This window comes from Ralstonia insidiosa (assembly GCF_008801405.1).
In the GTDB taxonomy this organism is placed as follows: Bacteria; Pseudomonadota; Gammaproteobacteria; order Burkholderiales; family Burkholderiaceae; genus Ralstonia; species Ralstonia insidiosa.
The window spans coordinates 1,081,941-1,139,611 of record NZ_VZPV01000002.1; the positions used below are offsets into that span (position 1 = coordinate 1,081,941).

General features: G+C 64.8%; 43 protein-coding genes (2 of these 43 cut by a window edge). 25 read left to right on the forward strand and 18 right to left on the reverse strand.

The window, feature by feature from the left end:
• From F7R11_RS21755 to F7R11_RS21790, 8 genes are all read left to right on the forward strand, one after another.
• Nucleotides 1–10,273, forward strand: partial view of a filamentous haemagglutinin family protein gene (locus F7R11_RS21755; protein ID WP_064807918.1) — the 3' portion only. The gene continues 2,075 nt to the left of window position 1, outside the view; the window shows 10,273 of its 12,348 coding nt (coding positions 2,076–12,348); the start codon falls outside the window, past its left edge; the stop codon is at nt 10,271–10,273.
• Between the two features lie 317 nt (nt 10,274–10,590).
• Nucleotides 10,591–12,237 carry a ShlB/FhaC/HecB family hemolysin secretion/activation protein gene (locus F7R11_RS21760; RefSeq protein WP_082932988.1) on the forward strand — a complete coding sequence of 549 codons (1,647 nt, stop codon included), beginning with the start codon at nt 10,591–10,593 and terminating at the stop codon, nt 12,235–12,237.
• A gap of 58 nt (nt 12,238–12,295) precedes the next feature.
• Nucleotides 12,296–14,146 carry a DUF2341 domain-containing protein gene (locus F7R11_RS21765; protein ID WP_082932944.1) on the forward strand — a complete coding sequence of 617 codons (1,851 nt, stop codon included), beginning with the start codon at nt 12,296–12,298 and terminating at the stop codon, nt 14,144–14,146.
• Nucleotides 14,147–14,155: 9 nt separating this feature from the next.
• A complete protein-coding gene (locus F7R11_RS21770; RefSeq protein WP_021193588.1) occupies nt 14,156–14,569 on the forward strand; it encodes an ExbD/TolR family protein in 414 nt (137 codons plus the stop codon).
• A 13-nt stretch (nt 14,570–14,582) separates the two neighbouring features.
• Nucleotides 14,583–15,299 (forward strand): TonB family protein, encoded by a 717-nt coding sequence (locus F7R11_RS21775; RefSeq protein ID WP_082932943.1) that lies wholly within the window; start codon nt 14,583–14,585, stop codon nt 15,297–15,299.
• 41 nt (nt 15,300–15,340) lie between these two features.
• The gene (locus F7R11_RS21780) at nt 15,341–17,116 is read left to right on the forward strand and encodes a putative porin (protein ID WP_082932942.1); all 1,776 of its coding nucleotides are present in this window, start codon (nt 15,341–15,343) and stop codon (nt 17,114–17,116) included.
• A gap of 11 nt (nt 17,117–17,127) precedes the next feature.
• The gene (locus F7R11_RS21785; protein WP_197495051.1) at nt 17,128–17,838 is read left to right on the forward strand and encodes a hypothetical protein; all 711 of its coding nucleotides are present in this window, start codon (nt 17,128–17,130) and stop codon (nt 17,836–17,838) included.
• Between the two features lie 29 nt (nt 17,839–17,867).
• Nucleotides 17,868–18,353, forward strand: a complete 486-nt coding sequence (locus F7R11_RS21790) for a YbjN domain-containing protein (protein WP_064807914.1) — start codon at nt 17,868–17,870, stop codon at nt 18,351–18,353.
• A gap of 115 nt (nt 18,354–18,468) precedes the next feature.
• Here F7R11_RS21790 and F7R11_RS21795 read toward each other — a convergent pair whose 3' ends face one another.
• Nucleotides 18,469–19,689: a substrate-binding domain-containing protein gene (locus F7R11_RS21795; protein ID WP_021193594.1), complete on the reverse strand. Its 1,221-nt coding sequence runs from the start codon at nt 19,687–19,689 to the stop codon at nt 18,469–18,471.
• Nucleotides 19,690–20,185: 496 nt separating this feature from the next.
• Between F7R11_RS21795 and F7R11_RS21800 the strand changes: the two genes are divergently transcribed.
• Together F7R11_RS21800 and gspK are read left to right on the forward strand one after the other, a co-directional pair.
• Entirely contained in the window at nt 20,186–20,929 is a 744-nt protein-coding gene (locus tag F7R11_RS21800; RefSeq protein WP_064807912.1) for a hypothetical protein, read from the forward strand.
• On the forward strand, nt 20,926–21,906 hold the full coding sequence (gene gspK, locus F7R11_RS21805; RefSeq protein ID WP_064807910.1) for a type II secretion system minor pseudopilin GspK: 981 nt from the start codon (nt 20,926–20,928) through the stop codon (nt 21,904–21,906). Before F7R11_RS21800 ends, gspK begins: the two co-directional genes overlap by 4 nt.
• Before the next feature lie 15 nt (nt 21,907–21,921).
• Here the strand turns inward: gspK and F7R11_RS21810 are convergent, their stop codons facing one another.
• The 5 genes from F7R11_RS21810 to F7R11_RS21830 form a co-directional block, all read right to left on the reverse strand.
• Nucleotides 21,922–22,551 (reverse strand): PulJ/GspJ family protein, encoded by a 630-nt coding sequence (locus F7R11_RS21810; RefSeq protein ID WP_064807908.1) that lies wholly within the window; start codon nt 22,549–22,551, stop codon nt 21,922–21,924.
• Complete coding sequence (gene gspI / locus F7R11_RS21815) at nt 22,551–22,961, reverse strand: type II secretion system minor pseudopilin GspI (protein WP_031328932.1); 411 nt, start codon at nt 22,959–22,961, stop codon at nt 22,551–22,553. Before gspI ends, F7R11_RS21810 begins: the two co-directional genes overlap by 1 nt.
• Nucleotides 22,948–23,418 (reverse strand): type II secretion system minor pseudopilin GspH, encoded by a 471-nt coding sequence (gene gspH / locus F7R11_RS21820; protein WP_064807906.1) that lies wholly within the window; start codon nt 23,416–23,418, stop codon nt 22,948–22,950. The genes gspI and gspH overlap by 14 nt, the downstream gene beginning before the upstream one ends.
• A 2-nt stretch (nt 23,419–23,420) precedes the next feature.
• A complete protein-coding gene (gspF, locus tag F7R11_RS21825) occupies nt 23,421–24,635 on the reverse strand; it encodes a type II secretion system inner membrane protein GspF (protein WP_064807904.1) in 1,215 nt (404 codons plus the stop codon).
• A 122-nt stretch (nt 24,636–24,757) separates the two neighbouring features.
• Nucleotides 24,758–26,176: an aminotransferase-like domain-containing protein gene (locus tag F7R11_RS21830; RefSeq protein ID WP_064807902.1), complete on the reverse strand. Its 1,419-nt coding sequence runs from the start codon at nt 26,174–26,176 to the stop codon at nt 24,758–24,760.
• Between the two features lie 217 nt (nt 26,177–26,393).
• Here F7R11_RS21830 and F7R11_RS21835 point away from each other — a divergent pair, with 217 nt between their 5' ends.
• From F7R11_RS21835 to F7R11_RS21850, 4 genes are all read left to right on the forward strand, one after another.
• A complete protein-coding gene (locus F7R11_RS21835) occupies nt 26,394–26,918 on the forward strand; it encodes a rhodanese-like domain-containing protein (RefSeq protein ID WP_082932941.1) in 525 nt (174 codons plus the stop codon).
• A gap of 67 nt (nt 26,919–26,985) precedes the next feature.
• Nucleotides 26,986–27,972: a serine O-acetyltransferase EpsC gene (gene epsC / locus F7R11_RS21840; RefSeq protein WP_064807901.1), complete on the forward strand. Its 987-nt coding sequence runs from the start codon at nt 26,986–26,988 to the stop codon at nt 27,970–27,972.
• 89 nt (nt 27,973–28,061) lie between these two features.
• Nucleotides 28,062–29,006, forward strand: a complete 945-nt coding sequence (locus F7R11_RS21845; protein WP_021193604.1) for a family 2A encapsulin nanocompartment shell protein — start codon at nt 28,062–28,064, stop codon at nt 29,004–29,006.
• Nucleotides 28,981–30,816, forward strand: a complete 1,836-nt coding sequence (locus tag F7R11_RS21850) for a family 2A encapsulin nanocompartment cargo protein cysteine desulfurase (RefSeq protein ID WP_082932940.1) — start codon at nt 28,981–28,983, stop codon at nt 30,814–30,816. The genes F7R11_RS21845 and F7R11_RS21850 overlap by 26 nt, the downstream gene beginning before the upstream one ends.
• 66 nt (nt 30,817–30,882) lie before the next feature.
• Here the strand turns inward: F7R11_RS21850 and F7R11_RS21855 are convergent, their stop codons facing one another.
• From F7R11_RS21855 to F7R11_RS21880, 6 genes are all read right to left on the reverse strand, one after another.
• Nucleotides 30,883–31,680 (reverse strand): ABC transporter ATP-binding protein, encoded by a 798-nt coding sequence (locus tag F7R11_RS21855; RefSeq protein WP_064807897.1) that lies wholly within the window; start codon nt 31,678–31,680, stop codon nt 30,883–30,885.
• Nucleotides 31,677–32,516 carry an ABC transporter permease gene (locus F7R11_RS21860; protein WP_064807895.1) on the reverse strand — a complete coding sequence of 280 codons (840 nt, stop codon included), beginning with the start codon at nt 32,514–32,516 and terminating at the stop codon, nt 31,677–31,679. The genes F7R11_RS21855 and F7R11_RS21860 overlap by 4 nt, the downstream gene beginning before the upstream one ends.
• A gap of 2 nt (nt 32,517–32,518) precedes the next feature.
• On the reverse strand, nt 32,519–33,556 hold the full coding sequence (locus F7R11_RS21865) for an aliphatic sulfonate ABC transporter substrate-binding protein (RefSeq protein WP_082932939.1): 1,038 nt from the start codon (nt 33,554–33,556) through the stop codon (nt 32,519–32,521).
• A 124-nt stretch (nt 33,557–33,680) separates the two neighbouring features.
• Entirely contained in the window at nt 33,681–34,334 is a 654-nt protein-coding gene (locus F7R11_RS21870) for a methionine ABC transporter permease (protein ID WP_021193609.1), read from the reverse strand.
• Nucleotides 34,315–35,451 (reverse strand): methionine ABC transporter ATP-binding protein, encoded by a 1,137-nt coding sequence (locus F7R11_RS21875; protein ID WP_064807892.1) that lies wholly within the window; start codon nt 35,449–35,451, stop codon nt 34,315–34,317. The genes F7R11_RS21870 and F7R11_RS21875 overlap by 20 nt, the downstream gene beginning before the upstream one ends.
• Before the next feature lie 20 nt (nt 35,452–35,471).
• Complete coding sequence (locus F7R11_RS21880) at nt 35,472–36,281, reverse strand: MetQ/NlpA family ABC transporter substrate-binding protein (RefSeq protein WP_064807890.1); 810 nt, start codon at nt 36,279–36,281, stop codon at nt 35,472–35,474.
• A 212-nt stretch (nt 36,282–36,493) separates the two neighbouring features.
• Between F7R11_RS21880 and F7R11_RS21885 the strand changes: the two genes are divergently transcribed.
• A complete protein-coding gene (locus tag F7R11_RS21885) occupies nt 36,494–38,005 on the forward strand; it encodes a M20 family peptidase (RefSeq protein ID WP_064807888.1) in 1,512 nt (503 codons plus the stop codon).
• 21 nt (nt 38,006–38,026) lie between these two features.
• On the opposite strand, the gene yddG is transcribed toward F7R11_RS21885, so the two are convergent.
• Nucleotides 38,027–38,977: an aromatic amino acid DMT transporter YddG gene (yddG, locus tag F7R11_RS21890; protein WP_064807886.1), complete on the reverse strand. Its 951-nt coding sequence runs from the start codon at nt 38,975–38,977 to the stop codon at nt 38,027–38,029.
• Nucleotides 38,978–39,321: 344 nt separating this feature from the next.
• On the opposite strand from yddG, the gene F7R11_RS21895 reads away from it, so the two are divergent.
• Nucleotides 39,322–39,684 carry a DUF2917 domain-containing protein gene (locus F7R11_RS21895; RefSeq protein ID WP_021193614.1) on the forward strand — a complete coding sequence of 121 codons (363 nt, stop codon included), beginning with the start codon at nt 39,322–39,324 and terminating at the stop codon, nt 39,682–39,684.
• 51 nt (nt 39,685–39,735) lie between these two features.
• Here the strand turns inward: F7R11_RS21895 and F7R11_RS21900 are convergent, their stop codons facing one another.
• Together F7R11_RS21900 and F7R11_RS21905 are read right to left on the reverse strand one after the other, a co-directional pair.
• On the reverse strand, nt 39,736–41,133 hold the full coding sequence (locus F7R11_RS21900) for a heavy metal sensor histidine kinase (protein WP_064809078.1): 1,398 nt from the start codon (nt 41,131–41,133) through the stop codon (nt 39,736–39,738).
• 8 nt (nt 41,134–41,141) lie between these two features.
• Nucleotides 41,142–41,816 carry a heavy metal response regulator transcription factor gene (locus F7R11_RS21905; RefSeq protein ID WP_064809077.1) on the reverse strand — a complete coding sequence of 225 codons (675 nt, stop codon included), beginning with the start codon at nt 41,814–41,816 and terminating at the stop codon, nt 41,142–41,144.
• Between the two features lie 208 nt (nt 41,817–42,024).
• Here F7R11_RS21905 and F7R11_RS21910 point away from each other — a divergent pair, with 208 nt between their 5' ends.
• The 4 genes from F7R11_RS21910 (at nt 42,025) to F7R11_RS21925 (ending at nt 48,075) form a co-directional block, all read left to right on the forward strand.
• Nucleotides 42,025–42,372, forward strand: a complete 348-nt coding sequence (locus tag F7R11_RS21910; RefSeq protein WP_064807884.1) for a hypothetical protein — start codon at nt 42,025–42,027, stop codon at nt 42,370–42,372.
• 74 nt (nt 42,373–42,446) lie between these two features.
• A complete protein-coding gene (locus F7R11_RS21915) occupies nt 42,447–43,661 on the forward strand; it encodes a TolC family protein (RefSeq protein ID WP_315854001.1) in 1,215 nt (404 codons plus the stop codon).
• A 24-nt stretch (nt 43,662–43,685) separates the two neighbouring features.
• Nucleotides 43,686–44,876 (forward strand): efflux RND transporter periplasmic adaptor subunit, encoded by a 1,191-nt coding sequence (locus tag F7R11_RS21920; RefSeq protein ID WP_064807879.1) that lies wholly within the window; start codon nt 43,686–43,688, stop codon nt 44,874–44,876.
• 10 nt (nt 44,877–44,886) lie between these two features.
• Entirely contained in the window at nt 44,887–48,075 is a 3,189-nt protein-coding gene (locus F7R11_RS21925; protein ID WP_064807877.1) for an efflux RND transporter permease subunit, read from the forward strand.
• Nucleotides 48,076–48,084: 9 nt separating this feature from the next.
• Here the strand turns inward: F7R11_RS21925 and F7R11_RS21930 are convergent, their stop codons facing one another.
• Nucleotides 48,085–48,519, reverse strand: a complete 435-nt coding sequence (locus F7R11_RS21930) for an HIT family protein (protein ID WP_021193621.1) — start codon at nt 48,517–48,519, stop codon at nt 48,085–48,087.
• Nucleotides 48,520–48,603: 84 nt separating this feature from the next.
• Nucleotides 48,604–49,251: a TetR/AcrR family transcriptional regulator gene (locus tag F7R11_RS21935; protein WP_064809076.1), complete on the reverse strand. Its 648-nt coding sequence runs from the start codon at nt 49,249–49,251 to the stop codon at nt 48,604–48,606.
• Between the two features lie 254 nt (nt 49,252–49,505).
• On the opposite strand from F7R11_RS21935, the gene F7R11_RS21940 reads away from it, so the two are divergent.
• Entirely contained in the window at nt 49,506–50,750 is a 1,245-nt protein-coding gene (locus F7R11_RS21940) for a branched-chain amino acid ABC transporter substrate-binding protein (RefSeq protein ID WP_064807875.1), read from the forward strand.
• 24 nt (nt 50,751–50,774) lie between these two features.
• Here the strand turns inward: F7R11_RS21940 and F7R11_RS21945 are convergent, their stop codons facing one another.
• The gene (locus tag F7R11_RS21945; protein ID WP_064809075.1) at nt 50,775–51,707 is read right to left on the reverse strand and encodes a 2-hydroxyacid dehydrogenase; all 933 of its coding nucleotides are present in this window, start codon (nt 51,705–51,707) and stop codon (nt 50,775–50,777) included.
• A 261-nt stretch (nt 51,708–51,968) separates the two neighbouring features.
• Between F7R11_RS21945 and F7R11_RS21950 the strand changes: the two genes are divergently transcribed.
• The 4 genes from F7R11_RS21950 to F7R11_RS21965 all read left to right on the forward strand — a co-directional run.
• The gene (locus F7R11_RS21950) at nt 51,969–52,688 is read left to right on the forward strand and encodes a glycine zipper 2TM domain-containing protein (protein WP_064807873.1); all 720 of its coding nucleotides are present in this window, start codon (nt 51,969–51,971) and stop codon (nt 52,686–52,688) included.
• 102 nt (nt 52,689–52,790) lie between these two features.
• Nucleotides 52,791–54,602 (forward strand): methyl-accepting chemotaxis protein, encoded by a 1,812-nt coding sequence (locus F7R11_RS21955; protein WP_064807871.1) that lies wholly within the window; start codon nt 52,791–52,793, stop codon nt 54,600–54,602.
• 756 nt (nt 54,603–55,358) lie between these two features.
• Nucleotides 55,359–57,479: a glycosyl transferase family protein gene (locus tag F7R11_RS21960; protein ID WP_064807869.1), complete on the forward strand. Its 2,121-nt coding sequence runs from the start codon at nt 55,359–55,361 to the stop codon at nt 57,477–57,479.
• Nucleotides 57,476–57,671: the 5' portion of an NfrA family protein gene (locus tag F7R11_RS21965; RefSeq protein ID WP_064807866.1), read on the forward strand. The gene runs 1,553 nt beyond the window's last position; the window shows 196 of its 1,749 coding nt (coding positions 1–196); the start codon lies at nt 57,476–57,478; its stop codon lies beyond the right edge, outside the window. The genes F7R11_RS21960 and F7R11_RS21965 overlap by 4 nt, the downstream gene beginning before the upstream one ends.

Here is a 57,671-nt window from a genome sequence, read left to right on the forward strand (position 1 = left end):
GATTGCGCCGCGCCAGAAGCTGGAGAACGGCTACACAGCCGGACGTGACGCGGGGCAACTGATTCTTTCGACGCCCACGGCGGTGGTCGATGGCGACATCGTGAGCGCGGTCTATAACGGCCCGCGCCAGACCCAGGCGCGATCGACGAGTGCCACCGATGGCTACATGCAGGCACAGACCGCGGTGGCCATTCCGGCTACGCTGCGCATTGGCCGCTACGATGGCTACGGGCTTGCTGGCGCGTACGACACGCAGGTGCGCATTGGCGACGTGGCCGCGATTGACCCGATCACGCTCAAGGATGCGCTGTCAGCCGATCGCATCAACACGATCCAACTCGATGCGCAACGCCTGAACGACATGGGGCTGGGGGGGCTTTCCATAGCGTCGCAGGGCAATGCGACCATCGATAAGCGTCTTGCACTGGCGGATGGTGGCACGGTGTCGGTGGCGGCATCGTCCATCGATGTGAATGCCGATGTGGTTGCGCACGGCGGCAACGTGAGCCTGAGCAACGTGCTGCGTGTGGGTAATCCGACCGCGCAACCAACACCGCTGGCCAAGGACGGCAAGTCGCGTATTGCGCTGGCACAGGGCGCAACGGTGGACGTGAGCGGTCTGTGGGTCAACGGCGCGCTTGATCCAGCAACCGTGGCCGGCATGGCATGGCTTAACGGTGGCAGCGTCAGCATGGAGGGTGTGCAGGGCATTGCGCTGACGAGCGGCAGCACCATTGACGTGTCGTCGGGCGCAGGCATTCTTGCCAATGGCAGCGTGCGCGGCGGCAAGGGGGGCAACGTGACGCTCACGGCCAACACGCCGCCCAACGCGCCAGATGTCGCCGACGGCAGTTCGCTGCAACTGGGCAGCACGATCAAGGGCTACGGCGTCAACGGTGGCGGCACGCTTACGGTGGCCGCCGACAAGGTACTGATCTCCAACGGCAGTGGTGCGCAGGCGGGGCAACTGTTGCTCACGCCGGACTTCTTCCGTCAGGGCTTCTCGGCGTACGACGTCAATGGGTATCGCGGCCTGACCGTTGCGCCAGGCACGGCGTTGAATGTGGAGATGCCGGTCTACTTCGTGCCCGATGCGGCGCGCAGGGTCGGCACCGGTGTCCGCCCGGCCGACGTGCTTACGCTCTGGACACCGCCGGTTTACCAACAGGATGCGGTCAACGCCAAGCTGATCCAGCGCGGTGGGGCGAGTCTGACACTGCAATCAAATCGACTTCTGAATCAGTTGGTCGGTTCGCAATTGCAGGTGGGCCAGGGTGCACGCATCGTGGTGGACCCGGGGCAGACGGTGACGCTGCAGACGCCGGGGCAGATCACGATGGATGGGGCGATTACCGCGCCGGGCGGCACGATCAAGGTGCTGCAGATGAACCAGGCCACCGTTAGCCCCGCCGATTACTTCGATCCTCAGCGTTCTATCTGGATCGGTGATCATGCCGTGCTGGATGTTGCGGCGAAGGCGGTGACCGCTGTTGATCAGTTCGGCCGCCGTTACGGTGTGGCAGGAAATGGCGGCACGATCGCCATTGGCCCGAATGGCCCGCGCGCCAATGATGGCATTGAGCCTGCGGCCAACGCGTTCATCATCATCCGCCCTGGCGCCGTCCTGGACGCATCAGGGGCCGGCGCGGTCGTGGATGTTCTGCAAGGGGCCGGCCAGACGTTGCCGACTGGGTTGGTCACGCGACAGGTGGCCTTAGCGGGAGATGGCGGAACCATCGCGCTGGCGTCCTACAACGGTATCCACGCCGACGGCACGATGCGCGCTGCTGCGGGTGGCGCGGGCGCGGCGGGTGGAACCCTGTCGGTCACGCTGGAGACACCCCGCTACAGCACTACGCCTGATAGCAGGCCATCGCCTGACATGGTCGTGCCACGCGAATTGCTGATCGGCGCTGTGTATCGGCCTGCGCTGCCGGTTGACTTCCAGCCCGGCAAGGCGGATCCGGCGCTGGCGTTCGGCAAGACGCGAATTGGCGTCGACCGTATCGGCGCGGGCGGGTTTGATGCGCTGTCGGTCTATGCCGATATGGTTACGTTTGACGGCCCGGTCAATCTGTCGCTGGGCCGCAGCCTGCAGATTCGCAGCAATGCGTTGTCCAGTGCTGATGCAGGTTCCGCTGTACACCTGAGCGCACCGTACGTTCGCTTTGATCAAACCACTGTCAATGCGCTCGGCGGTACGTTGTATCCGATCGTTGGCGGTGGTACCACCGCTGTGACAGAGCGGCTCAAGTTGCAGAATCTCTCGCCGCTTGCCACCAAGGCAGCGCTGACGGTGGATGCAAACCTGATCGATCTGGTCTTCGCCTATGGCGCAGGGGCTTACGGCAGCTTCGATCAACCCATTCCGAATCCGCCGGGGCAGATCGCACGTGCGGGCTTCGGCGCCATGACGTTGAACAGCACCGGTGACATCCGCGTGCAGTCCGGTGGTGGTGGCTCGCGCCAGCTCACGCTCAATGCTGCGCAGGTCTACCCGGTTAGTTCGAACAACGCCCGGTTGGCCGCAACCGAGCGCATCACGCTTGGACGCAGCAGCACAGAGATTCCCAACGTGCCCGACAGCGTCTTCGGGACGCTGTCCGTATTTGCGCCCTCCATTGATCAAGGGGGGATCTTGCGTGCACCGCTGGGCAACTTGTTGCTGGGTACCACGAGCGTGAGTGATCTACCCACGCCGACTAGCCGGGTTCGCCTGCTGCCTGGCAGCCTGACCTCGGTCAGCGGCGCGGGTCTGACCTTGCCGTACGGTGGCACTTCCGATGGGGTGACCTATACCGCCAATGGTGCTCCGGTCTCGGGCGCTGGTTCGATCGACACCTTCTATTCCGGTGTACTGCGTATCAACGGCAACTCGGTGGATGTCGCACCCGGTGCAGTGCTCGATCTTTCAGGTGGCGGTGTCATTGCCGGGGCGGGCTTTATCAGCGGGCGCGGTGGCTCGGTAGATGTGCTAAAGACGCCGTTCATCAACGCCAACCCAGCATTCACGTACAGCGCCCAGAACAACGCTGTCTATGCCATCGTGCCGGGGTATCGCAATGCCTATGCTCCGTTCGATGCCGGCGCGGACATCGCTTCTGCGGGGCGGCAGATCACGATTGGTACCGGCGTCCCGGAGCTGGCTCCGGGCGTCTACACGTTGCTGCCGGCAGCGTATGCCTTGTTGCCGGGCGCTTACCGTGTCGAGCTGGGTCGCACCGGAACCTTGCTACCAACCGTATCGCAGGTGGGCGCCGGAACCTACCTGACAAGCGGTACGCTGGGGACAGCCAACACTGGCGTGCAGGCTGCGCTGCCGACACAGATCATGCTCACCCCGGGCAACGTTGTGCGCAGGCATTCCCAGTACAACGAAACAGGCTATGCTGATTTTGTGCGTGCCGATGCCAACCGCTTCGGCAACCTGCGTCCGCTATTGCCTGCCGACGGCCGGACGTTGCAGCTTCTGTATGGTGCCCCGGCTGATGGTGCGCCAGCGCTGAAATTTGCCGGATCGGCGCGCTTTGACGGTGCCCCGGGCGGCTATGGCGGCTCGTTGATGATAGACGGCTCGCCAATCGGGGGTAGTCCAAACATTGAGGTCACGCCATCCGGCGCCACGCCCACCGCAGGGTTCGTCTCGCTGGATGCCAACGCGTTGAATGCAATTGGCGCACCCCGGATGTCGATCGGGGGAGGGACACAGTTGTTCGATGGCTCGCAGCGCATGCTAGGCGGTAAGGCTGCCTCGGTGACGCTGCGATCGGGGGCTGAACTCAAGGCCCGTGAAGTGCTGCTGATCGCGCAGGCCGGCGGTGTCATTGTTGAGGATGGCGCGCGTATCAGCACGCTAGGACAAGGTGCGGACACACCTTATCCGTCCACCGACGGCTATACGTTTACGACGAAATCAAATCTGTTGGCGGTCTCCAATGGCCAACTCAACGTGACCCAGACAGCGGTGGCGGGGGCATCGAAGGGTATCTCGATTGGTCAGGCCGAGCTGTATGGCGAAGGCTCGTTGCTGTTCTCCACGCAGGGCGCTGGTCAGCTGAAGCTGAGCGACAGCGCACGCTACGGCGCGAAGTCCCTCACGCTGTCGATGTCCAGCATCAACATCGGTGAGCAGACGACACTTGATTCGGCCGCAAGCGTATTGCCCAACGGCTTGCGCTTGAACCAGGCGTTGCTCAGTCGTCTGCTGGCGGGCAATGCGGGTATTGGTGTGCCCAAGCTGGAAAACCTGCTGCTGACGGCATCGCAGTCGGTCAATTTCTACGGCACAGTCGCGCTCAATACGATCGACCCGATGACGGGCAGGTCGTCGCTGGCGTCGTTTGTGCTGAACACGCCGGCAATCTATGGGCAGGGCAACTCCGGCGATGTAGCGACTATCACCACCGACAAGCTGATCTGGAACGGCCTGAGCGATGGCGTTTTACGCTCCGGCAACAATAAGGCCCCATCGAGCCTGCGGCCAGGTGGGGTCATCGCCGGCGGCGCCGGTACGGGTAGCGGCACTTTTAACATTGTTGCGCGCGATGTGGTGTTCGGCTACGGCCCGTTCACGCAACCCGACACGCAGTTGACGCTGGATCGCCTGGCACTCGGCTTCTCCAACTTCAACGTGCAGGCCAGCCAGCGCATCACGTCCAACAATCGCAACACGCTGTCGGTTTACCAAACGCAAGGTGCATATCAACCCACCACGGGGTATCAGTACAGCGGCGGCAACCTTAACCTCGTCACGCCGTTGCTGACGGGTGACTCCGGTTCCATCAACCGGTTCACTGCGGGTGGTGCCTTGACGGTGTCGGCACCGGCTGGTGCCAGCCCTGCCACGGTACCTGGGGATGCGCTAGGTGCAGAGATCGGCTTGAAGGGCGGCTCGGTCAACATTGCCAGTGCCATCGTGCTGCCGAGCGGCAGGCTGACCGTGTCGGGCGATACCGGTGTCGCACTGGGCGATGCGGCGCGTATCGACATGGCAGGCCGTGCTGTGCAGATGGTTGACGTGACCAAGTACAGCAGTGGCGGTGACGTGTTGATCGACAGTGCACACGGCAACGTGAGCCAGGCGGCAGCGTCGCTGATCGACGTGTCTGCGCAAAACAACCGGGCAGGCAGCGTATCCGTCACGGCACTGGATGCCGCGGCAGGCCGGGTCGATCTTGCCGGCACCATCCGCGGCGGCACCAGCGGGCGCTACGACGCTGGTGGTACCGACGTGCTGTGGCAGCCCGGCAGCGTGGATGTGCGCGCGCAGACGCTGAATGATTTCGCGGGCCTGAACCAACGCCTGACGAGTGGCGGTGTGACAGGGGCGCGCAGCTTCCAGATCAAACAGGGCGATCTCGTGGTTGGCGACGAACTGAAGGCCAATACGATCAATGCGTCGGTTGATGGCGGCAGCCTGATCGTCAACGGCCGCGTCGATGCCAGCGGCGAGCAACCGGGCACGATCCGCCTGGCGGCACGCAACGGCTTGACGCTGGGTGCTGGGGCTGTGCTGGATGCGCACGGCACGCGTCTGCGCGTGGACAGCTATGGACTGCCGATCGACGCGCCCAACCGTGGCATCGTCGACTTGCGCGCGACCGACGGGCGTTTGACGCTGACCCCCGGTGCGGTGATTGACGTGCGTGCCGCAGATACCGTTGCGCGCGGCACGGTCAGCCTGAGCGCGCCACGTATCGGCGCGGATACGCAGGGCGATATCGCAATCGACGCAGCAGGCCCGCTGGATATTCGTGGTGCACGCAGCGTGGCGGTGTATGGTTTCCGCCGCTATGACAACGCGCCGCTCGATACGTCGCCGTCCGTGGACGGCAAGCCCAGCCAAGTCATCACGCAAGACTGGCTGGACGGTATTCATGCCGACAGCCAGCGCTACATCAATGCCGCTTGGACGAATGGCGACCTGCAGGCGCGCCTTGCCGGGTTGCGTGCAGCGGGTAGTGCTTACCACCTGCGGCCGGGCGTTGAGATTGTCAGTGCTACGGCGGATGGCAACCTGGCCGTGAAGGGTGACCTTGATTTTTCGGGCTACCGCTACGGCCCCAACGCTGACGCCAATGTGCGCGGTTCGGGTGAGCCGGGTGCGGTGGTGGTGCGCGCAGGTGGCAAGCTGCAGGTGTTCGGCAGCGTGACTGACGGGTTTGCACCGCCGCCTACGACGCCTGACGAGCGAGGTTGGGCACTGACAATGGGTTTGAACCCATATAGCAATGACATTGTCGTGCCACGCACTGGCATCTCCTTGGCCGACGGCACGACTTTCCCCGCCGGGGCAGTGTTGAACTACGACGTGCCGCTCAAACAACTGGTGTTGCCGGCTAACTACGTTTTGCCGGTGCGCGTGACCTTGCGCGCCAACGTGACCTTGCCGGCCGGCACCGTACTGCAGGCCGCAGTGCGCGATTCAACTGGCAAGGTGCTCTACGCGGCCGGAACTGCGCTGCGCCAGGATGCTGTGCTGCGCTCGGGCATGATGCTTGACCCGGGCAGCATCGTTGGTTCGACACTGTCCGTCATGCGATTGACTTGGCCCAAGGGTGTGCCGCTGGCGGTGGCGTCCGGCAAGCCAACGCTGGATGGAGCACTGGCGTTGAAGGTTGGCGCCGTCATTCCGGGGGCAACAGATGTCAAGCTGCCGGGCGGGGTGCAATTCGTCAATCTGCGCGATGTCGTTGGCGGTTCGCAGGGCAAGAACTGGGCTGTTGCATCGATGCTGCCCGGCGGGAGCGATTCGTGGTCCATGCGCTTGGTGAGCGGAGCAGATACACGGGCGGCTGACAGCCGCGCCACGCGCCCGGATGCCAAGCAGAATGGCGACCTTGTGCTGGGCGATGCGCATGGCTCCAGCGATGTTCGCCAGACCAGCGGCGGCTTGTACTGGTTGCCTGGCAACAGTTCAGGAAAGAAGCCCTTCGAGCCTGTGAGCCCGGATGACGAGTTCGGCTGCAACCCGACGTCATGTATCAACCTGCCAGCCGGTGATGTGCTGGTGCCGCGCTTTCCGCTTTTTAGCGTGCTGAGGACGGGTACCGGGGATCTGGACCTCGTCAGCGGCGGCAGCATCGACATGCGCTCGGCATATGGCATCTACACGGCAGGTACGCAGTCCGCTGCCATGCGAAGCAGTGATGGACGCAACCTCTACAACCAGCCGCGTGGTGTCGAGCTGTCCAACAGCGGTACCACTGTGCTGGGGCCGGCCGGCACGGTTTTCGAACCCTTTGTCAACGGGGATCCTGCTACGAGCCTGTATCAGGCCTGGTATCCGGAGCGCGGCGGCAACGTGCTGCTGTCCGCCCAAGGGGCGATCCTCGGTCGTACGCAGGGCCGCACCAACGATGGCTCGGTCCGCTCCAACAACAACCCAGGCGACTGGCTGTGGCGCCAGGGCGGTGCGGAATCGGGGCTGCCGACTGCCTGGTGGGTGAATTTCGGTACCTATGTTTACCCGATTAATGGCACTGGTGCACCGTCACCGACCAGTGCCAGCGCGTTGACCCCCTTCGTTACGGGTTTCACCGGCATTGGTACGCTCGGCGGGGGCAACCTTCAGGTGACGGCCGGAAGTGATGCCGGCATGCTGTCTAACCCGAACGCCGGTGCGATGCCAGCCAGCCAGGCATTGAACCTCGGCATCGCAAGTACTGGGCGCCTTGGCGCGGATGGCAAGCTGGTGCTGACCGGTGGCGGCGATCTGCTGCTCCGCGTTGGTGGGGCGATCAACCCGATCGAGCGGACATCTGCCGTGGGCAGCGTGAGCCAGGATAGCAGCGGTGTGCTGACCAACCTGCGCGGCAATATTCGGGTCGATGCAGGATCGATTGGACGTCTTGATCTGACCTACGGAAAAACAACGACCAGCGACCCGCGCGGTGTCGATAGATTCGCTGCCAACGATGCAACGCCATTCGGTGGGGTGGTGGTGGTACCGGGCGATGCCAATGTCGATCTGTCCACGCGCCGCGATTTGGTGCTGAGCGGTGCGGCCGATGCGGGCCGCCTGGTGCAGCCGGTCGCCACGCCCTATCTGCCGACAGTGGGCGGCGTGCTTGCCCCTCAACCCGGCGGTGGTTACAGCTGGTTCTCGCTGTGGACCGACCGGACCGCGCTCAATCTGTTCTCGGCAGGCGGAAATCTTGCGCCGACCACACAAACCGCTGCACCGGCCACCACTGCGACGGATGTGGGTGGGGCAACGGACAGCCGCTTTGTCTATCCGGGTACGCTGCGTGCCGTTTCGGCGCGAGGCGGCATCTACTACGGTGCTGGCCAGGATCTGTCGACTTCGCTGGTGCTGGCGCCGTCGCCGAGCGGTCAACTGGAAATCCTCGCCAATGGGTCGTTGTATGCAAACGGCTACGCGATCAGTCAGTCTGGCGCTGCGCAATCCGCGCTGGCCACGCCATTCCACCCGGGCTTCCGAGGCTACGCGATTGGAACGCCGGGCCCGCTGGTGAACAACACCAGCCCGGAGAGCTCGTTGCCGCGAGGCGTTGACGGCACGCCTCTGTTCACGTTTGGCGCGGATACTGCATCAGGCGTGCTGCATGCTAAGGACACTAAGCCGGCGCGGTTCTATGCCGTCAATGGTGACATCGTTGGCCTGCGCACGGGCGAGATTCTGGACTTCACGCGCGGTGGGACAGATTCGTCTCCGAAATCGCAGTCGACGTGGTATGTCGCGGCAAAGCCGGTGTGGATCGTTGCGGGCCGAGATATTGTTGGCGCGGGCACGCCACCGGGAACTTCGACGAATAGCGGCTGGGGCCCGACCTCCACCGGCAACCTCCTCCTCAACAACAACCCTAACGACATCTCCGTTGTCTCCGCTGGCCGCGACATCCTGTTCGGCAACTTCCGCGTGGCCGGCCCTGGCACGTTGGAGGTCACCGCCGGCCGCAACCTGTATCAGGCGGACAAGGGGTTGCTGGAGAGCATCGGCCGTATTGGCACCGCGATCTCTGTCAGTCCGGACGATCGCGGCAGCGGCGCAGGCATCAGCGTAATGGCAGGCGCGGGTGCAGCAGGCGCGGATTTCACGACGTTTGCACGTCGCTACCTCGATGCAGGAAATCTGGTCAACCCGAGCGCACCGCTGGCCGACCAGACGGGTAAGGTCGCCAAGACGTACGAGAAGGAGTTGCTCAACTGGCTGCAGGCCCGCTTTGACTACAAGGGCACGCAAGACGGTGCACTTGCGTTCTACCTGGGCCTGCCGCCCGAGCAGCAACGCGTGTTTGCGCGCTCGGTGTACTTCAACGAGCTGCAGGCGGGCGGGCGTGAGTACAACGACCCCACCAGCCGACGTTTCGGCAGCTACCTGCGTGGGCGCCAGGCCATTGCATCGCTGTTCCCGGATAAGGATGCGCAGGGCCGACCGATCCAGCGCGACGGCACCATCACGATGTTCGGCCCCTCGGGCATTCGCACGGACTTCGGTGGCGGCATTCAAACGCTCACGCCAGGCGGCAAGTTGATCGTCGGTGTGGAAGGGCTGGCTCCGCCGGCCACGTCGGGCCTGCTCACACAAGGGGCAGGCGACATCCAGATCTATTCGAAGGACAGCGTGTTGCTGGGCCTGTCGCGCATCATGACCACGTTTGGCGGCGGCATTCTGGTGTGGTCGGCAGAAGGCGATATCAATGCGGGGCGCGGCTCGAAAACGTCGCTGCTCTACACGCCACCGCTGCGTGTGTATGACAACGCGGGCAACGTCACGCTGTCGCCGCAGGTGCCGAGTTCGGGTGCGGGCATTGCCACACTCAACCCGATTCCGGAAGTGCCCCGCGGCGATGTGGACCTGATCGCGCCGTTGGGCACGGTGGACCCCGGCGAAGCGGGCATCCGCGTGTCGGGCGATATCAACGTGGCAGCACTGCGCGTCGTGAATGCGGCCAACATCCAGGCGCAAGGCGAGTCGCGCGGCATCCCGACGGTGGCGCTGGTCAACGTGAGTGCGCTCAGCTCGGCCAGCGCGGCGGCCAACTCGGCCACGCAGGCGGCGCAAGACGTGATGCGCCAGCAGCAGGCCGCAGCGCGCAATGGGCTGCCGTCCATCATCACCGTGCAGGTGCTCGGCTACGGCGGAGCATGCGGTGGCGAGAACGGCGACGGCGCGCAGAAGGCACCGCCGCCCGAGCGTCAGGACCGCAGCAGCTACGACCCTGGCAGCGCCTTCCAGATGATCGGAAATGGTGATCTGACCGAGCGCCAGAAGATGCGGCTCACCGCTGCCGAACGCAAGAACCTGTGATGCCGTAAGCGGGCAGCAAGCGTTCTTCATCACGTCGTCATCGCGCAGTCATACATCGCGCGATGCTCTCTCACTCTGCGGCGCATCCAAACATGTGGATGCGCCGCAGAGCCCCTTCCCATAAGGCTTGATGGCGTGTGTTCGATCACGCGATGCCGTGTCGCGCCTCGCTTCATGAAGCTTGCGTGACATCACAAAATGTTTGCGGATTTGCATTTCAGCAAACGTCATTCCTGTGAAGACCGACGGCTGGCCAACGACACAGTCGCACGTCGCACAACACACGAATGAATGCCGAATCGGCACCGAGCCAACGCATGTCCCAATTCAAACAACGCCGCAAACAACGCAGGTCTGCGGGGAGTGTCCGGCTGGCGATGCTGTCGCTGCTGATGCCGGGCGTGGTCCTGGCGCAAGAGCCACCGGCGCCCGTTGCCGCACCGGTTGCAGCGCCGTCTTCCGAGGCTGCATCGCAACGCAAGGTCAACATCAATGAGTACGTCGTGCGCGGCAACACCACGCTCGACATCCGCACCATCGAGAAGACCGTCACACCGTTTCTTGGTCCGGATCGCACGCTCAAGGACATTGAAGACGCGCGCGCCGCACTGCTGGCGGTGTATCAGGCCAAGGGCTATCAGTCTGTCTATGTGGATCTGCCAGAACAGCAGGTGACGGGCGGCGTGGTGATCCTGCAGGTGAACGAAACACGTGTGGGCCGCGTGCGCGTGACGGGCGCCGAGTACACCTCGCCGCGTTTGGTGCGTGAAGGCGTGCCTGCACTGCAGGAAGGCAAGGTGCCGGATTTCACGCAGGCGCAGACGGAGCTGTCGACGCTCAACCGGGCCGATCGCCAAGTGATTCCGGTGGTGCGTCCGGGGTCGGTGCCCGGCACGATGGATGTCGACCTGAAGGTGGACGACAAGTCGCCAGTGCACGCCAGCATCGGCCTGAACAATGACCGCAGTGCCGAGACGCGCCCGTTGCGGATGACGGCCTCGGTCAGCCACGACAACCTGTGGCAGCTCGGGCACCGTGCGTCGCTGTCGTTCTTTGGGGCACCGCAGGATTTCAGCCAGGCGCGTGTGTGGTCGGGTGCATACACCGCACCGATTCCCGATACGAACTGGAGCCTGGAGTTCTCGGGCTACAAGTCCGACAGCAACGTTGCCACGACGGGCGGCACCAGCGTGCTGGGCAAGGGCCACGCCGTGGGCGTGAAAGCCAACTACGTACTGCCGACGGCGGGTGCGTGGTGGCAACAGATCGGCGTGGGAATCGATTTCAAAGACAACGCCGAGAGCCTGCGCTTTGGCAACACAAGCGACCACGTGCCGCTCAAGTACGCGCCCATCTCGCTGTATTACACGGGCTATCGCCAGAGCGAGCGTGACACGCTCAGCCTGAACCTGAGCGCCACTGCCGGTACGCGCAGCCTGTTCGGCTACGGCAGCGATGAGCGTGCATACGACTACAAGCGCGTGAACTCGCGTTCGAGCTTCCTCGCTTTCAAGGCTGACGCCACCGAAACGCACACCTTCCAGGGCGGTTCACAAGCCGTGGTGCGTGTGGCAGGGCAACTGTCGGATTCGCCATTGGTTTCCAGCGAGCAGTTTGCCGCCGGCGGCATGAGTAGCGTGCGTGGTTACCTGTCTGCGGAAGCGACGGGTGACTACGGTGCGCTGGCTTCGTTCGAGTGGCGGACTGCGCCGTACACGAAGTTCGCGCCCGCACTGGACGAAGTGCGCTTCTACCTTTTTACCGATGCCGCCTACCTGCGCTTGCGGCAGGCGCAGGTGGAGCAGGCGAGCAGCTTCTCGCTCCTCTCGCTTGGCTTTGGCACCAGTTTCAAGTTGACCGACTACGTGCGTGGCCGCCTGGAGTTCGGCTATCCGCTGCGCGACGGCCCCAGCACGCGTGCGCACACGCCGCGTGTGAACTTCAGCGTGAACGCCAGCTATTGAACGCGCTATCGCGCCACGTCTAACCGCTTACCTGCTTTGTCTTCGGAGAGTTTCTGCCATGCGACGCATTCTGTTTCTGCTCACGTTGCTGAGCGCCTTCCTGCCCGGCACCGCGCTGGCGTGGTGGCAGCCTGATTGGGCCTATCGCAAACCGATCACCGTGGATGCGGGCCCGCAAGGCGGTGCACTCAAGAGCGATGCCGGCCGCACGCCCGTGCTGGTGCGCCTGCACACCGGCAACTTTAGCTTTGACGGCACGAGCGAGAACGGCGCCGACCTGCGCTTTGTTGCCGCCGATGACAAGACCGTGCTGAACCACCAGATCGAGCAGTTCGACCCGCTTCTGGGCATCGCGCTGGTGTGGGTGGATGTGCCGACAGTAACGACCGGCGCGCCGCAACGCATCTGGATGTACTACGGCAACCGCAAGGCGCCGGCATCGGGCAACGGCCAACTGACTTTCGACCCGGACTACACCGCGGTCTATCACTTTGGTGAGACCGGCGCGCCGCCGCGTGACACGACGGCCTACGGCAACCACGCGCAAACGCCCGTCACCACGCTGGATGGTGCGGTGATCGGCAAGGGTGCGCAGTTCAACGGCACGCCGCTGATGCTGCCGGCGTCCCCATCGTTGACCACGCAGGCCAATGGCACGTTCACGGTATCGGCGTGGGTGCGGCCTGAGAAGCTGGCGGCAGGGCAAGTCATCTACGCACGCCGCGATGGTGCCAACGAGTTTGTGCTCGGCGTGGACAACGGCGTGCCGTTTGTGCAGGTGAACGGCCAACGCAGTGCACCTGGCCAACCGGTGCGTGATGGCCAGTGGTCGCACGTGGCGGCTACCGCGGATGAGCAAGGTGTGCATCTGTATGTCAATGGCACGGTTGCGGCCACCTTGGAGGCACATCTGCCCGCGCTCAACAGTGCGGCTGCCGTGGGCGGCGATGCACCGGGTGGCGCGGGGTTGAATCCGTTCAACGGTGCCATTGATGAACTGCGCTTGTCCAAGACGGCTCGCCCGGCGGGCTTGATTCAAGCCGATGCCATTGCACAAGGTGCCGAATCGCGCTTGGTGTCGATGGGCCCGGATGAGCAGCAAGCCGGCAAGAGTCACTTCGGCTTCATCCTCGCAGCCATGCCAGTCGACGCGTGGGTGGTGGTGTGCGTGCTGGGCCTGATGATGGCCGGATCGTGGGCCATCATGATCACCAAGAGCCGCTACTACAGCACGGTGTCGCGCGCCAACGCACGCTTTATGGTGGTGTTCCGCGAGACGGCGGGCACGTCGCTCGATTCGCTGGTGCGCGGTGGCAAGGTGGGCGCTGATGTCCGACAGGATTCCTCGCTGTGGCGCCTGTACGAGATCGCCATCCGTGAGATGCAGTTGCGGCATGAGCGCGGCTTCGACATCAACGCCGTTTCTGCTGCCACCATCGCCGCCATTCGCGCCGCCATGGAAGGCGTGATGGTGCGCGAGAACGAGCGCATGGCGCGCCGCATGAACTGGCTGTCCACCACCATTGAGGGTGCCCCGTACGTCGGCCTGTTCGGCACGGTGATCGGCATCATGCTGGTGTTCGTGGTGGCGGCCATGGCTGGCGCAGTGGACATCAACTCGGTGGCGCCGGGCATGGCTGCGGCACTGCTGTGTACCGCGGCTGGCCTGGGCGTGGCCATTCCCGCGCTGTTTGGCTACAACTGGCTCGCCTCGCGTTCCGACGCCATTGCAGCGGACATGGCCGTGTTCGTGGACGAGTTCGCCACGCGCCTGGCGGAAGAGCACGGCGATGGTCGCGCCACCGTTGTACTGGGCGATACCGCGCCACGTGCTGCACACGCAGACCACCGCGCCGACACGTCGGGCGGCGGCTTTGTGGCCAGTCCGGCCGCGCCGCACCGCGAGTAAGGGGCCGCCATGGCAAACGTGTCCCGCTTTGGGCCCAAGAAGCGCGCCAGCGGTATCAACATCACGCCGTTCGTGGATGTGCTGCTGGTGGTGCTGGTGATCTTCATCCTGACCAGCAACGCGAGCATTCCCGGTATCAAGGTCAACCTGCCGAAGGCCAGCGCGTCGGTAGCCCTGGAAAAGCCAAAAACCAAAGCCATCACCATCGACAACAACGGGCAGGTGTTCCTGGATGCGTATCCGGTGACGCTGCCCGAGCTGGAAGACCGCCTGCGCACCGAGAAGGCCATCACGCCAGATTTTCCGGTGATTGTGCGTGGCGATTCGTCCGTGCAGTACGCCAAGGTGGTGGAGGTGCTCGACCTGCTGCGCAAGATCGAGCTCAACCAGATCGGTCTGGTAACCGGCAAGCCGGCGGCATAAGGGCGGCGCAACCATGCAGCTCGACCTGAACCCGTCCGCGCCTACTGCCGATCCGCAACCTGCTTTCTGGCGGCGTTGGGGCGGCCATGTGATCGGCGCCGTAGCGGTGCTGATCGTCGTGGCGGTGGTGTGGTATCTGCTCGCGGGCACGGCCAGCACCAAGCGTGAGGCTCCGTCCACGCCGATGCTCGTGCTGCAGCCGCCACCACCTCCGCCGCCTCCGCCACAGCCCGAAAAGCAACCTGAGCCTGACAAGGTGAAGCCCGAAGTGGTGGAGCCCAAGCCCGACCCCACCCCTGAAACACCCAAGCCTGCAGACGACACGCCCAACCCGGCGAAGGACCTGTCCGACCCCGTCACGATGAACGCCGACGGGCAGGCCGGCACTGACGCCTTCGGTATCGGCGCAGGCAAGGGCGGGGGCATGAGCGGTACGGGTGCCGGCGGCGGCAATGCCACGTACGGCCGCTACTTCGGCTACGTGCTGCAGCAGGCCCTGTCGCGCGATGACCGCGTACGCCGCCTGGCGTTCCTGATGCAGGTGAACGTGTGGCTGGACCCGAACGGCCGCGTCACCCGCGTTGAGTTGGTGCACGGCAGCGGCAATGCCGACACCGACCAGGCCGTGCTCGCCTCCTTGCGCGCGATTGAGCGTGTGGATGAGCGGCCACCGGCTTCCCTGCAGTTTCCGCAGCGGGTGACGCTGCAAGGCAAACGGCCCGCCGGCTGACAACGACACGCCGGCGCGCCAGGGCGGGCCGGCATTCCAGCATGCAACGCACTTCTTCCAACAACATGGCACTCAACCCCGTTACCCACCCATTCCGTGCCGCTGCACTGGCATCGGCTGCCGGCCTGTTGATCGCGTCGGGCAGCGTGCACGCGCAAGCTGCCACGGGCGAGACCACGATGGTCAAGCTCATCCGCGGCCTGATCCAGAGCGGTGCACTCAAGAAAGACGTCGGCGAAGCACTGCTCGCGCAGGCCCGTGCCGAAGCGCAGGCTACGCAGCAACTGCAGCGCCAGGTGGCCGCGCAGGCGGCTCAACCTACGCAAACGGCAGGCGTGAAGGCCGAGCCCGGCGATGTGCGCGTGCCCTACGTGCCGCAGACCGTGCGCGACCAGATTCGCGACGAGGTCAAGAGCGAGGTGCTGGCCCAAGCCAAGACCGAGCGCTGGGCCGCACCCGATGCCATTCCCGCCTGGACGCAGGGCATCCGCGTGGAAGGCGACGTGCGCGTGCGCAACGAATCGCGCTTCCTGTCCAACCAGAACAGCAACATCGAAATCGACTGGGCAGCCATCAACGCCGGCTCCGGTTTCGACGTCAACAGCAACACGAACACCAAGCTGCCGCCGCTGCTCAACACTTCACAGAACCGCCGTAACCAATGGCGTGTGCGGGCGCGGCTGGGCGTCTTTGCCGACATCTCGGAGAGCACGCAGGCAGGCATCCGCCTGGCCTCGGGCAGCGACAACAACCCTGTGTCGACCACGCAGTTGCTGGGCACCGCGCAGGGCAAGAAGAACGTGTGGCTGGATCAGGCATGGATCTCGCACAAGCCGGCTGACTGGGTGACGATCACGGGCGGCCGCTTTGCCAATCCGTTCTGGTCGACCGACCTGCTGTTTTCGCAAGACCTGAACTTTGATGGCATTGCCGCCAACTTCAGCAAGACGCTGCGCGGCGACACCATCACCGTGTTCGGTACCGCCGGCGTGATTCCGCTGGAGTACTCGGCCGATGGCTTCCCCAGCCGCAGCCAGGACAAGAGCTCAAGCCAGAACAAGTGGCTGTTCGCTGCTCAGGCGGGTGCGGAGTGGAAGGTGGACTCGCGCAACACGGTGCGTGGTGCGGTGGGCTACTACAACTTCAACAACGTCACGGGGCAGGTGTCGCAACCGTGCGCGTTGTACTCGGGGCTGGACAACTGCAGTACGGACTGGTCACGCCCGGCCTTCATGCAGAAGGGCAACACGTTGATGCTGTTGCGCAATATCGCGCTCAACCCGCTGGACCCGGCCAACACGCCGCAGCCGCAGTACGTGGGCCTGGCATCCGAGTTCCGTCTGCTGGATTTGAACGCGCGTTGGGACACCAAGATCATGGGCAACTATGGCCTGCGCTTCGATGCCAACTACATCCGCAACCTGGCCTACGACGCCGACAAGATATGGCAGCACGCTGGGCCTGGCGGCATCGTCAACAACTTCGGCGGCACCGGGGGTACGAACCGCTCGGACTTCCGCAGCGGCGGCAATGCCTACATGCTGCAGGCCACCTTCGGCAAGCCGGCCCCAAGCGCGCGTGGCGATTGGAACGTCATCGCCGGCTACAAGCGCATCGAAGCGGATTCCATGCCCGACGGCTACAACGACCCGACCTTCCACGGCGGCGGCACCAACGGCCGCGGCTACTACTTTGGCGGCTCGTACGCGGTGGACAAGAACGCCTGGTTCACCGGCCGCTGGATCTCCACGCGTGAAGTCACCGGCCCGCGCCTGTCGATCGACACGCTGCAGCTCGACTTCAACGCCAAGTTCTGAGGGGAGGCGACGTGGACGAGAACCGAATTGCCTCACGGTTGCTGTTGATGCTGCTGGCAGCGGCATCGCTGGTGCCGTGCGCTGCGCTGGCGCAACAGCCCAGCATGGAAGAACGCTTGCGCACGCAGTTGCGTGCCACCACAACGCAGCTTCAGCAAGCGCAGGCGCAGCTCGCGCAACTGCAGGCCAGTGGGGGTGCCAACGCGCCCACGTCTGATACCGCCAAGAAAGAACTTGCCGACCTGCGCGCGCAGCTTGAAGCGGAGCGCGTTCGCACTCGCCAACTGAGCGAGGGCAGTGCTGCCGCGCATCGCGAAGCGCAAACCGTGGCGGAAAAGGCCAACACGCAGATCACGCAACTGCGGGCCGCGTACGACGAACTGCTGCGCCGTGCCCGCGCCAGCGAAGCCGAACGTCAGAAGCTGACCACTGCATCCACCACGCAGCAGAACGCCTTGCAGCAATGCGAGGCCAAGAACGCCAAGCTCTACGCCGTCGGCCAGGAAGTGCTCACCGCCTACGAGTCGATGGATGTGAGCACCGTCATCGCCGCGCGCCAGCCATTCGCCACCAAGTCGCGCGTCAAGTACGAGCAAATCGCGCAGGAATATGGCGACAAGCTGTACGAAGGGCGCTTTGATCCGCGTGCTGTTACCGCGCCCACGCCTGCCTCTGCGCCCGAAGCCTCTGCGCCACACGCGGAAGCGCCCAAGGCGCCCTGAGTTTTCTCCTCACCGATTCACTCACGCACATGACGCCCATGTCCATGCTGACCACGCTTTCCCCCACCAATGTGTCTGACGCCATCAAGGCGGCCGGCGGCGCTGTGACTGCCATCGAGCAAGGTGGCATCACCCATCTGACCAGCGCCAGCCATGGCATCAGCTTCCAGATTCTGTGGGGCAACGCCATCGAGCCAGATCACTATGCAGACTTCACGCTGAGCTGCCCGCTGCGTGTGCAGGGTGGCACGCTGCCCGACGGGCTGATTGCTGATTGGCACCGCTCGCGCCGCTTTGCACGCCTCGCGCAGCACGGTGATTTTGTTGTGCTGGAGATGGATGTGATCGCCGCTGGCGGCATCTCCAACGAGTACTTGGCCATGCAGATCCGCTTGTGGATGCAGATGATGGGCGAGTTCTTCGTCTACCTGCGCAACTACCGCGATGAGCCGGAAGCACAGGCCGTTGCATCGGATGTAAACGCAGCTCAGTCCACGGAAGCCGTCGCGCAGTAATGCAATCCATCGTTCTGCTTTGATGCTGCAGCGTTTGCACGACCATGAAAAAAGCCCGGCAATGCCGGGCTCAAACCTCGCGACAGCGGCGAACCGCTGCCAATGTCGCACTCGATTAACGACCAGCCTTGCCTGCGCAAGCCGTGGTGTTGCCGATGTTGACGTTCTTGCCGTTGACGTTGTTGATCAGATTGTCGCGGATGGCGCTGACCAGCGTGGTCGGCAGCGGAGCGAAACCGTTGTTGCGGATCCGCGGACGGTTGTCGTTCGTACCCGAGTACGTCGTGTGACGATCCAGGAAACCCAGGATCTTGCTTTGCACCGTGGCGTCCTTGTAGCACTGGACTTGGTCCAGGTACGTCAAGCCCGAGATCGGGTAGCCAGCGGCCGGGGTAGCGACCGTCAGCGCCCAGCTTTCGGGCTTGGACAGGTCGGAGCCCACTGCCGGCAGCGAAAGCAGTGCCTGCGTGGTGTTGGAGGAGGTCGGTTGATAGTCCAGACCGTCGGTTGCGTTGGTCAGCGAAGCGGCGGCCAGGTTTTGCGTGGCAACACCCGAGCTCGGGGCGAGCGTGGTGTTGATGTAGTCGGGGCTCAGGTAACCGATTGCGTTACCAGTTGCCACGCCATCACGTACACCTGCGCTCAGGTTGCCACCCACGAAGTTGCTCGGGAAACCGCCCGGGAAGCTGTCGGAGAACTTCGTGCTCACCACGAAAGCGACGTTCGAGTTGCCGCCGCTCGTGCAAACGGCGTTCAGGTGGCGCGTGAAGATTTCCGACGTGCCGCTGCTGTCCGAACGGTAGACGACCTTGATCGTGCCGGAAACCGAGCTATCGATAGCGCTCCAGTCAGTGATCTGGCCCGAGAAGATGCCGCACAGTTGGTCGTCGTTCAGCGTAACCGCGCTCAGACCATCCTTCTTGAACGGGATGCCGACCGGCGTGCCGACCGACGGGATCTGCACGAGGTTCCCTTCCGTGGGACGGCGGTTCGTGTTGTAGGTGTTGATTTCCGTGCTGCTCAGCACCGAGTCGCTACCGGCGAAGTGCACAGTCGTGTCGGAACGCGGCGTTTGGTAGGCGTTGTTGAAGGCGGCCGGAGCGTTGGTCAGCAATGCGGTCTTGCCGGCGCCGCTGCCCGTCACGGCATAGATGTGGTTCGGGCCAAACGCAGCGATTTCCGAGCCGTACAGGAACTCAGGCAGCGAAGCGCCACCGCCAACGACCACCGGCGATGCCGGGCTCGGGTTCGGTTGCGTGCCGGCGAAGGCCACCGTGGCGGTGCCAAGGGCCAGCGCGGCGCAGGCGGCTTGAATCATGACTTGCTTCAGCTTCATGGAGTGCTCCAGAGGAATAGGGATCAGCAAATACAAGTTGTGTTGTTTTGCCGATGTGCACGCATGAATGCATTCACATCGGCATGCAGAGTATTGATGCCGGGTGTGAATCAGGCGGGATAAGCAGATGAAAAAGCGATGGCGCTAGCTCATGCACTTGCGTCATGAGTTTCTGCGATTTGAAGGCCGTGAAATATAAGTCGTGTGCGGTTTTACGGGGCGCCGTTCGTCAATTAGAGGCGGGCTCTGCGTTTGGGTTTCACGGTGACAGGCGTAAGGCATTGCACCATGCACAAATGCGGAATGCAATCAAAACAATTGAGTTGTCTGATTGCATTCAGATTGAAATTCAATTGAGAACAAACCATGGCGTATTCAGCCAGGGGCGCGTATTGCCTTTTTGATCTCGCTCCAAAGCAGAGCAAGGCACAACGCAAGACGTAAGGCATCACAAGAGGGGGGGCGTTGCAGATCCATCCAACCATGAGGTCCATTCATGAACTTGGCTTTGCATCCGACCGAAGAGCGCATGTTGACGGTAGCGATGTACCTGGAAGAATTTGGTCACTTGGCAAAGACCGAACATGTGCCGCGCGCACGCTGCCCGATCTGCCATGGGGCGTTGTATGTGATCGGTTCGAAGAGCGACAAGCTCAAGCCGCGCTTCAGCCATATCAGCGGCGAGCGGTTGTGCTGCCCGCTCGTGCGCAATGGCGAGGCGCCGACCGACATCACGGTCGAACAGCAAGCGGATGCCGCACTCGCGCAACGCAACCGCGAGCGCTTTCTCGCGCAATGGCAGTGGCACTTTGCGTTCATGAAGCGGCCACACCATGCGCCTACGCTGTCCATGGCACGCTTCATTGCCTTGCTCGATTACGCCTCGGCACGCAACCTGTGGGCGTACAAAGAACTCAAGTCGGCGAGCGTGCCGTACATCCTGCTGTCGTATGCGGGCTTCATCCTGGCGGGGCGGCAACGCGGCGGGCGCTGGCTGCATTTCTGGTTCGACTCGTCCGTGCGCGATGTGCACGACCTGCATACGCAGCGTGGGTCACCGCCGCGTTTCTTTCGCGCGCACTACACACATCCACGCGCGACGCTGCTGCCCTCGCAACAGCATCTGTTCCATATGGAGGAGGTGAGCTTGTCGCAGACGTATCTTGAAGAGGCACAGCCCAACGTGAACGCGGAGGATGTGGGTGCGTTCTGGACCTATCTGCGCCGGGCGGAGGCATGAAGCGCAGCCGCATACGTTGTGAGCGGGGCGCGGCCGTCGTCACCGCCCTGCTGGTGGTGGCGATGGCGGTGACGCTGGTGGCGACGATGTTTGCTGGCCAGAAGGCCGCCATCCGCACGGTAGAGGTGCAACGCTTGCGCGCCGACACGGTGTGGATGCAGCGGGCCTCTGTGGAGTGGGCGCGCATGCTGTTGCGTGAGAACGCGCGCACCGCGCCCGCCGATCATCTCGGCCAGCGCTGGGCCGCCCCCGTCAACGATCTGCCGGTAGCCAGCGTGCTGGGCAAGGCGGGCGCGCAGGCGTTCGGTGCCGCGGGGGACATGCGCGTCGACGGCTACATTGAAGATGCGCAGGCGCGCTTCAATCTCAACACGCTGGTGACGGCTGCCGAAGGCGGCAAGCCGCCGGGCATCCGGCCGGAAGGTGTGCGCGTGTATCAGCAGTTGCTGGCGAAAGCCGACCTCGATCCGTCGTTGGCGGCACTGACGGCCACGGCCATTCTGCGCAGTCTTGACGCGAAGGCATCTTCCGCATTCGCGCTCGCGCAGCCGGAAGACCTGGTGCGCATTCCCGGCTATACGGCCGACGGTGTACGCAAGCTCGCGCCCTATGTGGTGGTGCTGCCCGAGCCTACGTCTGTCAACCTGAACACGGCGGGGCCGGAGGTGCTGGCGGCAACGATTCGTGGTCTGTCGCCGGGGCAGGCGGCTGCGCTGGTGTCGAGCCGTGACAGGGCATGGTTTCGCGATATGGGGGACCTGACCAACCGCCTGAAGGCCATTGCGCCAGGCTCGGCCGAGCAGGGCGACATCCTGCTGGAAACGCGCAGTCGCTACTTCATCGCGCACAGCCGGTTGCGCAACGGGCGGGCCACACGTTCACTCGATGCGCTGATCTTGCGAGAGGGCATCGGCGAGCGTTACCGCACCTCTGTGCTGTGGGTGCACGAGCCGGTTATGCCGGGCATTGATGGTTGAAGCGGGAGCCGTACGCTACAGATCCGCCAGAACGACCTTGGTATAGGGCGCGTCATTGACCATCACGGTCACTTCCAGGCCTGTCATGGCGTTGGGGGTTATCCGCCACAGCATGCCGGGGACCGCCACGGCGGATGCAGGACGCGATGCATCTGCCGACAACGCCCGCCACCCCTGTGTCGTCCACCCACGTACTTGCAGCGCCGATGTATGTTCCAACAGCGTCAGTCGCTCCGGCAATGTGGCATTCAGCGCTTCACGTGCGGAGCCGCGCTCGTTGAGTGGCACCGAAGCTTCGCGGATGAGCGAGCCACCGTCCACGCGATAGCGCACCACCTGCCAGCGGATCGGCTGACGCGCGTCGCGCAGCATGCGCACGATGCGCAGGGCGCCATCGCCAAACACAACAGATGGTTGACCGAGATCGTCGTCGCGCACGGCCTCGCCAAAGTCGGTATCGAGCTGCTCGAACAGACGGTCGATGGCGCGTGTCTCCTCCAGGCTGTCCGTCAGCCGATGCTGGCCACGGATGATGCCGTCCAGCGAGCGCCACGAGATCAGTGCAATGATCGCCAGGATGGTGATGGCGATCACCATTTCGATGAGGGTGAAGCCGGCGGACGAACGGGCGCGCTGCATCAGCATCAGAAGGCCTGGTTGGACATGTCGGCAAGCACGGTGGCCACCTGCGCCAGGCGCACGCGCGTCTCCAACCCTTCGCCTTCGCGATAGACGGAGACGACGACCAGATGGAATACCGGGTTCTCCAGCACGATGACCGTGTCTTCGCATGTGAGCGCAATGCGCCCCTGACTGCACGGTGTGCGATGCAGCCCCGGCGGCGGTACAGCATTGGCCAGGCGCATGCGCGCAAGGTGGTTGGCGGCGCTCCATTGCGCCAGCGTGCGCTCGCGCATGCCAGCGCTGGAATCGGCCAGCAAGCCGGTCGCCCGCAGGCAGGCACCGAGCGCCACGGCCACGATCACCAGCGCCACCAGCACTTCCAGCAACGTGAAGCCGGCAGCGCGCCGCCGCCCGGGTCTATTGCACAACATAGCGGCTCGGGCCCGTGGTGACGATAGCGACCTGAGCCGCGTCGACCGCCATGCGCAGGGTGATGGGCGGCTCGATGGCCTCGCGGCCGAACAGCACGCGCACGCTGCCGGATTGCGCGGGGCGGCCCACCTGCATGAGCGACAGTGCAGACAACGGCTGGCGCCATTGGCCCGCGCGCAGCACGTCGCCCCGCAACGGTTGCCACGTATCGCGCTCGCGGATGAGGAAGCGATAGCCCTCGGGCGTGGCCTCCCACACGATGGGCTGCGAGCGCAGGCGCGCCTCGTCGTGCGCCGCCTGCAGCAAGAATATCAGGCGCTGCGCCTGGTGTTCCAGCACCGTGCGCTGGCTCGGTTGTGCATTGACGACCACCGCCCCCATCACGATGCCGATAATGACCACCACCACCAGCATCTCCAGCAGCGTGAAGCCGCGTGCGTGCATGCCGGTGCGCATGCTCAGCGCACCATCTGGTTGATGTCGAGAATCGGCATCAGCACGGCCAGCACGATCAGCAGCACCATCACGCCCATGCTCAAGATGAGTGCGGGCTCCAGCAGACCGGTGATGAACAGCGTGCGGCGCTCCAGTTCGCGTGTTTCGCCCTCGGCTGCGCGGTCCAGCATGGGGGCGAGGTTGCCGGTGGATTCTCCCGAGCGGATCAAGTGGACCAGCACCGGCGGAAACCGGTTGGCATGCGCCAGCGCCCGCGAGAGCGATGTGCCTTCACGGACGCGGCTGATGGCGTCTTCCACGTTCTGGCGCAGCACCACGTTGTTGAGCGTCTCACCGGCGGCTTGTAGCGCCCGCAGGATCGGCACGCCCGCGCTGATGAGAATTGCCAGCGTGCTGGCAAAGCGCGCCGTGTTGTAGCCGCGCACGAGCCGGCCGACCAGCGGTGCACCGAGCAGCCAGCCGTGCCACGCTTGTCGGGGGCCAGGGCGCCGCAGCAGGCGTTTGACACCCACGCCGATGCCCACCGCAACCATGGCAGCCAACCAGCCCCAGTCGCGGGCGAAGTCACTGCAGGCCAGCATGACGATGGTCAGTGTCGGCAACTTCTGCTTGGTCGTCGTGAACACCCCCACCACCTGCGGCACCACGTAGGTCAGCAGGAACACGACGATGCCGAATGCCACCACGGTAACGACGGCCGGGTAGGTGAAGGCCAGCTTGATCTTCTGCGTGAGCGCGTTGCGGCCCTCGATGTAATCGGCCAGGCGTGAGAGCACCACGTGCAACTTGCCCGTGTGCTCGCCGGCGGAGACGAGGGCGCGATAGATGTCAGGAAAGTCACGCGGATGGCGGGCGAGCGCACCGGACAGCGATTGCCCGCCCACTACCTCCGAGCGCAGCGTGCTGATGAGGTCGCGTACGTAATCGCGTTCGGCTTCAGCCGCCAGAGCGGACAGTGCTTCGTCCAGCGGCAGCCCGGCCGTCAACAGGCTGGCCAGTTGGCGCGTGAACAGCGCTTGCTCGGTGGTGCCCAGGCGATGGCCGAGCAGCCCGTTGAGACTGGTGCCGGCGGTGCGCTCGGCCACGGCCGACACGTCGATCGGCGTCATGCCACGCGAGCGCAGCAGGGTGCGCGCGCCGCGGCTGCCGTCGGCGTCGATGACGCCACGGCGCAGTTGTCCGGCCGGCGTGACGGCCTCGTAGCGGAAGGTCGGCATGAGCGAGAACGGGCGAGAACTGCGGGTTCATCAGCAAAGCCGGACCGACTCTAGACAACAAAGATGGCGCTGCGGTGTGCGAAAGTTTGCACAAGCGTGTCAGTGCGACATGCGCGGCAGAATCAGGCCCGCTTGCGCGCCGGGCGCCGGCCCATCTCTTGCAGGAAGGCCTGAGCGCGCGCCTCGCTGGTGTAGGCCGTGTTGATCCGCACCCAGGGCGAGACCTCCAGGTTCGGCCGGAAGTAACTACCGGGCGCCAGCGTCACGCCATGCTGTTCCGCCGCAGTCACAAGGTCCCGGGAATCCTCCACGTGCGGCACGCGCGCCCACAGGAAGTTGCCGCCGGGCGGGTGGTGAAACACCTCCCAGCCCGCGTCGGTCAGCACATCGAGCGAGGCGATGATCGAATCGCCGATGCGCTGGCGCAGCCGCTCGACGTATTTGCGATAGGCGCCGCGTTCCAGCAATGTGGCGACAACGGCCTCTGCAAAGCGCGAGCCACCCACGCTGGTGAGCATCTTCACGTCGGTCAAATCCTGCACGAGATCGCGCCGCGCAATCAGGTAACCCACGCGCAGCGATGCCGACACCGTCTTGGAGAACCCGCCAACGTAGATCACGTGTTCGAGCTGGTCCAACGTAGCCAGCCGCGCGGTCGGGTCGCCCTGGATGTCGGCAAAGATGTCGTCTTCCACAAATACGAAGCCGTGGCGCCGCGCCAGCTCCAGCAGGCGGAACGCCACCGGCGGTGACAGCACCGAGCCCGTCGGGTTGTGCAGCACGCTGTTGATGAAGAACAGCTTGGGGCGGTGCTCGCGCAGCATCGCCTCGGTCACTTCCACGTCGGGGCCGTCGGCGGTGCGAGGAATGCCGACCAGCTTGACGCCATGCAGGCGCAGCAGGCCAAACACGTTGTAGTAGCCCGGGTCTTCTACAAACACGGTGTCACCGGGTTTGAGCAGATGGCGGATGACGAGGTCGATGGCTTGGCTGGCGCCCACCGTCATCATCACATTGGGCAGCTCGGCCTGGATGCCCAGTTGGCGGGCGCGCATCATGATCTGCTGGCGCAGCGCGGTGTTGCCCAGCGGCGTGGCGTAGTCGATGACGGCTTCCACGTCGGTGCGCGAGACCTGACGGATGGCCTGCGTGAGGCCGTCCAGGTCGCGCCAGTCCGCCGGCACAAAACCGCCGCCCAGCTTAAGTGACGCATCGGGGTAGTTGAACTGCTCGAGGATGTGATCGGATTCGATCTCCGCCCGGCGCGGGTCAGACCAGCCGCGTCCTGCCCGCCCGGTCAGGCCGCTCTCGGCCACGTAGAAGCCCGAGCCGTGGCGCGAGTCCAGCAGCCCCAGTGACACCAGCCGGTCATACGCCTCGATCACCGGGAAGCGGCTGATGCTGTACTCGGCCGCCAACTGGCGGATCGACGGCAGCTTGGCGCCTGGCCGCACATCGTTGTCTCGAATCCACGCCTGCACGCCGGCCACGATCTGGTCAGCAATGGGCACGCGGGTGGTGGCGTCGATCAGGAGCTTCATGGGCGGCAGCCCTCCGTAGCGGATGATGCAGAACAGTCACATGCAACTGTTCGTGAGTGATTGCATTGTAGCGACCCGCTGTGCAAGGGGAAGGCGCGCTGACCTCCGCCTTATGCGATAAACGTTGATCGAAGGGCGGTTTTATTCGTTTTATCAAATATCACCCACGGCTAGAGTGGGCTTGTCCATCATTCATTGTTGCCAAGCCGGAGGTCCGATGTCTTCCAACCCTGCTCAAGCTGCCGCTGTTGCGCGTGATCCGGCCGTTCAGGCCGTGCTCGACAGTGTATTGGCGACGCCTTCTGACGCCCTGCTGGAGCGCGCACGCGCCCACGCTGCCGCACAAGGGTTGCGCTATGCGGGCGGTCTCTCACCGGCCGAGGCCTGGGCGCTGGCTAGCCGCGGCGAGGCCATCCTCGTAGACGTGCGCACCGCAGAGGAGCGCAAGTTCGTGGGCCGTGTGCCCAACACCGCGCATGTTGCCTGGCAGACGGGCCCCGCCATGCTCAAGAACCCGCGCTTCCTGCGCGAGTTGGAGAAGGCCGCGTCCAAGGATGCGGTGCTGTTGTTGCTATGCCGAAGCGGTAAGCGCTCTGCGGCGGCAGCCGAAGCCGCCGCAGCGGCAGGCTTCGCCAACGTGTTCAACGTGCTCGAAGGCTTCGAGGGCGATCTCGATGAACAGCAGCAGCGCGGCGAGGCCGGCGGCTGGCGCCGCTGGGGTCTGCCCTGGCAGCAGGACTGAAGTCCCGCGCTGGCGCGCAGCACCCAACCACAAGACCAATCACTGAACACTGAACAGGGGAGCGACGATGAGCGACAGCATCATCGCGGGGCGGCCTGCGCCCGTGCAAAGCGCCGGCTGGCAACTGGACCGCATTGTTAGCGAACTGCACACGGCGCGTGCCGACTGGCGTGCGCGCAACGGCCGTACGGAAGCCACGGGTCGAGAGCTGCCCTCGCGCGAGGCCGTGCGGCTGATCCTGGACGCGCTGCGCGGGGCGCTGTTCCCCATGCGGCTTGGGCCGACGGACCTGCGCGAAGAGAGTGAAGACTTCTACGTCGGGCACACGCTCGATGCGGCGCTCAATGCTCTGGTCGCGCAAGTCCGGCTTGAGCTGCGCCACGCCGCACGCCAGGCTGGCGCACACGATGCCGACATCCATACCGATACCGACGCCGTACAACTGGTGCGCGACTTCGCGGCGGCGCTGCCGGCGTTGCGCCGGTTGCTCGACACCGACGTGCTGGCCGCCTATCACGGCGATCCGGCCGCCCGCAGCGTCGACGAGGTGCTGCTGTGCTACCCGGGCATCCTCGCCGTCATTCACCACCGCATTGCACATCACCTGTACCGCGCGGGACTGCCATTGCTCGCGCGCATGGTGGCCGAGACTGCGCATGCCGACACCGGCATCGACATCCACCCCGGCGCGCAGATTGGCAGCGGCTTTTTCATTGATCACGGCACCGGTGTGGTGATTGGCGAGACCGCCGTGATTGGCGAGCGCGTGCGCATCTACCAGGCGGTGACGCTGGGCGCCAAGCGCTTTTCTGCAGACGCCGAAGGCCATTTGGAGAAGGGCGCGCCGCGCCATCCGGTGGTGGAAGACGATGTCGTCATCTACGCCGGGGCGACCATCCTTGGGCGCATCACTATCGGGCGCGGCTCGTCCATTGGCGGCAACGTGTGGCTCACGCGCAGCGTGCCACCCGGCAGCAGCATCACGCAGGCAAACGTGCAGAACGACGCGCAAACCGATGCGCTCCAAGCGCGCGGCGAGGTTGCCACGCGCTGAATCGTCACGCGCCCATTCCCGTTTTTTCCACCGTGCTCCACCTGTAGGGCGGAGCGCATTTTTCCTCAAATGAAGTTGGGAGTCATTGCATGGCAGAAGCAGATACCCAGGACGTGCGCACCGCGCTAGGCGACAGCGCCGCACGCCAGTTGGCGAACGCGACCAAGACCGTTCCGCAGTTGTCCACCATCAGCCCGCGCTGGCTGGTGCACCTGCTGCAGTGGCAGCCGGTGGAGGCGGGCATCTTCCGCCTGAACCGCGTGAAGAATCCGCGCGATGTGCGTGTCGCCTGCTCGCAGCGCGACGAGGCGGAGGCGGAGTTGCCGCAAACCTTCGTCGATTACGAAGACCAGCCGCGCGAGTACTTCCTCAACGCGGTGACGACGGTGCTGGACGTGCATACCCGCGTGTCCGACCTGTACAGCAGCCCGCACGACCAGATTCAGCAGCAGCTGCGCCTGACCATCGAGACCATCAAGGAGCGTCAGGAAAGCGAGCTGATCAACAACCCCGACTACGGCCTGCTGGCCAATGTGGATGAAACGCAGCGCATCTCCACGCTCACCGGCGCGCCCACGCCGGACGATCTGGACGAGCTGATCACCAAGGTGTGGAAAGAGCCGGCGTTCTTCCTCGCGCATCCGCTGGCGATTGCCGCGTTTGGCCGCGAGTGCACGCGCCGTGGCGTGCCGCCGCCCACCGTCAGCCTGTTCGGCTCGCAATTCATCACCTGGCGCGGCCTGCCGCTGATCCCGTCGGACAAGGTGCCCATTGACGAGAACGGCCGCACCAAGATCCTGCTGCTGCGCGTGGGCGACAAGCGCCAGGGCGTGGTCGGCCTGTATCAGCCGGGTGTGGCGGGCGAGCAGAGCCCGGGTCTGTCGGTGCGCTTCATGGGCATCAACCGGAACGCCATCGCGTCGTATCTGATTTCGCTGTATTGCTCGCTGGCCGTGCTGACCGAAGATGCGCTGGCGGTGCTCGAAGACGTGGAGATCGGCAAGTACCATGACTACCCCGACACCTACAAGTAACCCACCCGGCGTGAGTGGCCTGGCGCTGCCGACCGGTTTGCCTGACCCGGCCACGCTGGCGCAGTTGGCCAACGCGTTCTTCACGGCGCTGCCAGGCAGCGAGCCGGAGCAGGCGATCGATCTGGCGCCGGCAGGTGCATCGCCGCAACTGAGTGCGTTGCCCGTTGCCGACGTGGCACCGATCGAGCCGCAGGTGCCTGTGCTCGGCGTGCCCACGCAGTACGCGGCGGCGCTGCCGCAGGCGGCATCCGGTCATGGTCAGCCTGCACCGGCGCATCCCGTCTCGGCCCCGAGTTCGCCGTACTACTTTCTGGGTGAGGCGAGCGGCTACCAGTCCGCCGTGCCGCATGCGGGGGTGGCGGCGTCGGAGGCGGGTGTGCCGGATGATCGTGTCTCGGCGCAGCCGTTCCACCTGCCGGGTACCGATGCGCTCGCACGGTTGATTGATGGCGCGGCGGGCACGCCACCCGCTGGGCCGGACGCGTTGCGGCAGCCCGGTGGCGCGGCGCAGGCGGGGCAGTTCTACTTCCTTGCGCCGCCCACGGTGCCTACGTTGGAAGCGTCACGTGACACCAGCCACCAGCCGCATCGCGCCAGCACGTTCGACGTGCAAGCGGTTCGGCGTGACTTCCCGATCCTGGCCGAGCGCGTGAATGGCCGGCCGCTGATCTGGCTGGACAACGCCGCCACCACGCACAAGCCCCAAGCGGTGATCGATCGGCTGGCGTATTTCTACGCGCACGAGAACTCCAACATCCACCGCGCGGCGCATGAGCTGGCCGCGCGTGCCACGGATGCCTACGAGGGTGCACGCAACAAGGTCGCGCGCTTCCTGGGTGCGAAGTCGTCTAGCGAGATCATCTTCGTGCGCGGCGCCACCGAGGCGATCAACCTCGTCGCGCAGACGTTCGGCCGCCAGCACATCGGCGCCGGGGACGAGATTGTCGTCTCGCACCTGGAGCACCACGCCAACATCGTGCCGTGGCAGCAGCTTGCTGCGCAGGTGGGGGCGCGCATCCGCGTGATTCCGGTAGACGACAGCGGCCAGATCCTGCTGGACGAATACCGCAAGCTGCTGAGCAGCCGGACGAAGCTGGTGTCCGTTACGCAGGTGTCGAATGCGCTGGGCACGGTCACGCCGGTGCAGGAGATCATCGCGCTGGCACATGCGGCCGGTGCGCGCGTGCTGGTGGATGGCGCTCAGGCGGTCTCGCACTTGCGCGTGAACGTGCAGGCGCTGGATGCGGACTTCTACGTGTTCTCCGGCCACAAGATCTTCGGGCCGACGGGCATTGGCGTGGTGTATGGCAAGCAGGATCTGCTCGACACGCTGCCCCCGTGGCAGGGCGGCGGCAACATGATTGCCGACGTCACGTTCGAGAAGACGCTGTACCAGTCAGCGCCCGCGCGCTTCGAGGCCGGCACCGGCAACATTGCGGATGCGGTGGGGCTGGGCGCTGCGCTCGATTACGTCGATCGCATCGGCCTGGAAAACATCGCCCGCTATGAGCACGACCTGCTGGTGTATGCCACGCATGGGCTGTCGCGCATTCCCGGTTTGCGGCTGATCGGCACGGCCGCCAACAAGGCGAGTGTGTTGTCGTTCACGCTGGCGGGGTATCGCACGGAAGAGGTGGGTGCGGCGCTCAACCGCGAGGGCATCGCTGTGCGCTCCGGCCACCATTGCGCGCAGCCGATCCTGCGGCGCTTTGGGGTGGAAGCTACGGTGCGGCCGTCGCTGGCGTTCTACAACACCTGCGAGGAGGTGGACGAACTGGTGCGTGTAGTGAGCGCGCTGGCGCGGCGCTGACATCAAGAAAGGAAGGTCTGCCGCCGATCCGATGCTTCGTGTGTCGGATCGGCGGTTTTCTTTTCATCAGACGACGGTGCCAAGGTGGGTGAAGATTTCCGCACGCAATGCCGTCAGCCGTTCATGCTGGCGCGGGCGGATGACGGCTGGCCCCGCAACGATGCGGGGTACGTCAACTGGCAGATCTGCCACGATGCGCCCCGGCTCGGGTGCCAGGACGAGGATGCGGTCGGCCAGGTGCAGTGCCTCGTCCACGTCATGCGTGACGATCAACAGCGTGGTGCCGTGTCGTGCCGCAAGCTGCAACAGCAGATCCTGCAGGCGCATGCGGGTGAAGGGGTCGAGCGCGCTGAAGGGCTCGTCGAGCAGCAACAGGGGTGGCTCGGTAAACAGCCCACGGGCAATCGCGGCGCGTTGCGCCATACCGCCGGACAGCGCCTTGGGTAGTAGCGCTGCCGCATCGGTCAGGCCGACTTCAGCCAGCAGGGCGCGAACGCGCGGGTCAGCCAGCGCGGCATCCCGGCGCAAGCCGGCCGAAAAGCCGACGTTCTCGGCCACCGTCAGCCACGGCAGCAGGCGCGGTTCCTGGAACACGAAGCCGGTACGACCGGCGTGGTCGGCAGGGGCGTGCTGGTGCGCCGTGACCTGGCCGACGTGGCCACACTCCAGACCCGCCACGATCCGCAACAGCGTGCTCTTGCCACAGCCGCTGGGACCCAGCACCACAACGACCTCACCGGCAGACACGTCAAAGCGGATCGGCCCCAGCACGGTTTGCGTGCCGAACCGGAGTGCGTCCACGCGAACTTCGACCAGCGGTTGATCGGTGTGGCGCAGGAGGGAGGGATGCGTCGGAGCATTCATGGCAGTGCACTGTCGCGCCAGGCCAGGCTGCGAGACTCCAGCGCGCGCAGCACGCTGTCACTCAGCTTGCCCAGCACGGCCAGGATCAGGATGGCGACGATGACGATGTCCGCACGGCCGGTTTCGCGGCCATCGCTGAGCAGGTAGCCGAGGCCGCGCGTGGCGGCAATCAACTCCGCCGCCACCAGAAACATCCACGCCACGCTCAGCCCGGTACGCAGCCCGGTGAACAGATGCGGCAACATGGCCGGCACCAGAATGCGCCGAATGATCGCCCCGCGCCGCAGTCCCGCCATCACGCCCACTTCCACCAGCTTGCGATCGACATTGCGGATGCCTGCCTGCGCGGCCACGTACACCGGAAAGAACGCGCCGATGGCGATCAGCACCACCTTGGGCGCCTCGTCGATACCGAGCCACAGCAGCAGCAGCGGCACCCAGGCCAGCGAAGGAATGGCGCGCAGCGCCTGGAACGTCGGGTCGAGCAGGGCGGCGGTCCACCGGTTGAGCGCAACGGCGGTGCCCAAGACGATGCCAAGCACTGCCCCCATGGCGAACCCCGCGAGAACGCGCACTACGCTCACGGCAATGTGGGCGGGCAGCGCATCACCGGTGACCAGCTCACGCAGGGTGGCTGCCAGCTCCGAGGGCGGCGGCAGCAGGTTGGCGGCAATCCAGCCCGCACGCACGGCGCCTTCCCAGCACAGCAGCGCGACGATCGGTAGCACCAGCCCAACGAATCGGTTACCCGGATGCAACGCCAGACGGATGCGTGCGGGCGCATCGTCGGTGACAGGCGGAGCCGGGGTGCTCAGCGTGGCGGGCTCGGCAGACATGATCAGCGGACGACTGCGCGCGCATAACGCGGCTCGATGAGCGTGCGGACGACCTGGGCAACGTCCGTTCCCGGCTTGACGAGGCTTTCCTCGGTCAGGATGGGGGCCGCGGCTGTCAGCGCCTGAATGTGCTGCTGCCCAGGCACCGGCTGGCTGAAGTCGTTGCGCAGCAATTGCACCTTGATCACGGCCAGCGGCAGTTTGGCTTCTTCCGATACGATGCGCGCGGTCTCATCCGGGTGGGCCAGGATCCACACGCGCGCCCGCTCGTAGGCGGCCAGCACGCGCTCCACTGCCTGCGGGTACTTGGCGGCAAATGCCTCGTTGACGTTCAGCAGGCCGTACGTGTTGTAGTTCACGTTGCGATAGAGCAGCCGCGCACCGGATTCCAGTTCGCTGGCGGCCATGAGCGGGTCCAGCCCGGCCCATGCATCAACACGGCCTTGCTCCAGCGCGGCGCGGCCGTCGGCATGTTGCAGGCTGACGTGTTCGATGTCGGTCTTGCGCAGGCCGGCGTCGTGCAGGCTGCGCAACAGGAACAGGTAAGGGTCGGTGCCTTTGGTGGCGGCGATCTTCTTGCCTCTCAGATCCCGCACCGAGCGGATGGGTGAATCCTTGGGCACCACCAGCGCGGTCCATTCCGGGCGGCTGTAGATGTAGACGCCCTTGATCGGGTTGCCGTTGGCGCGGCTGAGCACGGCGGCCAGGCCGGCCGTGGAGCCGAAATCAATACTGCCGCTGTTGAGAAACTCCAGCGCGCGGTTGCTGCCCTGGCTCAGTACCCAGCGCACGTTCACCTTGTCGGCCTTGAGCGCCTCCTCCAGCCAGCCGAAGCGTTTGAGCACCAGGCTGGGCGGTGAGTAGTAGGCGTAGTCCAGCCGAATCTCTTGTGGCAGAGCGTTCTGCGCCTGGGCATGGGGTGCGAGCACAAGTGTGCTCAGGGTGACAATCGTGGCGATGGCGGCGCTCGCCAGTCGGCGCAACAGCGTACGGAACGTTGCAGGAGAAAGCAGGCGCAGGCGCGCGTGGGTCGGCGTCATGGTAGTGCGGTGTGATGGATGAAAGGGCCCTCCGACCCCTTCGCCCATCTTAAGGACGCCACTGCAACCGCAACAACGAAGGATTGCGCAGATGCATAGTCGCGCGATGGTGCGCGCACGCGGCTCAACGTGCCTTCAGCCGCTGCACCGATCGATCTCCCACCCACTGCACCACGCTCACCAGCCCGATCAGCAGCACGATCACGACCGCCATGACCGTGGTGTCGAAACGCTGATAGCCGTAGCGGATGGCGATGTCGCCCAGGCCGCCTGCGCCCACCGCGCCCGCCATGGCCGATGCGCCAATCAGCGAGACGATGGTGAGCGTAAAGCCGCCGATGATGCCGGGAAGCGCCTCGGGCAGCAGCACGTGCCAGACGATGTGGCGGCGCTCGCAGCCCATGGCCTGCGCGGCTTCTACCAGGCCGCGATCGACTTCGCGCAGGCTGATCTCGGCAATGCGCGCAAAGAATGGCGTGGCGCTGATCGACAGCGGCACCACCGCCGCCCACACGCCAATGGTGGCCCCCACCACCAGCCGCGTGAAGGGCAACAGCGCCACCAGCAGGATGATGAAGGGCGTGGCACGAAAGCCGTTGATGAGTGCGCCCAGCACACGGTGCACGCGGGGCGATTCCAGCGTGCTGCCCGGTGCCGTTAGCACCAGGATCAGCGCCAGCGGAATGCCGGCCAGCGCGGCGATCAGCGCAGATGCGGACACCATCGTCAGCGTGTCGAGCAGGCCCTGCCAGATGCGGTCAATCGTGAGCGGGGACATAGCCGAGGCTCCGGGTGGACTGAGACAGTTGCAAGGCCGCCAGCGCGTCTTGCGAGAGGGCACCGCCCGCTGCGGCAATCAGCAAGCGCCCTTGTGTGCGGCCCTGGATGCGGTCGAGATCGGCGCGCAGCAGGCGTGTCGGGTAGCGCAGCGCCTGGGCGATCTGCGCCAGCTCGGGCACGGCGGCCGTGCCGGTGTAGCCCAGCTCAATCAGCTGCTCAAAGGCGCCGCGCGTGGGCGGGGCGGGCTGCAGACGTGCCGCCACGTCGTCGGGCAGGCCGCCGCGCAGCGGTTGCAGCAGGGCGCGCGTGGCGTCGTGCTGCGGGTCCCCAAAGACGCGCCACACGGGGCCTTGCTCTGCAACGCGACCGGCTTCGAGCACCAGAACGTTGTCGCAGATGTCGCGGATCACGCCCATTTCGTGCGTGATGAGCACGATGGTCAGGCCCAGGCGGCGGTTGATGTCGCGCAGCAGCGCGAGGATGGCGTCAGTCGTTTCCGGGTCGAGCGCGGAGGTGGCTTCGTCGCACAGCAGGATCTCCGGCCGGTGCACCAGTGCGCGGGCAATGCCCACGCGCTGCTTCTGCCCGCCGGACAGACGCCCCGGATACACGTGCTGCTTGCCCTCCAGCCCAACCAGGGCCAGCAGCGCATCCACGCGTTGCGCAATCTCCGCCGCTGGCACGCCGGCCACCTTCAACGGCAGCGCGACGTTTTCCCACACCGTCTTGGCGGAGAGCAGATTGAAGTGCTGAAAGATCATGCCGATGCGCCGGCGCAACCCCACCAGCGCTTGCGTGCTAAGCGTGCCGACGTCAACGCCGTCCACCAACACCTGCCCGCTGGTCGGCTTCTCCAACCCGTTGATGGTGCGCAGCAGGCTGGACTTGCCCGCGCCGCTGCGCCCGATGATGCCGAAGATGCCACCGGCCGGAATGTCGAGGTCGATGCCTTGCAGCGCGTGCACATCGCCCGCCGCCGCGCGGTACGTCTTGCCGACGTTGCGGAAGGTGATGGTGCCGGCGGTGGGCGTGGCAACAACGGCGTCGGCTGGCCTGGCATGGGGCGCGGGCGCGTCGGACCAGGCGTGGACGGGGTTCGAGACAAGTGTGGTCATGGCGTTACCGGGTCATCGTTTCAGCGCTTGAGCCAGGGCAGGGTGTAGAGCTTGTTGTCGTTGGCATACGACGTGTGGATCTGCTGCTGCACGGCCGGCGACTCCTGATACAGCTTGATGAAGCGCGCGATGCGCGGGTCGCCCGCGTTGTCGCGCCGCGACACGAAGCGGATGGCGAAGTACTCGTCGTCGATGCCCGAGTACAGCAGGCCAGCGCCGGCAATGTCCCCCTTGCCCGCATTGACGAAGTGCGCCGGATAGCCCTGCGCGAGGTCCACGTCGTCCAGTGCGCGCACGAGTTGCGGGCCTTCGATTTCGACAAACTTGAGCTTCTTCGGGTTGGCCACCACGTCATTGAGGGTGCCGCGCGCACCCACGCCATCGCGCAGCTTGATCAGCCCCGCCTTCTGCAGCAGCAACAGGCCGCGGCCCTGGTTGACGGGGTCATTGGCCACCGCCACGCGCGCGCCATCCTTCAGATCGGACAGGCGCTTGATCTTGCTGGAATACAAACCAATGTTGCCCAGCACGCCAATGCCGACGCTCTTGAATGCATAGCCGCGCTCTTTGATGGCGTTGTCCAGGAAAGCCTGGTGCTGGAAGTAGTTGAGATCCAGATCGCCCGAGGCGAGCGCAACATTGGGTGTGGTCCAGTCGGTCAGTTCGACCACCTTGACGTCCAGCCCCTGCTTGCGGGCTTCGGCGGCGGCCACCTCTACGGAATCGGCCAGCGCGCCGGGCGTGACGCCAATGCGCAACGGTGCCGCATACGCGGCAGCGGTCAATGTGAGGGTGGCGAGGGCGAGGAAGAGTCGATGTGTGAGCTTCATGGGTGTGCATACCGCAAAGGGAACATGGGGTGATTCCAGCATGGCGGGTGACCCTATTCCCACGAATATTTGCGTAGATGGTTACTCGGTCAGGGCATGGTGACGTGTTGAGGTGTGCTGGCGGCGGCACGCCAGTGCGGCGATACTGTCGCCTTACGCTCGGTGCACGCATGCCGGGCGAAGGCAGTTCACCCTCAAGGAGCGGAGACCCAATGAAAGCGTCGTACAAACGTCGTGGTGCTGTGATCGGGCGGCTGTTGCGGCTCGTGATTGCAGTGGTGGTTGTGGTGGCGGCCTATGTGGCCTTCAACACCTGGCGGCATGGCTCGCGCCAGCTCGATGTGCCGGCCGTTACGCCGGTGGCCGTGGACGGCCCCGCCGCAGCGGCGCACCTGGCCGAGGCCGTGCGTGCGCGCACCGTCTCCAGCGCCACCGACGCGCAGTTGAACGCCGACCAGTTTCGCCAGTTGCACGCCATGCTGGAGACGCGCTACCCCAAGGCGCACGCCGTGCTGCAACGCGAGCAGGTGGGGGACTTTGCGCTGCTCTACACCTGGAAGGGCACCGACCCGTCATTGCAGCCCATCATGCTGATGGCCCACCAGGATGTCGTGCCCATCGCCTCCGGCACGGAAGGCGACTGGAAAGAACCGCCCTTCGACGGCGTGGTGAAGGACGGCATGGTCTGGGGCCGGGGCGCGTGGGACGATAAGGGCAACCTGATCTCGCAGATGGAAGCCATCGAACTGCTGGCCGCCAGCGGCTTCAAGCCACGCCGCACCATCCACCTGGCCTTTGGTGCCGACGAAGAAGTGGGTGGCGACCGTGGTGCCAAGCAGATCGCCGCGCTGCTCAAGTCGCGCGGCGAACGCCTTGATTTCGTGATCGACGAAGGGCTGCTGATTACCGAAGGCGTGCTGCCGGGGCTGACCAAGCCGGCCGCGCTGATCGGCGTGGCTGAGAAGGGCTTCCTGTCGATGCAACTCAAGGTGTCGGCCACCCCGGGGCATTCGTCGATGCCACCGCCGCATGGGCAGAGCGCCATTGCCATGATGAGCGCCGCGCTCAAGCGCCTGGACGACGATCAGCTGCCCGCCGGCATTCGTGGTGTGGCGCAGGAGATGTTCCAGACGCTGGCGCCCGAGATGCAGGGCTTCAGCCGTGTCGCGCTGTCGAACCTGTGGCTGTTCGGCCCGTTGGTGCAGAAGCAGCTGGAGGCGTCTGCCAGTTCCAATGCCATGCTGCGCACCACCACCGCGCTGACCGTCATTCAGGCCGGCAACAAGGACAACGTGCTGCCCGGCCGTGCCGAGGCCATCGTCAACTTCCGCCTGCTGCCGGGCGATACCGTGGCGTCAATCACCGAGCATGTGGAGAACGCCGCTAAGGCCGCGGCACCCAACGGCAAGTTCGAGGTGAGCAACCTGCCGGGCGTGAGCGAAGCCTCGCCGGTGTCGCCCACGCAATCGGCGTCGTATCAGTTGATCAACAAGACGGTGCGTGAGCTGTTTCCCGGCACGGTGGTGGCGCCGGGGTTGATGATCGGTGCAACGGATTCGCGCCACATGATTGGCATTGCGGACCACGTGTACCGCTTCTCGCCGGTGCGTGCCAAACCCGAAGACCTGCCGCGCTTTCACGGCACCAACGAGCGGATTACCGAGGCCAACCTGGTCGAGCTGATCCGCTTCTACCACCGACTGGTGCAACAGGCAGCGAGCTGAGGCGCGGGCACCGCCTGGCGCTCACTGTCCGTGGGCGCTCGGCTGCTCGTGTGAAGTCGTTGGCTTGGGCGCGGACGATGTTTTTGCGCGTTGTCCGCGCGTCGCGAGCCAGCACAGGATCGACCCTGCCACCACCATCGAAGCGCCTTTCCAGAACGCGAACGACAACGGGGCATGCAGCAGCGCAGCCGCCAGCGCGGCGGAAAACACGGGGATGAAGTACGACGCACCCGCCAGCACCGTGACGTTGCCGTGCAGGATGCCGACGTTCCAGGCCGCATAGCCGAACCCCATCGCGCAGGCCGCCAGCGCCAGATAGATGGCCGCCGGTGCGCTGAAGTGCATCGCACCGCCGCCCGTTGTGAAAAATTTGATCCACAGGGTGAGCGCCGTCAGCATGAAGAACAGCGTGACGCCATTCTTGCCCCCAGCGATGCGGCTGGTGACCGTGCAATACGCTGCCCAGATCACCGCCCCTGCGAAGGCCAGACCGTAGCTGAGCGGGTTGTCCTTCACGTTTGCGGCCATGCCGGCGAGGTCCAGCCCCTGGTCCCCACCCAGCACGAAACAGATCCCCAGGATGGAGACCAACGCGCCCGGCACGATCAGGGCATTCGCGCGCTGCTTGTTAAATGCGATGGCCGACAGCATCGTGAAGGTCGGCCAGAGGTAGTTGACCATCCCCACCTCGATGGCCTGCCGGCCGCTGTTGGCATAGCCGATCGACAAAGACAGGCACAGCTCGTACGAAACGAACAGCAGGCTGCCCCACACCAGATAACGCCGGGGAAACGTCTTCAGATTGCCGAGGCCCACGGTGAACAACAGCAGCACCGAGGCAACGGAATAGATCATGGCGGCGCCGCCCACCGCCCCCAGGTTCTGGCTGACGCCGCGGATCAAGCCGACGATCGAGCTCCACAGCAACACCGCAATGAGTCCGATGAGTGTTGCTCTACTTTTGCTTTGCATAACGCTTGCCTGCACGGATTCGTCGATCTGAAGTCAATACTGTCCATACCTACCACACCCGGTTCCAACCTGACCAGCAGGACACGATCCTGGCCGGAGAGGTAGGGCATGAAGGGGGTGCCTGACGGGCAAAGGGACGGAGGGGCGCCAGTTTAGCAATCGAATGTTTTCCGCTGGATTGGGCGCGGCAAACTGTTCGCGAAAGATGCTGAACAGTTCAGCCAAACTGTTCGCAACTGTTCATGTCAATGCCTTGACGCGCCGCGCAAGATGGAATTGTGCCGACCAGCAGTGCCCGATACCAAATACATCCACCACGAACCCCGGCACAAGGAGTCTCCATCATGCGCGAAATCAGGATTTTCGAACTGGACCGGCCGGGCGTGCCGGTGAGCTGGCGGTCGGCACGGACCCAAACCATCGCCGCACAAGCCGGGCTGTTGTGGGTCACGCAAGAACATCAGATGCAGGACATCTGGCTCAAGCCTGGTCAATCGATCGACGTGCCGGCAGGCGTACGCTTTTGGCTCTCGGGCGACCCGGCAGACGGCATGGCAGCGCGCTTTGCCGTCACGGAAGACATCAACGCACCGCGCCGTCTGCTGCGCTTCATCGGCCAATTGGTGGCCGCGGCGTATCGGCAGGTGCTGCGTGATGACGGGCGTGATGCAACACGTACGCCGTCGGCGCTGCGGATCGGGACTTGAACGGCGGGGACTTGAACTGCGGGGACTTGAACGACGGGCACCAAAGCGTCGTTAAGCCGGAAACACCAGCCGGAACTCGGTCCGCCCACCCGGCGGGCTGCTGGCCTGCACCGTACCCCCGTGCAGGTCCATGATGGTCTTCACGATGGCCAGTCCCAACCCCGTGGACTGGCTGGATTGCGTGCGCGATGGGTCTTCCCTGTAGAAGCGCTCGAATAGGAGTGGCAGGCTCGCGGCCGGGATGGTTGGCCCCGGGTTGCGCACAGCGATGCTGATCGCTTGGGGCAGGCGTCCCACCACCACATCGATGCGCTCACCCGTTGGCGTGTAGCGCAGCGCGTTGTCCAGCAGATTGTTGATCGCGCGGCGCAGCAACGTCGCGTCTGCATGCACCTGCGCATCGCCCGTGACGTGGATGGCGATCTCGCGATCGGCGGCCACGGCTTCAAAGTAGTCCACCAGCACCTGAATTTCATGTCGTGCGTCCAACGGCGCTACGGACAACGCCACGCGCGCGTGATCGGCGCGCGCCAGAAACAACATGTCTTCGATCATGTGCGACAGGCGTGCGTATTCCTCCAGGTTGGATTCGAGCACGCTGCGGTATTCCTCCACCGTGCGCGGGTGGGCGAGCGTGACTTCAGTCTGGCCGACGAGGTTGGCCAGCGGCGTGCGGAAGTCGTGCGCCAGGTCTGCCGAGAATTGCGAGAGCCGCGCAAAGCCGTCCTGCAGGCGCGTGAGCATGGCGTTGAGCGAGGCCAGCAGGTCAGCCAGCTCGCGCGGTGCCCCCTCAAGCGCAAGACGTGTGTCGAGCTGGCTGGGGACCACCGCCGCAGCCTGTCGCCCAATGCGCTCCAGCCCACGCAACGTGCTGCGCACCAGCAGCAGGCTCAGCAGCGCCACGGCAGCCACACCGCCCACCACCGCAAAGACGATGTGCCGCTGATAGTTGGCCAGTAGCGCAGCGCGGCTGTCGCCGTCCTGTGCTACCAGCACGATGACCTTGGTGCCGGTCTGCCCAAGCCAAGCCTCCGCCGCCACTGCTCGCGACGCAATGCCAGACATCGACGTCCAGGTGTGCACGGCCGATTCAGCGGGTGACGTTTCGGCCGGAATGGCAGGTGGCATCGTCACCGATTCGCCTTCCGGATTGACCTCGATCAGCGTGCGCCCCTCGGGCGAGGCCATGCGCAGGATCAGCCCGTCATGGCCAGAGACCACGTCGGTATAGCGGTGCGCACTGCGCGCCAGGTCGTCTGCGCTGGTCGCCTCGCTGGTCAGGTGGCGCAGCTGCGTGATCTTGCCGAGCAGCATGGTGTCGTCAGTGGCGCGCAACTGGGCGTTCAGCGCGTAGTACAGATACGCACCGGCCGCGGTGAGCGTGACGGCCGCCACCACAACGAAGGCCAGCACCAGCCGGCCGGCGAGCGATGCAGGCCAGCGCATCAGCGCGCCCATTAGCGCCCCACCGCGTCCAGCACGTAGCCCATGCCGCGCAACGTGTGGATCAGCTTGTGCTCGAAGGGGTCGTCCACCTTGGCGCGCAGGCGCCGGATCGACACGTCGACCACGTTGGTATTGCTGTCGAAGTTCACGTCCCACACCTGCGAGGCGATCAGCGAGCGCGACAGCACCTCGCCTGCGCGGCGTGCCAGCAGATGCAGCAGCGCGTATTCCTTGGCGGTCAGGTCAATGCGTTGACCGGCACGTGTGACACGGCGCTTGATGGTGTCGATGCTCAGGTCGGCAATTTCCAGGACTTCGTTCTCGCGCAGCGGGCCGCGCCGCAGGATGGTGCGCACGCGCGCCACCAGTTCGGCAAAGGCGAAGGGTTTGACGAGGTAATCGTCGGCGCCCAGTTCCAGGCCCTTCAGACGATCGTTCAGATCATCACGCGCGGTCAGGAACAGCACCGGCGTGCTCTTTTGGCGGCGCAGTTGCTGGATGACCTGCCAGCCGTCCATGCCGGGCAGCATGACATCGAGCACGATCAGGTCGTAGTCGTGTTCCATGGCCTGGAAGAGGCCATCCGGGCCGGTGCGGGCGAGATCGGCCACAAAGCCGGATTCCGTCAGGCCCTTCAGGAGGTAGTCGCCCGCTTTGGGCTCGTCTTCAACGATGAGCAGTCGCATGATGAAAGTTGCGGGCGCGCGCGGTAGGGCGCTCCCGTCTTGGCTGCCGATGCCGCCACGATATGCCAAAACCCCAGCCGCGGGGCCGAAGATGACAAGTTTGTCATGTTCAGGTCATGCCCGCGTGGCGACCCCCTCCCTAGACTGGCCCCACTGACACCGCCCCCCTTCCTGTCTTGCTGGTGTCGGACTATCCAAGGAGATCATCATGGCGATTCGATTCCAACGTGTATTGCCCCTGGCCGCTTCTGCCGCGCTGGCAGCGTTGCTGGCGTCCGGCCCTGCCGTGGCCGCGCAAGACCACCACGACGCCTGCTGTCTGCCGCAGATGGGACAGGTCAAGTCGATGACCGCGCCGCTGGCCAAGGCTGGCCCGCGTGACCCCTACACCGACGGCGCCAAAAACGGCGCACGCGATCCGTACACCGACGGCGCCGCCGCACAAGCCGTGCTCGAAGCCCGCATCGGCCCGCGCGACCCGTACACCGATGGCGGCCTGACCGACACGCATGGCCCGCGCGAGCGCAATCCGTACACCGACGGCGCCCTCGTGTGATGCGTTGCAAGCCCTGGCTCTATCGGCCCGTTGGAGCGGCCCTTGCGTGTCTTCTGGCCGCTCCTTTGGCTGCCGTGGCGGCAACTGACCCTGTCACCCCGGCAGCCCTTTCTGCAATTGCCTCCGCCGATGTGGTTACCGGCCAGACCGAACGCGTGACGCTGCAGCAAGCGGTGGAGCGCGCCATGCAGACGCATCCCGCGCTGGCGGCGGCGGGCTACGAGATTGCCGCCAGTGAAGGTGCGGTGGATCAGGCGAGCCGCCTGCGCAACCCCGAGGCCGCGTTCATCACCGAAGACGTGCGCCGCAACCGCGCCACCATGACGGCGCAACTCAATATCCCGCTGGAGCTGGGCGGCAAGCGAGCAGCCCGTACGCGTGCAGCCGAACTGGGGCGTGACGCCGTCTCGCAAGATGCAGCTGTTCTGCGCGCCGAGCTGCGCGCCGACGTGACACGTGCGTTCTTTGACTTGCTGATTGCGCAGGAGCGCCTGACGCTGGCGCAGGCCTCCGACACGCTGGCTGCGCAGGCGGAGTCGGCTGCCACACGGCGCGTGCAAGCGGGCAAGGTGTCACCTGTGGAACAGACCAAGGCGGGCGTGGCGCGTGCCAGCGCTGCCATTGAGTTGCGCGATGCGGGTGCAGAACTGCTGGTCGCGCAGCGCGCGTTGTCTGCATTCTGGGGTGGGGCGGATGCCGCACCGGAAGCCGACGGCAGTGCCGAGGTGCTGCCTGTTGTGCCGCGCGAAGCGCGTCAGGCCACCACCACACTGGACAACACCCCCCGTGCAGTCCGCGCCCGGCTGGAGATCGACCGCCGCCAGGCACTCGCCAACGTCGAGCGCAGCAAGCGCGTGCCGGATGTGATGGTCAACGTGGGGATCAAGCGCGACAGCAGTGCGAACAACAACATGGCGGTGCTCGGCATTGCCGTGCCGTTGCCGTTGTTCGACCGCAACCAGGGCAACCTGCTTGAAGCACAGCGCCTGGCTGACAAGGCCTTTGAAGACTACCGCGCGCTGCAACTCGAACAGAACGCCACTCTGGCCCAGGACGTTGCCCGGCTCGATGCGGCGCGCGCCGCTGTGCAGTCGCTGCGTCAGGACGTGCTGCCTGGCGCGCAGCGTGCCTATGACGCCGCGCGCATTGGCTTTGATGCCGGCAAGTTCAACTTTCTCGATGTGCTGGATGCCCAGCGCACGCTGTTTCAGGCGCGTGCGCAGTACTTGGCCGCGTTGTCGCGCGCACACCAGGCGGCAGCCGGCATCGATCGCATTCTCGGCCGGTGATCCGGCACCTCTCACTTTGCTGACATGACTCTTCCACCGCAACAACGGCGCGCCATCGCGCTCATCGTCGTGCTGGGCACATTGGCCGCCGCCGGGCTGTGGTTCGGCATGGGCGCACGCCAGGCCGCCACCACCGAAGCAGAAGCCGCACCCGCGCCCGCCGCTGCAGAGCAGGCCGAGGCGCCGCACGCCGAGACGCTCGCCATGACGGCCGAAGCCATTTCCAACGCCAAGATTGGCGTGGAGACGGCGGGTGTGACGGAGCTGCGCACGGAAGTCGTCCTGCCCGGCGAGATCAAGCTCAACGAAGATCGCACCGCACACGTGGTGCCGCGGGTGGCGGGCGTGGCCGAGAAGGTGGCGGTGGAACTGGGCCAGCCTGTCAAGCAAGGCCAACTGCTTGCTGTGCTGTCGAGCCCCGCGCTGTCAGACCAGCGCAGTGAGCTCCAGGCTGCGCAACAGCGCCTGGCACTGGCGCAGGAAACCCACGCGCGCGAGAAGCGCCTGTGGGAGCAGGGCATTGCCGCCGAACAGGACTATCAGCAGGCCCGCACGTCGTTGCAGGAAGCCCGCATTGCGGCGAACAACGCACGCCAGAAGTTGACGGCTATCGGCGCGGCGCCGACAGGGCCGACGCTCAACCGCTTCGAGCTGCGCGCGCCGTTTGACGGTGTGGTGGTTGCGAAGCATTTGTCGCAAGGCGAGGCGGTGCAGGCCGAGACGGCAGTCTTTACCGTGGCTGACCTGCGCACTGTGTGGGCAGATTTCTCGATTACCGCCAAGGACCTGGAAGCCGTGACCACCAACGCCGCCGCCACCGTCCATGCCACTGCCACCGGCACCGCCGTGCAGGGCAAAGTGTCGTACGTGGGCGCGTTGCTGGGCGAGCAGACCCGCACGGCACCTGCGCGTGTGACGTTGGACAACCCCAAGCTGGCCTGGCGCCCAGGCATGTTCGTCAACGTGTCGGTGGAGTCGGGCCGCACGCAGGTGCCCGTGGCCGTGCGCGCCGATGCCGTGCAAACGGTGGATGAAAAGCCTTCGGTGTTCGTCCCCGTTCCTGCGGGGTTCGAAGTGCGCCCGGTCAAGATCGGCCGTACCGACGGCACATGGACAGAGATTGTTGAAGGCCTGCCCGCCGGCACGCGCTACGCCGCCGCCAACAGCTACGTGCTGAAGGCGGAAGCCGGCAAGTCCGCCGATCACGGCCACTGAAGGAGGCGCCATGTTCGAACGCCTTCTGCGTACCGTCATTGCCCAGCGCTGGCTGGTGCTGCTGGCTGTGCTGGCCGCTGCCGTATTCGGCGCGTATAGCTACACGCGCCTGTCCATCGATGCGGTGCCCGACATCACCAACGTGCAGGTGCAGATCAACACACCGGCACCGGGCTATTCACCGCTGGAGACCGAGCAGCGTGTCACCTATCCGCTGGAGACGGCCATGGCCGGGCTGCCAAAGCTGGAGCAGACGCGTTCGCTGTCGCGCTATGGCCTATCGCAAGTCACCGTCATCTTCAAGGAAGGCACCGACATCTACTTCGCGCGCCAGTTGGTGAGCGAACGCCTGCAGGCGGCCAAGGAACAACTACCAGCCGGCATGGCGCCGAGCATGGGCCCGGTTTCTACGGGGCTGGGCGAAATCTATCTCTGGACCGTCGAAGCCGATGCCAATGCGCGCAAGCCTGACGGCACCGCCTACACGCCGGCCGACCTGCGCGAGCTGCAGGACTGGGTGATCCGCCCACAGATCCGCAATGTGCCCGGTGTGACGGAGGTGAACACCATCGGCGGGTTTGCCAAGGAGTTTCTGGTGGCAACCAGCCCCGAGCGCCTGGCCTCGTACAAGCTCACGCTGGCCGACGTGGTGGCTGCGCTCGATCGCAACAACGCCAACGTCGGCGCCGGCTATATCGAGCGCAAGGGGGAGCAGTACCTCGTGCGTGCCCCCGGACAGTTACGTGACGCGGCCGACATCGGCAACGTCGTGCTGGCAAGCCCCAACGGCACACCCGTGCGCCTGCGTGACGTGGCCACCATCGAGAGCGGCAGTGAACTGCGCACCGGCGCAGCCACCAGCAACGGGCGCGAAGTCGTGCTCGGCACCGCATTCTTGCTGATGGGCGAAAACAGCCGCACGGTGTCGCAGGCGGTGGACAAGCGCATGCAGGAGATCCGCAAGACGCTGCCTGCGGGCATCCGTGTCGAGTCCGTGTATGACCGCACGGTGCTCGTCGACAAGGCCATCGCCACCGTCAAGAAGAACCTGCTGGAAGGCGCCATCCTGGTCATGGCTGTCCTGTTCCTGTTCCTTGGCAACCTGCGCGCGGCAGTGCTGACTGCGCTGGTGATTCCGCTGTCGATGCTGATGACCTTCAGCGGCATGGTGTCGGCCAAGGTCAGCGCCAACCTGATGAGTCTGGGCGCGCTGGACTTCGGCATCATCGTCGACGGTGCGGTGGTGATCGTCGAAAACTGCGTGCGGCGCCTGGCACATGCACAGGAGCAACGCGGCCGACCGCTCACACCTGCCGAACGCTTTGAAGAGGTATTCGAGGCGGCCCGCGAGGCGCGTCGCCCGCTGCTGTATGGCCAGCTCATCATCATGGTCGTATACCTGCCGATCTTTGCGCTGTCGGGCGTGGAAGGAAAGATGTTCCACCCGATGGCGATGACGGTGGTGCTGGCACTGGCGGCGGCCATGATTCTTTCCATCACGTTTGTGCCGGCAGCGGTGGCGCTGTTCATTGGCGAGCGCGTGGCGGAGAAGGAGAACCGCCTGATGGGCTGGGCGCGCCGCCTGTACGCCCCGCTGCTTGAGCGCGTGCTGGCCGCACCGGCGGTGGTGCTGACCTTTGCCGCTGTCGCAGTGACAGTCTCGCTGGTGGCCGCCACACGCCTGGGCGCAGAGTTCGTGCCCAACCTGAACGAAGGTGATTTCTCCATCCAGGCGATGCGCGTGCCGGGCACGGGTCTGGCGCAATCGCTCGACATGCAGATGCAGATCGAGCGCACGCTCAAGGCGAAATTCCCAGAGATCGAACGCGTCTTCGCCCGCACCGGCACGGCCGAGGTGGCAACGGATGTGATGCCGCCCAGCATCTCCGATGGCTACATCATGCTCAAGCCGGAGAAGGACTGGCCCGCTGGTCCCGACGGCAAACGCCAGGATCGGCGTACGCGCGACCAACTGCTCGCCGACATCCGCACCACGGTGGAGGCACTGCCCGGCAACGCGTACGAGTTCTCGCAGCCGATCCAGTTGCGCTTTAATGAACTGATCTCGGGCGTGCGCAGCGACGTAGCGGTCAAGCTGTTCGGCGACGACATGAGCGTGCTGGAAGCGCAGGCTAAGATCGTGGCGGCGCAGCTCGGCAAGCTGGCCGGCGCCACTGAAGTGAAAATCGAGCAGACGGGTGGCCTGCCGTTTCTCAACGTCGACATCGACCGCGACAAGGCCGCACGCTACGGGCTGTCGATCGGCGTGATTCAGGACACGGTGTCGGCGGCCATTGGTGGCAAGGATGCGGGCACAGTGTTCCAGGGTGATCGTCGTTTCGGCATCGTGGTGCGTCTGCCGGAAACCTTGCGCAGTGACCCTGCCGCGCTCGGCCGGCTGCCGCTCGCGCTGCCCAACGGCCAGGGTTACGTGCCGCTGTCCGACGTGGCGACGCTCAAGGAGGTCACCGGCCCCAACCAGGTCAGCCGCGAGGACGGCAAGCGCCGCATCGTCATCAGCGCCAATGTGCGCGGGCGTGATATCGGCTCGTTCGTGGAGGAGGCGCAGACCGTGCTCGATGCGCAGGTGCGCTTGCCGACCGGCTACTGGATGGCGTGGGGCGGCCAGTTCGAGCAGCTGCAGTCGGCCACCGAGCGCCTGCAGATCGTGGTGCCGTTGGCACTGGCAATGGTGCTCACGCTGCTGTTCATGATGTTCGGCAACCTGAAGGATGGCTTGCTGGTGTTCTCCGGCATTCCGTTTGCACTGTCGGGCGGCATCCTGGCGCTGGCGTTGCGCGGCATTCCGCTATCGATCTCCGCGGCGGTGGGCTTTATCGCGCTGTCGGGCGTGGCGGTGTTGAACGGGCTGGTGATGCTGAGTTTCATCCGCAGCCTGCGTGAGGGTGGGCAGTCCGTCGATGAGGCAGTGCGTGAGGGCGCGCTGACGCGTTTGCGCCCGGTGCTGATGACGGCACTAGTGGCATCGCTCGGCTTCGTGCCGATGGCGCTGGCGACCGGCACCGGTGCAGAGGTGCAGCGTCCGCTGGCAACCGTGGTGATCGGTGGGATCTTGTCGTCGACGGCGCTGACGCTGCTGGTGCTGCCGGTGTTGTATCGCCTGGTGTATCGACGTGATGACGAGCGGGACGGTGCAATGGCGCAGGCGGATGCGGCACTGCCATCCGCTGCGCCGTAGCAGGAGAAGTTACTCGGCTTGCAGTGCTGCGATGATCTTTTCGGCGTGGGCCTTCAGCTTGTCGCTGTCGGCCTGCACGCGTGCGTGCGGCTGCAGCGGCGTATCGCTGTAGCGCGGCAGCACGTGGAAGTGCACGTGCGGCACGGTCTGGCCGGCAGCGCTGCCGTTGAGTTGGAAGATGGCAATGCCCGGCGGCGTGAAGGCCGCGCGCACGGCACGGGCCAGCTTGCGCGTGGTGCGGATGGCGGCCGAGGCGGCCTCGTCCGACAGGTCGAACAACTCCGCTGCGCTTTCCTTGGGCAGCACCAGAACGTGGCCGTCGGCCTGCGGCATGATGTCCATGAAGGCGATGGTGTGGTCGTCCTCATACACCTTGATACAGGGCAGTTCGCCGCGCAGGATCTTGGCGAAGATGTTCTGGTCGTTGTACGTCGCGTCAGGCATGGATGTCTCCGGCAAAACAAGAAAGGGCAGCGCGCAGTATATCTGCCACAGGCGGGCGCTCGTATGGTGTGAACTTGGCGTAGATCAAGCGACACCGTCGTCCGCCGGCAGCGGCGCGCCGGCCAGCAGCGTGTCTTCAAAGAAGCGGCGGCGTGCATCTTTTTCGGGCTTGCTGCCCTGGTGCCACAGCGTGGCTTCGGAGAGCTGGTAGGCGTACAGCATGAAGGCGCGCGTTTTGGCGTCCTTGCGCGCAAAGCCGATCGCCTGGAAGTGCTGGACGTAGTAATCCATGCGGTGCTCGTCGACGGTTTCGACGGCCTCTTGTGCCATCGGGTCACGTCGCGCCCAGGCACGGATGGCGAACTCGATCATGGCGGTGCGGCGCGCGCTGCGGCCGCGAAACGGCAGCGCCAGCAGATCACGCACGAGCCCCTGTACCGATGGGTTCTGTCGCTCGAGCTTGGGGCCGACGCGCGTGCGCTCGCTCCAGTCCTGCAGCACCTGATGCAGCAGATCGTCGCGGTTCTTGAAGTGCCAGTAGAAGCTGCCGCGCGTGACTTCCAGTTGCTTGGCGAGCACGTCGACGCGCACGGCGTCGATGCTCTTGGTGACGAGCAGATCAGTGGCCGCGCGCACCCAGTCGTTGGGCGTGAGCTGCGCACGCGGCGCAGCGGGAGAGGTGGGTTCGGCGTCGACGGGTGCGTCGTGTTCGTCGATCAGCGGGGAGGGCATGCGCACCTCGTGCGGCTTGGACATGAAGGCGGATTCTAGCGACGCTGACACCGCTGTCCAGCGCTGAGCGCATGCTGAGCGCCCCAGGTTTTCTCCGGTTGACATGTCAACAAACGCACTCCTACCATGCACATACGTTTGTGTATGGAAGGATCGAGATACCGTAAGCCTCGGTTTACGGTTTTGTGCAAGGAACCATGCTCGACGATGCCTTCTGCACGGCGTCTAACGATAAGACATCAGGAGACATTTGCATGAAGGCATTCCGACTCGCGCTGTGCGCGGCGGCCGTCGCGGGCGCATTTTGCGCGAGCACTGTTCACGCTGAGACCGTCAAGATCGCCTGGATCGACCCGCTGTCCGGGTTGATGGGCGCACTGGGTCAGAACCAGCTGCGCAGCTGGCAATACGCGGCAGATATCGCCAACCAGCAGAACTGGAGCGGCAACGGCACCAAGTTTGAAGTCGTGGGGTTTGACAACAAGGTCTCGCCGCAAGAGAGCCTGACGATCCTCAAGCAGATCACCGATCAGGGCATCCGCTACGTTGCGCAGGGCGATGGCTCCAGCGTGGGCATGGCGTTGCAGGACGCCATCGCCAAATACAACGACCGCAATCCGGGCAAGGAGATCATCTATCTCAACTACGCCGCGGTCGATCCGGACATGACCAACAGCAAGTGCAACTACTGGCACTTCCGTCTGGACGCCAACTCCGACATGAAGATGGAGGCCCTGACCACCTATCTGGCCAAGGACCCGAACATCAAGAAGGTCTACCTGCTGAACCAGAACTACTCGTTCGGCCATCAGGTGGCGCGTGCAGCCAAGGACTACCTCAAGCGCAAGCGTCCTGACATTCAGGTCGTGGGTGAAGACCTGCACCCGCTGGCGCAGGTGAAGGACTTCTCGCCGTACGTGGCCAAGATTCGTGCATCCGGCGCCGATACGGTCATCACCGGCAACTGGGGCAGCGATCTGGCCCTGCTGGTTCGCGCAGCCAAGGATGCAGGCCTGAACACCAACTTCTACACGTACTACGCCGGCACCACCGGTGTGCCGACCGCAATGGGCGCGTCGGGTGCGGACCGTGTGAAGGTCATCAGCTACTTTGCACCGAACGACGGCAACGCGAAGACCAACGCCGTGCTCGATGGCTTCAAGAAGAAGTACAACGACGATTTCTTCAACGCCGACGTCTACACCGGCATCGCCTTCCTGGCCAAGGCCATCAAGACCAGTGGTTCGGCCGAGCCCGCCAAGGTGGCCAAGGTGATGGAGGGCATGACGGTTGAGAGCCTGAACGGCCCAGTCGAGATGCGCAAGACCGATCACCAGGCACAGCAGACGCTGTATGTCACCACCTGGGTGAAGGCCGATGGCAAGAAGATCAAGTACGACCAAGAGAACACCGGCTACGGCTGGCGCACCGACGTCACGCTTGAACCGCACCTGGGGGCCCAGCCGACGTCGTGCCAGATGAAGCGACCGACGTCGTGATCCTGTCGTTGAGGTGTCTCCGGTTTAGACCGGGGACACCACACCTGTGCCCGCCAGGTGTCGGCGGGCGTTCTCCAGAAAGCGATCCACCGTGGCCTGCACCGATTCCGGTGACCAGCCGGCAATGTGCGGTGTCAGCACGACCTGTTCCAGGTCCAGCAAGCCCAGCGGTGGCTTCGGTTCGCTCTCGTACACATCCAGCCCCGCGCTGCCCAGCTTGCCCGTGCGGATGGCCGCTTCCAGCGCCGCCGTATCCACCACGCTGCCGCGCGCAATGTTGACCACGCAGCCGTTCGGCCCCAGCGCCTCCAGAACGGATTGATTGACCAAGTGTTTGGTTTGCGCGCCGCCGGGCGTGGCAACGATCAGGAAGTCCGCCCACGCAGCCAGCTCCTTGAGCGCACCGAAGTACTGGTACGACACACCGTCGCGCGGTTTGCGGTTGTGATAGCCGATCTGCATGTCGAAGCCTGCGGCGCGGCGTGCGATCTGCATGCCGATGGTGCCGAGGCCCACGATTCCCAGGCGCTTACCGCACACACCGGGCTGCAGCGGAATGTCGTCGCGCCAGACGCCATTGCGCGTGGCGCGGTCCAGCTTCGGGATACCGCGCACCGCGGCCAGCAGCAGGCCAAAGGCGTGGTCGGCCACGCAAGCATCGTTAGTGCCGGCGCCGTTGGCCACCACTACGCCGCGCGCACGGGCGGCTTCCACGTCGATGTTCTCGTAGCCGGCGCCCAGGGCGCAGGCCAGTTCCAGCTTGGGCAGGGCGGCGATCTCTGCGCCGGTCAGGCCCGTTGATCCATTGGTCAGCACGATGCGCACGTCTTGCCCGTTGTGGGCAATGGCGGTATCGCGTTCTGCCCGGGTCGGGGCGTGGATGACGTGGAAGTGTTGAGCGATCTGCGCCACGTTGTCGGGCGTCATCGCAATGAGGATCAAGAGTGTCGGCTGCATGTTGAGGAGCGAGGCGAGGAGGAGTGGCGGGCCGTGTCTTGTCAGCAGGAAGTGCCGCGCACGGCGCCCGAGGATCATAGCGCGCCCCGCTGGCCGTGGCACCGGAAGCCCCTGACGCAACGAGGTTACACGCCGTTACCAATGAAGAAATTTGGTTTCACGGGGCGCGGGGCCCGCGGCATAGACTTTCCGGCAAGGGGCGCAAACCGCAGGAAGGCCTCCGGCCTGGACCAGACGCCGCGCGCACAAACGGGATCAATCATGCAAGCAACGAACAAACGGGTACGCGTCAGCCACGCAGGACGGTGGATGGTATTGGCGGCAGTGGCAACGGGGGCAGCAGGCTTGGCCGGCTGTGTCACGGCACCGTACCCCGGCTACGGTGCGGGCTATGGCGCTGGCTATGCGGCCGGCAGCAGTGCATATGGCAACAGCTATGGCGGCACGACCTACAGCACCACGCCGTACGCCAACGGGTACGACAACACCTACAGCAACGGCTACAACGGCAGCTATGACCCGAGCGCGCCGCAGCCGTATCCGCAGCAACCGTACCCGTCACAGCAGCCGGCGCCGGTGTATTCGCAGCCGCAGCCGAACTATTCCCCGTATCCGAGTAGCAGCGAGCCTGCCTATCAGGCACCGGCCGACAATCGCTATGGCGTGATCGAGCGCATCGACGCGGTGCCGGTGCGCGGGCAGCCCACCGGTGTGGGCGCGGTGCTTGGCGGCGTGGTGGGTGGCCTGCTTGGGCACCAGGTGGGTGGCGGACGCGGCAATACCGTGGCCACCATCGGCGGTGCGGTGGCTGGAGCCATGGCGGGCAACGCCGTGGAAGGCAATACGGTGGTCGGTCAGACCTACCGCGTGACCATGCGCTTGAACGACAACTCGATGGCCACGCTCACGCAAAACAACCCGAACGGCCTGCGTCCGGGTGACCGTGCCCGCATCGAAAACAACATGGCAGTGCCTTACTGACCACTTTCTGCAGGGGAGTTCGTTCGCGTCTGACTTCAGGAACGGCGCGGACTGGCCGTTATAGCGGGTGCCGCAACTTGTTTTTTGCCCGCTTTGACTCCCATGTTCAATCGACTTTCCATCCGTTTCCGACTCAACGCAGCCCTCGCGCTGCTCGCCGTGCTGCTGGCCACCATTGGCACCATCGGCGTCGTCGGCATGCGCGCGTCTGACGCGACCATCAAAGAGATCTATAGCAACCAACTTGCTTCGACTTCGTTGGTTGCCAAGGCACAACTGCATGCCGCCATCGTGCGCACTACGCTGGATCGTGCGGTCTTCCACCCGGATTCCGCCGAGTTACCGGCGATCCTCGACAAGGCCAATGGCTACCGCGTCAAGTCCGACGACGCGTGGAAGCAGTACAAGGCGCTGCCCATGAGTGCAGATGAAGCCCGTCTGGCTGCCGATCTGGAAGCCAAACGTGCAGCGCTGTTTCGCGATGGCATTGAGCCGCTGATGAACGCACTGCGTGCCCATGACGCAACCGCGGTCGACAAAGTGGTCATGGACGTCATCCCGCCACTGTCGGTGGCAATGACCGCCGCCTCAGATGCCTTGGATCGCAGCCAGTCCGATCAGGCCAAGGCCGGATACGACGACGCAGTGGCCCGCTCGCACGCGTTCCTGATGTTGATCATCGGCGCCATCGTGGTGGGTATCGTTGCAGCGCTGGGCTGTGCGTTTGGTCTGCACCGTGCGATCTCTGTACCGCTGTCGAACATGCTGGGCCACTTTGGCGAGATTTCGCGCGGCAACCTGACCGAGCACATCACCGTGAGCAGCCATGACGAAATGGGTGCGCTCACCCGTGGCCTGATCGACATGCAGCGTGGACTGATCCGCACCATCGAGACGATGCGCGGCGGCAGCGATTCCATCGCCAGCGCGACCAAACAGATTGCAGCCGGCAACCTCGATCTCTCGCAGCGCACGGAAGAGCAGGCGTCTTCGCTGGAAGAGACGGCTTCCAGCATGGAAGAACTCACCAGCATCGTGAAGCAGAATGCCGACAATGCGCGCCAGGCCAGCCAGCTTGCGGGCAACGCATCGGACATCGCCGTCAAGGGCGGTGAAGTGGTGGGCCGTGTCATCGAAACAATGTCGGGCATCAACAACAGCAGCAAGAAGATCGCCGACATCATTGGCGTGATTGAAGGCATTGCCTTCCAGACCAACATCCTTGCCCTGAATGCCGCAGTGGAAGCCGCGCGTGCGGGTGAGCAAGGCCGCGGCTTTGCGGTGGTGGCCGGTGAGGTGCGCAGCCTGGCGCAACGCTCGGCCATGGCAGCCAAGGAGATCAAGGAACTCATCAGCGATTCGGTTGGCCGTGTTGAAAACGGCTCGACGCTGGTGACCGAAGCCGGCACGGTGATCGATGAAGTGGTGGTTGCCGTCAAGCGCGTGACCGACATCATGGGCGAGATCAGTGCCGCGTCGGCCGAGCAGAGTACTGGCATCGAACAGGTCAACCAGGCCGTCACGCAGATGGACGAAGTGACGCAGCAAAACGCGGCGCTGGTGGAAGAAGCGGCCGCTGCCGCGCAATCGCTGGAAGAGCAGGCGGGCGTGCTGCGCGAGACGGTTGCGTCGTTCCGCCTGCCGCCGGCAGGGACGCACGCTGTGCCGGCTGCTGTGGTGAATACGGCGAAGGCGCCGTCGGCAGCGCCGGTTGCTGCTAGCAAACCTGCAGCGAGCAAGCCTGCCTCGACAATCAAGCGTGCCGTGCGCAAGCCTGCTGTGTCGCCTGCAACTGCCCCTGCCAAACCGGTTTCCGCGCCTGCGGCTGCGCCTGCCGCGGCAATCGAACCGAAGCCGGGCAAGCTGGCACTCGCTGCAGCTGCCAGCGATGCAGATGACTGGGAACAGTTCTGATGGCCTGATGCGCTGATACGCATCACCCTTGCAAAGCCGCGCCTCGTGCGCGGCTTTGTGTTTCAGCGCTGTAACCGATTTGAGTGATAGTCGGTGGTGATGCTGCCGAGACTGCCGCCCCGACCACGCCAATCGGGCAATGGAGTCCGGTTGATGCCGCACGATTGCGGCACACCTTCACTGAGCATCACGGCCGCGATGCTCAGACTCCCGCAAAGCCTTTAGCAGAAAGGCCTTGCTCCACCACAGTCCCGTCTGTCGGGCGCTGGACGCGAGCGTGTGCACCACGCCCTGCAAGTAACGCGCACGTACGCCTCAGCCGAACACCCTGCGCCTGGGTGCGAATCGCCTCCGTCGTTTGTAGGGCATGCCTGTCGTCTGCCTGGACGAGTGCGGTACCGCTGCAACGTGTATTGCGTGCCGTGGCTGCAATTGCAGCAAGGCCCCAAACCCCGCATCGCGTTCACCGGTGCAACAACCCTGCATGCCCTCCGTCTGTGCGCACGCTCGTGCGGCATGCCGCACCGCATAACGGCGCGCCCTGGCGGGCGTTGGTACGGTCCTCGCGTTCACGCTTGCGGAGCGGGTCAGAAAACCCCGCATCGGTAGCCATCGCTTGCCAAGCGACGGTGCCGGACGCACGGCGCACGTGGTTGCGCCGCAGGTCGACAAGAACTTGGGGAAAGCGATGAGCGCTACAGCGCAAAGCGGGGGAGTTGCCAGGCATCGGCCGTATGCCGGCATGGGGGAAGGGCCATGAGCGATGTGCCATGGGAAATCTACCTGGCGTTGCTCAACACGCTGACGGTGGCGACCACGCTCGTCATCCTCATCAGCACCGCCGACGATTTCTTCCTGGATGCTTTCTACTGGATGCGGGAGCTGTGGCTCTGGCCGCAGCGCGGTCGCATGCCCGTCACCATCTCGGCACGCGCGCTGCGTGATCGCGAGGAGCAGTGGCTCGCCATCATGGTGCCCGCCTGGAAGGAGTACGACGTCATCGCCAAGATGGTGGAGAACACCTTGGCGACGATGGAGTACACGCACTTCATTATCTTTGCCGGCGCTTACCGCAATGATGCCGAGACCACCACCGAGGTCGAGCGCATGGTGCGCCGCTATCCAGGGCGCGTGGTGCGGGCGGCCGTCACGCACGATGGCCCCACCTGCAAGGCTGACTGCCTGAACACCATCATCCAGACCATCATCCGCCACGAGGCAGGCCACGGCATCCGCTTTGCGGGCGTGATCATGCACGACTGCGAAGACGTGATTCACCCGCTGGAGCTGAAGTACTTCAACTACTTCATCGGCGATCAGGATCTGGTGCAGTTGCCGGTGCTCTCGCTCGAGCGCAAGTGGTACGAGTGGGTGGCCGGTACTTACATGGATGATTTTTCCGAGACACACCAGAAGGACTTGGTGGCGCGCCAGGCGCTGACCGGTACGGTGCCCGGGGCAGGCGTGGCGCTGTGCTATAGCCGCCGTGCCATCGAGGCGGTGATGAAGGTGCGGGGCGATTCGCCCTTCAACACCAGCACGCTCACAGAAGACTATGACTTCAGCTTCCGGCTGCACGATCTCGGCATGCGGGAGGCATTTGTGCACTTCCCGATTTGCGAGACCACAGAGCCTGCGGAGGATGCCGAGGGCAAGACGCGCACGCGCTGGCGTTTTGGCAAGCGGCGTGGCGTGCGTCCGCAGTTGCTGGCCACGCGCGAGTATTTCCCCAGCACGTTCCGCACGGCTTACCGGCAGCGTGCGCGCTGGGTGCTCGGCATTGCATTCCAGGGCTGGCTGCAGATGGGGTGGAAGGGCAACCTGATCACCAGGTATATGTTCTTCCGTGACCGCAAGGGTGTGGTGACCGCGCTGTTTTCGATCCTGGCGTATGTGCTGTCGCTCAACTACCTGGTGATCGGCGCGTTGCTGGCCAAGGGATGGGTTGCGATTCCCGATGGCTCTTTCGTGGTCGGCTCCGTGTGGATGCAGGACTTGCTGGCGATCAACGCAACGCTGCTGTTCAACCGGCTGGCGCAGCGCGTGTATTTCGTGGGGCGCCTGAATGGTCCGCTGCAAGGCGTGCTGTGCCTGCCCAGGCTGGTGGTGAACAACTTCATCAACTTCTTCTCGGTATGCCGGGCGTGGAAGATCTTCCTGATCTACTGCCTGACCGGCAAGCCGATCGCGTGGGACAAGACCCAGCACACCTATTTGTCGAACGATGCCCTCGGCCGCACGCGCTCGATGCTGGGCGAGACGTTGCTCAAGTGGGAAGCGCTCACGCAAGCGCAGCTCGACGCCGCTTTGACCCTGCAGCAGGAAACCGGCCGCCGGCTCGGGACCATCCTGGTCCAGCAAGGGCTGGTCACGCCAGACACGTTGGCTGATGCGCTGGCCGAGCAGGTTGACCTGCCGCGCGTGAGTCTGACCAACGTCGTATTGGGCGCACTGGCCGATTGTCTGCCTCGCGATCTGGCTGTGCGGCATCACGTGGTGCCGTTTTCCATTGGCGAGGACGGCTCGCTCAATATTGCCGTGTCGGAATTGCCCAATGGTGAAGTGCTGGACGAGTTGGCCCGCGCAGCCGGGCGCAAGGTTGCGTGCTTCATGGCGTGCGACCACGAGATGTCGGCCGAGTTGGCACTGATGGCCGACCCCAATCGCCGCGCTACGGTCGTGTTTGGCCCTGCGGCATATTCGGCCACGTTGGCCGTCGAATCCATGACGGGCGCCGGCCCGGTTGTTGCAGCAGGCACGGCGTCCGCAACCGAGGCTCCCCCCATCCCCCCGATACCTCCGGCGCCGGTCTTGCATGACCTGGCCCCCGGCCCAGAGGTACACCCCAATCCATCAATTGCGGGAGGTGTGGCATGAAAACCGAGAGAATCCACCGTTTCACGCTGCGCGGCGCAGGTTGGCCGATCAAGTGGCCAATTGCTGCTGCGGTATGGGCGCTATGTCATGGTGTGTCGGTCGCAGAACAGACAGCGCAGCCGCTGCAGCCCGACGCGTACTTCCGGGCAGACCGCGCCTACCATGCGATCGACGCCAACAAGCTTGATGATG

Bases quoted from the DNA above. Each gene is read 5' to 3' on its own strand.
- F7R11_RS21795 (WP_021193594.1), bottom strand. From the start codon at position 19,689: ATGAAGCTGAAGCAAGTCATGATTCAAGCCGCCTGCGCCGCGCTGGCC.
- F7R11_RS21835 (WP_082932941.1), top strand. From the start codon at position 26,394: ATGTCTTCCAACCCTGCTCAAGCTGCCGCTGTTGCGCGTGATCCGGCC.
- F7R11_RS21925 (WP_064807877.1), top strand. From the start codon at position 44,887: ATGTTCGAACGCCTTCTGCGTACCGTCATTGCCCAGCGCTGGCTGGTG.
- F7R11_RS21875 (WP_064807892.1), bottom strand. From the start codon at position 35,451: ATGACCACACTTGTCTCGAACCCCGTCCACGCCTGGTCCGACGCGCCC.
- F7R11_RS21775 (WP_082932943.1), top strand. From the start codon at position 14,583: ATGCAGCTCGACCTGAACCCGTCCGCGCCTACTGCCGATCCGCAACCT.
- F7R11_RS21760 (WP_082932988.1), top strand. From the start codon at position 10,591: ATGTCCCAATTCAAACAACGCCGCAAACAACGCAGGTCTGCGGGGAGT.
- gspH (WP_064807906.1), bottom strand. From the start codon at position 23,418: ATGCGCACCGGCATGCACGCACGCGGCTTCACGCTGCTGGAGATGCTG.
- F7R11_RS21880 (WP_064807890.1), bottom strand. From the start codon at position 36,281: ATGAAGCTCACACATCGACTCTTCCTCGCCCTCGCCACCCTCACATTG.
- F7R11_RS21930 (WP_021193621.1), bottom strand. From the start codon at position 48,519: ATGCCTGACGCGACGTACAACGACCAGAACATCTTCGCCAAGATCCTG.
- F7R11_RS21870 (WP_021193609.1), bottom strand. From the start codon at position 34,334: ATGTCCCCGCTCACGATTGACCGCATCTGGCAGGGCCTGCTCGACACG.
- F7R11_RS21780 (WP_082932942.1), top strand. From the start codon at position 15,341: ATGCAACGCACTTCTTCCAACAACATGGCACTCAACCCCGTTACCCAC.
- F7R11_RS21765 (WP_082932944.1), top strand. From the start codon at position 12,296: ATGCGACGCATTCTGTTTCTGCTCACGTTGCTGAGCGCCTTCCTGCCC.
- epsC (WP_064807901.1), top strand. From the start codon at position 26,986: ATGAGCGACAGCATCATCGCGGGGCGGCCTGCGCCCGTGCAAAGCGCC.
- F7R11_RS21860 (WP_064807895.1), bottom strand. From the start codon at position 32,516: ATGTCTGCCGAGCCCGCCACGCTGAGCACCCCGGCTCCGCCTGTCACC.
- F7R11_RS21865 (WP_082932939.1), bottom strand. From the start codon at position 33,556: ATGACGCCGACCCACGCGCGCCTGCGCCTGCTTTCTCCTGCAACGTTC.
- F7R11_RS21960 (WP_064807869.1), top strand. From the start codon at position 55,359: ATGAGCGATGTGCCATGGGAAATCTACCTGGCGTTGCTCAACACGCTG.
- F7R11_RS21810 (WP_064807908.1), bottom strand. From the start codon at position 22,551: ATGCTGATGCAGCGCGCCCGTTCGTCCGCCGGCTTCACCCTCATCGAA.
- F7R11_RS21905 (WP_064809077.1), bottom strand. From the start codon at position 41,816: ATGCGACTGCTCATCGTTGAAGACGAGCCCAAAGCGGGCGACTACCTC.
- F7R11_RS21940 (WP_064807875.1), top strand. From the start codon at position 49,506: ATGAAGGCATTCCGACTCGCGCTGTGCGCGGCGGCCGTCGCGGGCGCA.
- F7R11_RS21895 (WP_021193614.1), top strand. From the start codon at position 39,322: ATGCGCGAAATCAGGATTTTCGAACTGGACCGGCCGGGCGTGCCGGTG.
- F7R11_RS21950 (WP_064807873.1), top strand. From the start codon at position 51,969: ATGCAAGCAACGAACAAACGGGTACGCGTCAGCCACGCAGGACGGTGG.
- F7R11_RS21855 (WP_064807897.1), bottom strand. From the start codon at position 31,680: ATGAATGCTCCGACGCATCCCTCCCTCCTGCGCCACACCGATCAACCG.
- F7R11_RS21920 (WP_064807879.1), top strand. From the start codon at position 43,686: ATGACTCTTCCACCGCAACAACGGCGCGCCATCGCGCTCATCGTCGTG.
- gspI (WP_031328932.1), bottom strand. From the start codon at position 22,961: ATGTTGTGCAATAGACCCGGGCGGCGGCGCGCTGCCGGCTTCACGTTG.
- F7R11_RS21845 (WP_021193604.1), top strand. From the start codon at position 28,062: ATGGCAGAAGCAGATACCCAGGACGTGCGCACCGCGCTAGGCGACAGC.
- F7R11_RS21850 (WP_082932940.1), top strand. From the start codon at position 28,981: ATGACTACCCCGACACCTACAAGTAACCCACCCGGCGTGAGTGGCCTG.
- F7R11_RS21800 (WP_064807912.1), top strand. From the start codon at position 20,186: ATGAACTTGGCTTTGCATCCGACCGAAGAGCGCATGTTGACGGTAGCG.
- F7R11_RS21955 (WP_064807871.1), top strand. From the start codon at position 52,791: ATGTTCAATCGACTTTCCATCCGTTTCCGACTCAACGCAGCCCTCGCG.
- yddG (WP_064807886.1), bottom strand. From the start codon at position 38,977: ATGCAAAGCAAAAGTAGAGCAACACTCATCGGACTCATTGCGGTGTTG.
- F7R11_RS21790 (WP_064807914.1), top strand. From the start codon at position 17,868: ATGACGCCCATGTCCATGCTGACCACGCTTTCCCCCACCAATGTGTCT.
- F7R11_RS21935 (WP_064809076.1), bottom strand. From the start codon at position 49,251: ATGCCCTCCCCGCTGATCGACGAACACGACGCACCCGTCGACGCCGAA.
- F7R11_RS21830 (WP_064807902.1), bottom strand. From the start codon at position 26,176: ATGAAGCTCCTGATCGACGCCACCACCCGCGTGCCCATTGCTGACCAG.
- F7R11_RS21945 (WP_064809075.1), bottom strand. From the start codon at position 51,707: ATGCAGCCGACACTCTTGATCCTCATTGCGATGACGCCCGACAACGTG.
- gspK (WP_064807910.1), top strand. From the start codon at position 20,926: ATGAAGCGCAGCCGCATACGTTGTGAGCGGGGCGCGGCCGTCGTCACC.
- F7R11_RS21910 (WP_064807884.1), top strand. From the start codon at position 42,025: ATGGCGATTCGATTCCAACGTGTATTGCCCCTGGCCGCTTCTGCCGCG.
- F7R11_RS21885 (WP_064807888.1), top strand. From the start codon at position 36,494: ATGAAAGCGTCGTACAAACGTCGTGGTGCTGTGATCGGGCGGCTGTTG.
- F7R11_RS21770 (WP_021193588.1), top strand. From the start codon at position 14,156: ATGGCAAACGTGTCCCGCTTTGGGCCCAAGAAGCGCGCCAGCGGTATC.
- gspF (WP_064807904.1), bottom strand. From the start codon at position 24,635: ATGCCGACCTTCCGCTACGAGGCCGTCACGCCGGCCGGACAACTGCGC.